A 40,955-nucleotide genomic window follows, 5' to 3' on the forward strand; every position below is an offset into this window, starting at 1 on the left:
GAAGCGTGGCCAAACCGACCAGCAAGCCGCCCTGCTCGAACAGCTCAAGGCCGGCTATGCCCGCGGCACCGTGCCGGCCACCCGGGTCGACAACGTCGCCCGTGTGCTGGCCGACCGCAGCCTTGGCCAGACCGACGAGAAAACCGCCAAGGACCTGCTCGAACACATCGCCCCGGCCAACCCAGCCTCCTGGGTCAGCCTGGCGCAGCTGCTCTACGACTTCCCCGAGCTGGGCGACACCGACCAGCTGATGGCCTACATCGACAAGGGCCGCGCAGCCGAACAACCGCGCGCCGAGCTGCTGCTCGGCCGCCTGTACTACGAAGGCAAGGCCATCCCCGCCGATGCCGAAAAGGCCGAGCAGCACCTGCAGGCCGCCGCCGACGCTGGCGAAATCAGCGCCGACTACTACCTCGGCCAGCTGTACCGCCGTGGCTACCTGGGCGACGTCGAGCCGCAGAAGGCCGTCGACCACTTGCTCAGCGCCGCCCGTGGCGGCCAGAACAGCGCCGACTACGCCCTCGCCCAGCTGTTCAGCGAAGGCCACGGCATCCGCCCCGAGCCGACCAACGCCTGGGTGTTCGCCCAGCTGTCGCAGGCCAACCCGACGCCGCAATCGGCCGAGCTGCTGCAGCAACTCGACCAGCAACTCACGCCCCAACAGCGCAGCCAGGCGCAGAACCTGCTGGCCCAGGAAAAGCAGGCCCGCGGCAGCATGGCCCAAGGTGGCCGCACCACCTTCGCCCTTGATGCCCTGCAAGACCAAGACCCCGAAGTAGACGGCGAGGACATGCTATGACGCTCAATCCCTTGGTGAAAGCCGGCATCGGCCTGAGCTTCGCATTGCTGTGGTCCTGCCCGACCCTGGCCGACATCACCCTGCAGAAAAACTTCGGCCTGGACGTGAAAATCACCGGCCAATCCGAAGACGACCGCGACCTGGGCACCCGCTCCGGCGGCGACGTCAACGGCCTGGGCCTGGACCTGCGCCCGTGGGTCTACGGTGAACGCGGCAACTGGAGCGCCTATGCCATGGGCCAGGCCGTCGCCGCCACCGACACCATCGAAACCGACACCCTGCGCCAGAACGACGACGGCACCACCACCGACACCGGCGACGACAGCCGCAAGCCCGACAAAAGCTACCTGGCCATGCGCGAATTCTGGGTCGGCTACAGCGGCCTCACCGCCTACCCCGGCGAGCAACTGCGCCTGGGCCGCCAACGCCTGCGCAGCGACGATGGCATGTGGCGCGACACCAACATCGAAGCCCTGAACTGGACCTTCGACACCACCCTGCTCAAGGCCGACCTGGGCGTGGCCCAGCGCTTTAGCGAATACCGCACCGACCTCACCGAGCTGGCCCCGGAAGACAAGGACCGCACGCATCTCTACGGCAACGTCGCCACGCAGTGGACACCCGGCCACTGGGTCGGCGTGCGCGCCCACCACACCCATGACAGCGGCAGCCTGAAAAACCCCGGCGAGACCATCGACGCGCTGGACAAGACCCGCACCGGCGACCTCACCTGGCTGGGCCTGGAAGCCAACAGCGACGCCTACAACTGGCGCAACGACCACACCGTCAACTACTGGGGCAGCGTCACCTGGCTGACTGGCGACCGCGACACCCTCAGCAGCCAGCTGGTCAACGGCGAGCAAGTGGCCACCGGCAAGCAGAGCGGCGACGTCAACGCCTGGGCCACCGACCTGGGCATCCGCCTGCGCCTGGACCCGCAATGGCAGGTCGGTGCGGCCTACGCCCGTGGCAGCGGCGGCGGTGGCGACGACGGCTCGAGCAACTTCGAGCAGACCGGCCTTGAGAGCAACCGCTCCAACTTCACCGGCACCCGCTCGCGCGTGCACCGCTTCGGCGAAGCCTTCCGTGGCGAGCTGGGCAACCTGCAGGCGGCCACCCTGTTCGCCTCCTGGCAGCTGCGCGACGACTACGACGCCAGCTTCATCTACCACAAGTTCTGGCGTGTCGATGGCTCGCAGAACATCGGCTCCAGCGGCATCAACGCGGTGGTCAACGACAACGGCATCAGCCGCCCGCTGGTCGATGGCGAAAAAGACCTCGGCCAGGAAATGGACGTGGTCGTCACCAAGTACTTCAAGCAAGGCCTGCTGCCGGCCTCGATGAGCCAGGCGATCGACGAGCCGTCCGCACTGGTGCGCCTGCGCGCCGGTGTGTTCAAGCCAGGCGATGCCTATGGCAAGGAAGCGGACTCGTACATGCACCGCGCCTTCGTCGACGTGATCTGGCGCTTCTGAGGCCGGGAGAGGACCTGCAATGAACCTTCACCCGCACTTACGTCACAGCCTCCTGGCCAGCGCCCTGCTGCTGGCCAGCCAGTTGGCCTTCGCCGCAGAACCCGCGGCCGTCGCCAAGGGGCTGCAGCAGGCCAAGACCTACACCGTGTCCGCCGCGCCCACCGAGCCGCTGCACATGGACCCGCCCAAGCTGCCTGACCTGAGCGGCTACACCGCCGCCGCCGTGCAGCAAAAGATCGACCGCCGCCACAAGGGCAAGGTCAGCGTGCGGCGCATGCTGCAGGAAGAGTCGCTCAAGGAATTCATCGGCGGCGACAACAAGGCGGCCGAGTGGGTGCAGCGCCAGCACGGCATCCCCCAGGCGATCTTCGTCGATGACGGCCATGTCGACCTGGTGCAGCTGAGCAAGCAGGTGCCCAAGCAGTACCTCAGCGAAGTCGAGCCGGGCGTGTACCTGGCGCGCCTGCCGATCGTGGTCGGGCGCAACGGCATCCTGGAAATCGACGGCAAGGTCAAGCAGCTGCGCCTGTCCCAGGAAGGCGGCTCGTTCCTGGTCAACGACGGCAAGCTGTTCATCAGCGACACCCAGGTGAGCGGCTGGCGCGAGAAGGACAACGGCCCTGCCACCTTCCGCTCGCCCAAGGAATTCCGCCCGTTCCTGCTGTCGTGGGGCGGCACCGAGACCTACATCGTCAATACCAGGATGGAAAGCTTCGGCTACGCCAAGTCCAAGTCGTATGGCGTGAGCATCTCGCAGTACACGCCGAACATGGCCAAGCGCATGGGCCGCCCGGAACCCACCGGCTGGATCATCGGCTCGCAGTTCAGCGACATGTGGTACGGCTTCTACTGCTACGAGACGCAGGACTTCGTGGTCAAGGACAACACCTACCGCGACAACATCGTCTACGGCATCGACCCGCACGACCGCTCGCACCGCCTGATCATCGCCGGCAACACGGTGTACGGCACCAAGAAGAAGCACGGCATCATCGTCTCGCGCGAGGTCAACGACAGCTGGATCATCAACAACAAGAGCTATGACAACAAGCTCTCCGGGGTGGTGATCGACCGCAACAGCGTCAACAACCTGATCGCCTACAACGAGATCTACCGCAACCACACCGACGGCATCACCCTGTACGAAAGCGGCGACAACCTGATCTGGGGCAACAAGCTGATCAACAACCGCCGCCACGGCATCCGCGTGCGCAACAGCGTGAACATCCGCCTGTACGAGAACATCGCCATGGCCAACGGCCTGGTCGGCGTGTACGGGCACATCAAGGACCTGTCCGACACCGACCGCGACATCGAGCTCGACCCGTTCGACACCAAGGTGTCGCTGATCGTGGTCGGCGGCGAACTGGCGGCCAATGGTTCCGGCCCCCTGTCGATCGACTCGCCGCTGTCGGTGGAGTTGTACAAGGTCTCCATGCTCGCCCCGCGCAAGGCCAGCGGCATCAGCCTCAACGGCATCCTCGGCGAGCGCCAGGACGAAATCCTCGACCTGCTGGTGCGCCAGCAGAAGGCCGTGCTGATCGACCCGGTCGAACGCCAGACCGAAATGATCGATTAAGGAAGCCCAGACCATGACTCCACACCTGATGAAACTGCTGGGCCTGTCCGCCGCCCTCCTGGCCATCAGCCAGGGCGTGCGTGCCGACGACGTGCAGGCCCCGGCCTTCACCGCCGAGCCTTGCTGCCAGCTGTGCCCCGAGGCGCATGACGCCAGCCGCTACACCACCCGCTACCAGCAGAACTTCACCACGCTGGTGCAGGCCCAGGGCGACTGGCTGTTCCGTACCCGCGAAGACCTGCGCACCGAGTTCAACACCACCCCGGCCGGCTACAAGCGCCTGCAGCAGGTGCATGACGCGTTCAAGAAACGCGGCGTGGAACTGGTCGTGGTCTACCAGCCGACCCGCGGCCTGGTGAACCGCAACATGCTCAAGCCGGCCGAGAAAGCCGCCTTCGACTACCAGAAGGCCCTGGGCAACTACCAGGCCATGCTCAAGCGCTTTGCCAGCATGGGCTACAACGTGCCCGACCTGTCGCCGCTGACCAACGAGCAACTGGCCGCCGCCGACCAGGGCAAGGACTTCTACTTCCGCGGCGACCAGCACTGGACGCCATACGGCGCCGAGCGCGCGGCCAAGATCGTGGCCGACACCGTGCACCAGATGCCGGCCTTCGAAGGCGTCCCGCGCAAGGAATTCGAAACCCAGAAGTCCGGGCGCATGGGCAAGACCGGCACCCTGCACAACGTCGCCGGCCAGCTCTGCGGCACCAGCTACGCGGTGCAGTACATGGACCAGTTCGCCACCGAACCGAAAGGCTCCAGCGGCGGTGGCGACGACCTCTTCGGTGACAGCGGCAACGCCCAGATCACCCTGGTCGGCACCAGCCACAGCGGCAAGAACTACAACTTCTCGGGCTTCCTCGAGCAGTACATCGGTGCCGACGTGCTCAACGTCGCCTTCCCCGGCGGCGGCCTGGAAGGCTCGATGATCCAGTACCTGGGCAGCGAGGAGTTCCAGAGCCACCCACCGAAGATCCTGATCTGGGAATTCTCGCCGCTGTATCGCCTGGACCAGGAAACCATCTGGCGGCAGATCCTCGGCCTGCTCGACGACGGCTGCGATGCGCGCCCGGCGCTGATGAGCGCCAGCACCACGCTCAAGCCCGGCAAGAACGAGCTGATGGTCAACGGCAAGGGCGGCGTGATCAAGGACTTGGTCAACCGCAACCTGCAGATGGACGTGAAGTTCGAGGACCCGTCGGTGAAGGTGCTGCAAGCGACCCTCTGGTACCTCAACGGCCGCCACGAGGACATCAAGCTGGAAAAACCGGAAACCTCCGACACCGACGGGCGCTTCGTCTTCCAGATGCGCGAGGACGAGGACTGGGCCAGCCAGAACCTGCTGGCCTTCGAGGTCCAGGGGCCGGAGAACGGCACCCAGAAGGTCGAGGCCAAACTCTGCAAACGCAACAACTTCGCCGTGCCTGCGCAAACCGCCCAGGCCGGCCAGTGAGGCGACCATGACTGCATTCAAGCGAACCTTCCGCCCTGCCCTGCTTGCCCTGGCGCTGTTCGGTAGCGCCGCGCACGCCGCGCTGGTGCCGCCCCAGGGCTACTACGAGGGCATCGAGAAGCTCAAGACCCGCGACGGCAACTTCCGCTGCGAGGCGGCGCCCAAGCCCTACACCGGCGCGCTGCAGTTTCGCAGCAAGTACGAAGGCTCGGACAAGGCCCGGGCGACCCTGAACGTCGAGTCGGAAGAGGCCTTCCGCGACTCCACCAAAGACATCACCACCCTCGAGCGTGGCGTGGCCAAGATGGTCAACCAGTACATGCGCGACGGCCGCCCGGCGCAGCTCGACTGCACCCTGACCTGGCTGGGTACCTGGGCCCGCGCCGATGCGCTGATGTCGACCAACTACAACCACACCGGCAAGTCCATGCGCAAATGGGCGCTGGGCAGCATGAGCGGTTCGTGGTTGCGCCTGAAGTTCTCCAACTCGCAGCCATTGGCCGCGCACCAGGCTGAGGCCGAGCTGATCGAGAAGTGGTTCGGCCGCCTCGCCGAGCAGACCGTGCGCGACTGGAGCAACCTGCCGCTGGAGAAGATCAACAACCACAGCTACTGGGCGGCGTGGTCGGTGATGGCCACCGCCGTGGCCACCGACCGCCGCGACCTGTTCGACTGGGCAGTGAAGGAATACAAGGTCGGCGCCAACCAGATCGACGACCAGGGCTTCTTGCCCAACGAGGTCAAGCGCAAGCAGCGCGCCCTGGCCTACCACAACTACGCCCTGCCGCCGCTGGCGATGATCGCCAGCTTCGCCAAGGCCAACGGCGTGGACCTGCGCAGCGAAAACAACTTCGCCCTGCAGCGCCTGGGCGAAGGCGTGCTGGCCGGCGCCCGCGACCCGCGCCACTTCGCCGAACGTGCCGGCGAGAAACAGGACATGAAAGACCTCAAGGTCGACAGCAAGTACGCCTGGCTCGAGCCGTGGTGCGCGCTGTACCAGTGCGTCGGCGACACCCTGCAGCGCAAGCACGGCATGCAGCCGTTCGACAGCTTCAGGCTCGGCGGCAACCTGACCCGGGTCTACGACCCGAGCGCGGATTCCAAGAAGTAACGCAAAACCCTGTGGGAGCCGGCTTGCCGGCGATGGGCCGCAAAGCGGCCCCTGAGCACCGCTGGGCAAGGCTGGCGCCTTGCATCGCCGGCAAGCCAGCTCCCACAGGAATCTAGGTAGCCCGCCACGCATGCGTGGGGGGTTTGGGGGGCGCTTTGCCCTGGATGCTGTGAACAACTTAGGAGAACCGGGATGGTCTTCTCGTCCAACGTGTTCCTGTTCCTGTTCTTGCCGATCTTCCTCGGCCTGTACTACCTGAGCGGGCAACGCTATCGCAACCTGCTGCTGCTGGTCGCCAGCTACATCTTCTACGCCTGGTGGCGGGTGGACTTCCTCGCCCTGTTCGCCGGGGTGACCCTGTGGAACTACTGGATCGGCCTGAAAGTCGGCGCCGCCGGCGTGCGCACCAAGCCGGCCCAGCGCTGGCTGCTGCTGGGCGTGGGCGTGGACCTGGCGATCCTCGGCTACTTCAAGTACGCCAACTTCGGCGTCGACAGCCTCAACGCGATCATCACCTCGTTTGGCCTGGAGCCGTTCATCCTCACCCACGTGCTGCTGCCGATCGGCATCTCGTTCTACATCTTCGAGTCGATCAGCTACATCATCGACGTGTACCGCGGCGACACCCCGGCCACCCGCAACCTGATCGACTTCGCCGCGTTCGTGGCGATCTTCCCGCACCTGATCGCCGGCCCCGTGCTGCGCTTCAAGGACCTGGTCGACCAGTTCAACAACCGCACCCACACCCTGGACAAGTTCTCCGAAGGCTGCACCCGCTTCATGCAGGGCTTCATCAAGAAAGTGTTCATCGCCGACACCCTGGCGGTGGTCGCCGACCACTGCTTCGCCCTGCAGAACCCCACCACCGGCGACGCCTGGCTCGGCGCCCTGGCCTACACCGCGCAGCTGTACTTCGACTTCTCCGGCTACAGCGACATGGCCATCGGCCTGGGCCTGATGATGGGCTTTCGCTTCATGGAGAACTTCAAGCAGCCGTACATCAGCCAGTCGATCACCGAGTTCTGGCGCCGCTGGCACATCAGCCTGTCGACCTGGCTGCGCGACTACCTCTACATCACCCTGGGCGGCAACCGCAAAGGCACCTTCAACACCTACCGCAACCTGTTCCTGACCATGCTGCTGGGCGGCCTGTGGCACGGTGCCAACTTCACCTACATCATCTGGGGCGCCTGGCACGGCATGTGGCTGGCGATCGAGCGGGCACTGGGCATCGACACCAACCCGCAGCGCTTCAACCCGATCAAGTGGGCGTTCACCTTCCTGCTGGTGGTGGTCGGCTGGGTGATCTTCCGCGCCGAGAACCTGCACGTGGCCGGGCGCATGTACGGCGCCATGTTCAGCTTCGGTGAATGGCAGCTGTCGGAGCTCAACCGCGCCCAGCTCACCGGGCTGCAGGTGGCGACCCTGGTGATCGCCTACCTGACCCTGGCCTTCTTCGGCCTGCGCGACTTCTACCGCAACGCCAGGCCGACGGCCAAGGCCACCCCGGTGCAGGTCAATGCCGACGGCTCGCTCGGCCTGGACTGGACCCGGGCCATGTCCCGCGCCCTGATCCTGATGCTGTTCGCCGCCTCGATCCTCAAGCTTTCGGCGCAGAGCTACTCGCCGTTCCTCTACTTCCAGTTCTGAGGTTGATGACCATGACCCGGACATTACGCATCACTTACTCCCTGTCGTTCATCGGCCTGCTGGTGGGCATGGGCGTGTGGTCCACCGGTGGCCTGCAAAGCTTCCAGCGCACCGAGCAGATGACCCTGCTCAACGGCAAGCTGGCCAAGGCCGCCGAGACCCACTACGACGACCAGTTCCCGATCAAGCGCCTGGGTACCAACCTCTGGGCCGCGCTGGACTTCAAGCTGTTCAACGAAGGCCGCCCAGGCGTGGTGCTGGGCCGTGACCAGTGGCTGTTCAGCGACGAAGAGTTCAAGCCCACCGCCGGTGCCCAGCAGCTGATGGAGGAAAACCTGGCGCTGATCCGTGGCGTGCGCGACACCCTGCAGCAGCACGGCAGCCAGCTGGTGCTGGCGATCGTGCCGGCCAAGGCGCGCATCTACTCGGAATACGTGGGCAAGGAGCAACCGGCCAGCCTGCACGACGACCTGTACAACCAGTTCCACGCTCAGGTGCGCCAGGCCAACGTGTTCGCCCCGGACCTGCAAGCCGCGATGGAGCAGGCCAAGGGCCGCGGCCAGGTGTTCCTGCGTACCGACACCCACTGGACGCCGATGGGCGCCGAAGTGGCCGCCCAGACCCTGGCCGAGGCGGTCAACCGCCAGAACCTGCTCAACGGCGACCCGCAGGCGTTCATCACCGAAGCCGGCAGCAGCGCGCCGTACAAGGGCGACCTGACCAACTTCCTGCCGCTCGACCCACTGTTCAGCAACCTGCTGCCCAGCCCGGACAACCTGCAGCAACGCACCACCCGCCCGGCCGAGGCGCAAGCCGATGCCGGCGACGCGCTGTTCGCCGACAGCCAGATCCCGGTGGCGCTGGTGGGCACCAGCTACAGCGCCAACCCCCACTGGAACTTCCTCGGCGCGCTGCAGCAGGCCCTGCACAGCGACGTTGCCAACTACGCCGAAGACGGCCACGGCCCGCTGCTGCCGATGCTCAAGTACCTGCAAAGCGATGCCTTCAAGAACGCCGCGCCACAAGTGGTGGTGTGGGAATTCCCCGAACGTTATCTGCCAATGAAGAACGACCTCAGCAGCTTCGACCCGCAGTGGATCGCGCAGCTGAAGAACTCCCGTAAATCCGAAGAAAACCTGGCCCTGTCGTCCACCCGGACGAACCACTGATAGATAGAGAGGAACACGCACATGACTACCAAGACTTCCATTGCCAAAGCCCTCACCCTCGCGGCCGGCCTGTCCCTTGCTTCCCTGCAGGCCTTCGCCGGCGCCGACGCCGCGCTGTACGGCCCGACCGCCCCGAAAGGCTCGACCTTCGTGCGCCTGTACAACGCCGCCAGCGCACCGGCCGCCGCCAGCGTCGGCAACACCCAGATCAAGCAGGTCGGCGCCCAGGCCAGCAGCGACTTCAGCTTCCTGCCAGGCGGTGACTACACCGCCCAAGTTGGCGGCAAGAGCGTCCCGGTCAAGCTGGCCGCCGACAAGTACTACACCCTGGTCAACAACAACGGCGGCAACCCGCAACTGATCGAAGAGCCGCCGTTCAAGAACAAGCAGAAAGCGCTGGTGCGCGTGCAGAACCTCAGCGACCAGGCCCTGACCCTGAAAACCGCCGACGGCAAGACCGACGTGGTGCAGTCGGTGGCCGCCAAGGGCCGTGGCGAGCGCGAGATCAACCCGGTCAAGGTCAACCTGGCCCTGTTCGAAGGCAACAAGAAAGTCAGCGACCTCAAACCGGTCGCCCTGGAGCGCGGCGAAGCCGCCGTGCTGTACGTCACTGGCTCCGGCAGCAACCTGTCGCCGGTCTGGGTCACTCGCCCAGTGTCCACCAACTGATCCCCTGCCTCGTTAACGACCTTATTGGAGAAACATGATGATCCCGGTAATTCTTTCTGGTGGTAGCGGTTCGCGTCTGTGGCCTCTGTCGCGCAAGCAGTTCCCCAAGCAGTTCCTGGCCCTGACCGGTGAGCACACGCTGTTCCAGCAGACCCTCGAGCGCCTGGTGTTCGAAGGCATGGACGCACCGATCGTGGTGTGCAACAAGGACCACAAGTTCATCGTCCAGGAGCAGCTGGCCAGCCTGAGGCTCGAAACCCAGGCCATCCTGATGGAGCCGTTCGGCCGCAACACTGCGCCGGCGGTGGCGATGACCGCGATGAAGCTCGTCAACGAGGGCCGTGACGACCTGATGCTGGTGCTCCCGGCCGACCACGTGATCGATGACCAGAAAGCCCTGCAGCGCGCCCTGGCCCTGGCCACCGTGGCCGCCGAGCGTGGCGAGATGGTGCTGTTCGGCGTGCCGGCGACCAAGCCCGAAACCGGCTACGGCTACATCCGTTCCAGCCAGGACGCCCTGCTGCCAGAGGGCGTGGCCCGCGTTGCGCAGTTCGTCGAGAAGCCCGACGAAAAACGCGCCGCCGAATTCGTCAAGGCCGGTGGCTACTTCTGGAACAGCGGCATGTTCCTGTTCCGCGCCAGCCGCTTCCTCGAAGAGCTGAAAAAGCACGACGCCGACATCTACGACACCTGCGTGCTGGCCCTGGAGCGCAGCGAAGAGGACGGCGATGTGCTGAGCATCGACGAAGCCACCTTCGCCTGCTGCCCGGACAACTCCATCGACTACGCGGTGATGGAAAAGACCCAGCGCGCCTGCGTGGTGCCGATGTCGGCCGGCTGGAGCGACGTGGGCTGCTGGTCGTCGCTGTGGGAAGTGCACGACAAGGACGCCGACGGCAACGTCACCAAGGGCGATGTGGTGGTGCAGGACAGCCGCAACTGCATGATCCACGGCAACGGCAAGCTGGTGTCGGTGATCGGCCTGGAGAACATCGTCGTGGTCGAGACCAAGGACGCGATGATGATTGCCCACAAGGACAAGGTCCAGGGCGTCAAGCAGATGGTCAAGACCCTCGACGAGCAGGGCCGCAGCGAGACCCAGAACCACCTGGAGGTGTACCGCCCGTGGGGCTCTTACGATTCGGTGGACATGGGCGGGCGCTTCCAGGTCAAGCACATCACCGTCAAGCCGGGCGCGAGCCTGTCGCTGCAGATGCACCACCACCGTGCCGAGCACTGGATCGTGGTATCGGGCACCGCCGAGGTCACCTGCGACGAGAACGTGTTCCTGCTCACCGAGAACCAGTCGACCTACATTCCGATTGCCTCGATCCACCGCCTGCGCAACCCGGGCAAGATCCCGCTGGAGATCATCGAAGTGCAGTCGGGCAGCTACCTGGGCGAGGATGACATCGAGCGCTTCGAGGACGTCTACGGGCGCACCTCGACGCCGGTGGAGCGTGGCGTTTCGGTGAAGACCATCGCGCAGTAGGCAACACCCCGGGGCCGCTTTGCGGCCCCTTCTTTGAGGCCACCGTGATTTGGCGCTACGATGGTCGGACCTGCGCAAACAAGGTCTGCCCGCATCATGATCATCGGTGCCTTCCTCATCCTCACCTGGCTGGTGCTGCTGTTGCGCTACCCGGCCAAGGCCCTGCCGATCTCGCTGGCGGCCGTACTCGGCCTCGGCCTGGTCGCCCTGTGGGTGGTCTGGCAAGACCAGCGCGAAGCCTCGCAACTGGCGCGGCTGGACCTGCGCCTGACCTATGCCCCTGAACACTGCCCTGCCGACCGCGCGTTGCAGGTGCACATGAAAAACGGCAACAAGGCCCCGCTCACCGAACTGCGCTGGCGCGTGGCGGCGTATGCCCCGGGCGATACCGTGAACCTGGCCGAGAACACCTACGCCGCACCGCGCTATCGCGGGCCGGGCGACCTGCAGCCGGGGACCGAGTGGCAAGACTGCCTGCCATTGCCGCCGCTGCGTGCGGGCTACCGGCCGCAGACCCTGGAATTTCGTGCCGAGCACCTGCAAGGCAGCTTTGCCAATTGATGCATTGCCTGCGCTGATCCCAACATCCCCCAGTAAACAGGCCTCCCCATGCCCACCGTCCTGATCACCGGTTGTTCCAGCGGCATCGGCCGCGCCCTGGCCGACGCTTTGCGCGATGCCGGCCACACCGTCTGGGCCACCGCCCGCAAACCCGAGGATGTCGCGCAACTGAGCGCCGCAGGCTTCACCGCCCGGCAACTGGACGTGAACGACAACGACGCCCTGGCGCGCCTGGCCGCAGAGCTCGAAACCCTCGACATCCTGATCAACAACGCCGGCTACGGCGCCATGGGGCCGCTGCTCGATGGCGGTGTCGACGCCATGCGCCAGCAGTTCGAAACCAACGTCTTCGCCGTGGTCGGCGTTACCCGCGCACTGTTCCCATTGCTGCGCCGCTCACGCGGCCTGGTGGTGAACATCGGCAGTGTGTCCGGGGTGCTGGTCACGCCGTTTGCCGGCGCCTACTGCGCCTCCAAGGCCGCCGTGCATGCCTTGAGCGATGCCCTGCGCCTGGAGCTTGCGCCGTTCGGGGTGCGGGTGATGGAAGTGCAGCCGGGGGCGATTGCCTCGCAGTTCGCCAGTAATGCCCAGCGCCAGGCCGAGCAGGTGCTGGCGGCGGATTCGCCGTGGTGGCCGTTGCGTGAGCAGGTGCAGGCACGGGCGCGAGCTTCGCAGGACAAACCGACGCCTGCGGCGGTGTTTGCCCAAGGGGTGCTGGCCGCGCTGGGCAAGTCGCCGGTGCCGGCGGTGGTGCGGCTGGGCAACGGCAGTACCGCGTTGCCGTTGATGGCCCGGCTGCTGCCGCGGCGGTTGCTGGATTGGGCGTTGCGCAAGCGCTTCGGGCTTTTGCGGCCGCTTTGAGTTTGCAGCTGCCTGTGCCGGCCTCTTCGCGGGGCAAGCCCGCTCCCACAGGTTCAACCACAGCACATGACCTGTGGGAGCCGGCTTGCCGGCGATGGGGCCGGCACAGGCAACCCACGAATCAGGCAATCGACCGCAGCACCCCACCATCCACCCGCAACGCCGCCCCGGTGGTCGCACTGGCCTGCATCGACGCCAGGTACACCACCATGCTGGCCACCTCCTCCACCGTCGCCAGGCGCTGGATCAGCGAGCTCGGCCGGTGCTCGGCAACGAAGTTGGCTTCCAGCTCATCCGTGGACACCCCCTGCTCCTGCGCCAGCTTGGCAAAGAAATCGCTCACCCCTTCCGAGCGAGTCGGCCCCGGCAACACCGAGTTCACCGTCACCCCGCTACCGGCCAAGGTCTCGGCCAACCCCCGCGACACCGCCAGCAGCGCCGTCTTGGTCATGCCGTAGTGGACCATCTCGGTGGGGATCTGCAGCGCCGACTCGCTGGACAGGAAGATCACCCGCCCCCATTTGCGCTCGGCCATGCCCTGGGCGTAATGGCGCGACAGGCGCACGGCGCTGAGCACGTTGACATCGAAGAAGCGCAGCCAGTCAGCATCGTCGATCTCGAAGAAGGGCTTGGGCTCGAAGATGCCCAGGTTGTTGACCAGGATGTCGGTGTGCGGCACCTGGTCGAACAGCGCCTGCGCGCCCACTGCGGTACTCAGGTCGGCAGCGATGCCGATGATGCGCGCCTGCGGCAAGCGCTCTCGCACCGCGTTCAGGGCTTCATCGACACGCGCCTGGGTGCGCCCATTGAGCACCACTTCGGCGCCTGCTTCGGCCAGCCCCGTGGCGATGGCCAGGCCGATGCCAGCGGTCGAGCCGCTGACGATGGCGCGCTTGCCGTTCAAGGAAATATGCATCTGTGCACCCTCTCTAGCTGTGAGAATTACCCGGCTGCTCGTCGAACGCCTGCCAGCCACCGCCCAGGGCCTTGTACAGCCCCACCAGCGCCTGCGACACCGCGGCCGAACTGTCGATCCACTGCTCTTCGCTGGCCAGCAACGCGCCTTGCACGGTCAGCACGTTGAGAAAGTCCACCGCACCCTCGACGTACTGACGCTGGGCCGTTTCCAGCGCGATGCGGTTCTGCCGCACCGCTTCGGCCAGGTGGTCGCGACGCAACTGGCTGGCGTTGTACAGGCGTAGCACATCGTCGATTTCGTGCCAGGCGCCAAGCACCACCTTGCGGTAGTTCAGCGCCGCTTCCTGCTGCTGCGCCTCGCGCAACTGCAGGGTGCCGGCCAGCCGCCCACCCTCGAAGATCGGCAGCGACAGCTGCGGGCCGAAGGCAAAGCGGCGCGAATCCCAGGCGCCGAAATCGGCAAGTTGCAGGGCCTGAAAACCGACACTGCCCGACAGACGGATGCTCGGGTAGAAGTCCGCCTTGGCCACGCCAATGCTCGCCGTGGCGGCATGCAGGCGGGCTTCGGCCTGGCGGATGTCGGGGCGGCGCTGGGCCAGCTCGGACGGCAGGCCAATGGCGAACGTCTGCTGCGGCGCGGGCAGTTGCGCGTCTTCGAGCAACTCGGCCTGCAGGCTGCGCGGCGGTTCGGCGGCCAGCAGGCTGAGGGCGTTGATCAGGTCATCTCGCCGGGCTTCAAGGCTCGGCAGGCGCGCCTCGATGGACGCCACCTGGGCGCTGGCCTGGGCCACATCGAGGCGCGTGGCGACGCCTTCGGCCTGACGGTTTTCGGACAGTTTCAGGCTGTGCCGGGCAACCTCCAGGTTGTTGCGATTCACCTCCAGGGTGTGCTGCACGGCACGCAGCTGGATGTAGTTGCCAGCCGTTTCCGAAAGCAGCGCCAGCAACACGCCGCGGCGGTCGTTCTCGGCCACTTCGACGCTGGCGTCGGCGGCTTCCACCTGGCGCCGCACGCGGCCCCACAGGTCCAGCTCCCAGCCCGCGACCAGGTCGCCCTGCCACAGGTTGAAGGCCGACTTGCCCGAGTGCCCGGAAGGGTCGCTCAAGCCTTCGGCGCTGTTGCGCGCGCGGCTGTAACCAGCGCTGGCATCGACCGACGGCGTTTCATTGGCCGCGACGGTGCTGCGCAGGGCGCGGCTCTGCAGCAGGCGGGCACTGGCCATCTGCAGGTCGAGGTTGCGCTCGGCGACGCGCTGGATCAGCGCACTCAGCTGCGCATCATGAAAGGTCTCCCACCAGCGCAACTGCAGCGGCTCGGCCTGCGGCTGGCTCGCGGCAGCCTCGCCTTGCAGCGGCGCCCATTGCTGCGGCGCCTGGCTGTCCGGGCGCTGGAAGTCGGGGCCCAGGGTGCAGCCGGCCAGCAGCACGGCCAGCAGCAGCGGGCTCAAGCGTGCGGCGGGTTTCATCGGGCGCTCACCTCTTTGCCGGCCAGGGTGTCGCCGCGGGTATCGATGGTCGCTTCCACCGACATGCCCACGCGCAGGCGGGCGAGCAGCGGCTGGCCGTCATCGAAGACGATCTTCACCGGAATGCGCTGCACCACCTTGGTGAAGTTGCCGGTGGCGTTGTCAGGCTTCACCGCCGCGAAGGTCACGCCGGTGGCCGGGGCGATGCTCTCGACATGGCCCTTGAGGGTTTCCCCGGAGAAGGTGTCGACGCTGATGTTCACCGGCTGGCCCGGCTGCACATGGGTGAGCTGGGTTTCCTGGAAGTTGCCGACCACGTAGGCCTGTTGCAGCGGCACCACCGACAGCAGGCGCGCGCCCGGGTTGACGAAGGCGCCCACGCGCAGGGCGCGCTCGCCGACCATGCCATCGACCGGCGCGGTGATGCGCGTGTAGGACAGGTCCAGCCGGGCTTTTTCCAGGCCGGCTTCGGCCCGCTTGAACTGGCCGTCGGCACTGGCCACCTGGGCGCTGAGGATGTCCACTTGCTTGCGCGTGGCCACCAGCGCCGCCTGGGTGTTGGCCAGCCGCGCACGGGCCTGGTCGACCCGGCTGCGCGCCTGCTGGGCGTTCTGCACGGTGCCGGCGCCCTGCTCGGCCAGGCGGCTGTAGCGGTTGACTTCATGGTCGGCGAAGGCCGCTTCGGCCTGGGCCGCCTTCACCGCCGCCTCGGCCTGGGCGATCAGCGAAGCCTGGCGCTCCAGGGTGGCGCGGGCATCGGCGCTCTGCGCCTTGGCCACCAGCAATTGGGCCTGGGCGGCGTCCAGTGCGGCCTGGTAATCACGCGCATCGATGGTTGCCAGCAGCTGGCCGGCCTGGACCTGCTGGTTGTCCTCGACCAGCACCTCCTTGATGAAGCCGGCGACCTTCGGCGCCACCACGGTGTAGTCGGCGATCACATAGGCATCGTTGGTGCTCTGCCGGTGGTCGCTGCCCACTATCCAGGGGCCGACGATGCCAGCCAGCACGGCCACGGCGAGCACCGAGGCGATCACGATTGTCTTGCGCTTGTGGGTCATTTTCAGCGGTCTCGAATTCATCCAGGGGTCAGGCCACCGCACGCGGCGGGTAGACCCGGGTAGGCACGAAAGGAATCAGGCAGATCAGCGCCACGGCGACGCAGGCCATGACCAGGTACAGGTCGGCCGAGGTCAGCACCAGCGCCTGGTCGTGGATACGCTTGGCCAGGCCCGCGGCGTTATCGTCGATCAGCGGGGCGTTGCCCAGGCTGTCCACCAGGTGGTTGGAATGAAAATGCCGGCGCAGGGTGCCCAGGGCATCCAGCAGGCCGCCGGCGATCACCGCGGCCAGGCCCTTGACGGTGTTGAACCAGCTGGAGGCGAACGGGCCTTCCTGCGGGGTCATGCCATTGGTGGAGAGCATCAGCAGCGGCAGCACGGCCATCGGCTGGCCGAACACCTGCAGCAGGTAGAACGGGTAGAAGTCGCCGCGAATCCATTGCGAGGTCAGCAGGCTGCTGCCCACGCACGACGCCGCCAGCATCGCCAGCCCCGCGGCCAGCACCCAGCGGCAGTCCACCGCGCGGATGTTGCACAACGCCGCCGTCAGCGGCAGGGCAATGAGCTGCGGCATGGCCACCAGCATCATCAGCGGGCTGGTCTGCGCCGGGCGATAGCCCTGGATCTGTGCCAGGTAGGCCGATGGAATGCTGCCCACACCAGACAGCACGATCAGCACGCCGGCCAGGGTCACCAGGGCGAAGCTCAGGTTGCGCCGCTGCAGCATGCGCAGCTGGAAGAACGGCAGCGGCTCGGACCATTCGTTGTACATGAACAGCACCAGCAACAGCGCACCGCCGCCCAGCAGCCAGCAGATCAGCGGCGAATCGAACCAGCCCCAGCGGTCGCCCAGCGACAGGCCCAGGACGATGCAGCTGATGGCCGGCAGGCCGAGCAGCACGCCGCGCCAGTCGAACTGCGCGAAGCGCTCCAGGCGCAGTGGGTCTTGTGGCAGGCCCCAGCCGACGCAGAACATGGCCAGCGCCGAGGGCAGGATGATCTGCCAGAACGCCCACTGCCAGCCGACATATTCGGTCCACAGCCCGGCCAGTGGCGTGCCCAGGTTGGGGCCGAAGGTGGCGGTCAGGGCGTAGCAGGCCAGGCCATAGACCTTGATGCCCGGCGGCAGGAAGCGCAGCGCCACGCTCATCAGCATGGGCGGCAAGGCGCCCGAGGCGAAGCCCTGGAGCACGCGCAGCAGCATCAGGCTGTGCAGGTTAGGCGCGAACGGCTGCAGCAGGCCAAGCACGGCGAACAGGCCGACCGCACTGAGGGTGAAGCGGCGCAGGGAGAAGGTGGTGGCCAGCCAGGGGGCGAAGGCCATGGCCGAGACCGAGGCGGCGCTGTACACCGCCAGCAGCCAGGCGCCTTCGTCGGCGCCGATGCCCATGGCGCCGCGGATGTCGGCCAGGGAGATCTTGGTCACCGACTCGTTGAGGCCGGCGCAGAGCACTGCCAGCAGCACACCGAACAGCCCGACCACCACCCGCAGGCCGAACGCCGCCTGCACAGGCGCGGCCGGCGCGGGGGCGGCGGCGAGCGTGGCAGAGGGGGTGGTCAGGGAACTCATGGGAAGACATCTCCAGCAACAAATTTGCGACTGGGGCAAGTCTATGAAGGTCGAATGCTGACGAAAACTGACTTCTCGGTAGTTTCAAGTTGCGTCAGACGCAATCCGGGTTTGTCAGTGAAGGCCCTATCGCCGGCAAGCCGGCTCCCACAAGGGGGGGAGCAGCGGCCTGCTTTTTTTGTGGGAGCTGGCTTGCTGGCGATAGGGCCCCAACAGGCGATCAGGGATCGACGCTGCAACAGGCCTTCAAGGTCTGGCGCAGCCAGCGATGCGCCGGGTCGTTGTGAAACCGCGGGTGCCACGCCTGCAGCACCGTCACCCGCTCCAGCGGCACAGGGATCTCGAACGAGCGCAGCGGTAGCCCCAGCTTGTGCACGCTGTTGAGGATGTTCGCCGGCATCGGCAGGATCAGGTCCGAATCCGGCAGCGAGAACAGGGCCGAGTGAAAACTCGGGGTAATCAGTGCCACCCGCCGCGGGGCCTTGAAGTTGGCCAGTTCCACATCGATCGGCCCATTGGCGCGCCCGCGCCGGGAGACGCTGATCTGTGGATAACTGGCAAAGCTGTGGGGCGTGATCGGTTGCTCGAAGATCGGGTGGTCGCGCCGCGCCAGGCCCACGTAGTACGTCTGGAACAGGCTCTGCACCTTGATTTCCGGGCCCAGGTCGACGGTCGAGCTGATGATCAGGTCGGTGCGCCCATCGCGCAGCACGCTGTCGTCATCACCGCCGGGGCTCTCGGGCACGAAGCGCAACACCGTGCGCGGCGCCTGCTCGTGCATGCGGCGCAGCAGCTGGGCGCCATACAAGGCAATGAACAGATCGTTGGTGCGGATGTTGAAGGCACGCTCGAGCCTGGGCAGGTCGACCTCATCGGCGCTGCGAAACACTTCGCCGGCCTGTTCCACCAGCGCCGCCACCTGCTCGCGCAGGGCCAGTGCCCGCGGTGTCGGCACCAGGCCGCGGCCGGCGCGCACCAGGATCGGGTCGCCCAGCGCATCGCGGATACGCCCCAGGGTCCGGCTCATGGCCGCCGGGCTCAGGTTCATGCGCTGCGCAGCGCCCACCACGCTGCCTTCGTCGAGCAGGGCATCGAGGGCGACGAGCAGGTTCATGTCCGGGAGTTGCATGGCCGTTTTCCGTGGCGGGTGTGGGAAGGTGATGTTAACAGCTTGGTGGATTGCACCAGACGCAATGCGCCCGTGCGTGGTGGGGCATTTATCTTGGCCAGTGAATCCGCCATAAGTCTTGCAGTGGCTGTACCGGCCCTATCGCCGGCAAGCCGGCTCCCACAGGTACACCACGATCACCTGTGGGAGCCGGCTTGCCGGCGATAGGGCCGGTACAGGCAACCATTCAACCTGCTTCAAGAAGGCCCCCACATGCCCACCCCCGTCCTGATCGCCATCGACGCCTCCCCCGCTTCCACTGCCCTGCTCGCCCTCGCCCGCCGCTACTGCCGCCCAAGCGACCACGAACTGCACGTGCTGCTGGCCATCGACTCCACCTTCGCCGTGCACGACAAACCCGCGCCCTACACCCCCGAGGAACTGGAGGAATACCCCGCTGCCTGCGAAGAACAGCACCTGGGCGAACGCGCCGTGGCCGAGGCGGTCGCCGCGCTGCAGCAGGCCGGGTTCGCCAGCCAGGGTTGCATGGTCGCCGGGCAGCCGGTCGAGGTGATCGTCAGCAAGGCACAGGAACTGGACTGCGAGCTGATCATCATGGGCCACCGGCATCTGTCACGGCTGGGGCGTTTGCTGGACCCATCGATCAGCGCGAAGGTGATCGATCGGGTTCAGGTGCCGGTGCTGGTGGGCGTGGCATAGGCCATTCATCCGCTCGGCCGGGCCTCTGCATTGACCAGGCAATGCAATCGCATTACCTTTGCAACCACCGCTGCAATGCAAAGGAACCAGGCCATGGCTGCTACCTTCGACGTTGAATCCACATTGACCGATCGCTACCAGACAACCGTTCCCGAGACGGTGCGACGCGCCCTGGGCTTGAAAAAACGCGACAAGATCCATTACTCGATCCAACCCGACGGGGGGGTGATACTCACCCGCGCTGAAGCAACCGAAGACGATCCGGTGCTGGGCCAGTTCCTGAACTTTCTGGCCCACGACATCGCTACCAATCCGCAACGTCTGCAGGTTGTCGATGCGCAACTCATCGCTCGCCTCGATAGCCTCGTGGGCGACGCTGAAATCGATCTGGATCAACCTCTGTCGGCGGACGATGAATGAGTGATGCCAGGAAGCCTTCAACGATTCATGGATGGACGGTATTTGCCCACCCGCTGTTTCTAGCCAACCTGGACGCGCTCCAGAGGCAAGTCGAGGCTCAGCGCCAGAAAGACCCTGCCGGGTACACGAAAAAGAACGCGTACAAACGACTGGCAGCCATCAGCCGGCTGGCCTTTGACGTCATTCCACAAGACCCGACCAAAGCAGAGTACCGCCAAGGTGCAACACTGGGCGCAGACCACAAGCACTGGTTCCGGGCAAAGTTCTTTCAACAGTACCGGTTGTTCTTTCGCTACCACACCCCCAGCAGGATCATCGTGCTGGCCTGGGTGAACGAAGACACCTGCAAGCGGGCCTATGAAAGCAGTGACGATGCTTACCAGGTCTTCCAGAAGATGTTGCTCAGCGGCCACCCTCCTGACGATTGGGATCAATTGCTGCAGGAGGCTGGCGCTGGATGTGACTGATCGTGCACCGCGGGCCTCTTCGCCAGCAGCGCGAAGAGGCCGCTGAAAAGGGTCACCCCTCGCTCGGCTTCACCACCACCGTGCAGGTCGTCCCCGCCGCCAGCAGATACCCCTGCGGCACTTCATCGATATGAATCCGCACCGGCACCCGCTGGGCCAGGCGCACCCAGTTGAAGGTCGGGTTGACGTCGGCGATCAGCTCGCGGCTCTGCGGGTTGTCGCGGTCGTAGATGCCGCGGGCGATGCTCTCCACATGGCCTTTGATGCGCTCGCCGCTCATCATCTGCAGCTCGGCCGTGTCGCCGACCTTCACGTGCGGCAGCTTGGTTTCCTCGAAGAAGCCGTACACCCAGAACGAGTTCTCGTCGACCACCGCCATCACCGCCTCGCCGGTGCGCGCGTAGTCGCCCTTGTGGATGTTCAGGTTGGTCACGTAGCCATCGACGGTGGCGACGATGTGCGTGCGCTTGAGGTTGAGCTCGGCCGCCGCCAGCTCGGCCTGGGCCTGCTGGTAATCGGCCAGGGCGGAGTTGGCGATGTTGCTGGCGTCGTCACGGTTTTCCTTGGAGATCACCAGGTTGTCCATGTCGGCACGGCGCTTGGCGTTGACCTTGCGCATCTCCCAGGTGGCCTTGCGCGAGGCGACCATGGCCTTGGCCTGGTCGACCGCCAGCTGGTAATGCTCGGGGTCGATCTGGATCAGCAGGTCACCCTTCTTCACCCGCTGGTTGTCCTTGACCGGCACGTCCACCACATAGCCCGGCACGTCGGCGGCGACGTTGATGATGTCGGCACGCACACGGCCATCGCGGGTCCAGGGCGTGGTCATGTAGTGCAGCCACAACTGGCGGCCGATCACCACGGCAGCGGTCAGCACCAGCAAGGTGGCGATCAGGCTGAAAAACTTTTTCATCGAAGGATTCTCACCAGTAGAGCGACAGCGCCAGGGCGCCGAACAGGCAGACGAACAGGGACAGGCGCAACAGCGCCGGGTGCCAGAAGAAGCGGTAGCCATCGTGGCTGGCGATGAACCGGTCCAGGCCCCAGGCCAGGCCCAGGGCGAACAGGAACATCAAGGTCATGGTGGGCATGTACACGCCATGGAAGGCGATTTCACGGGGCATTTCACGGAGCATCGTGCAGTCCTTTCGCCGGTGCCAGCGGCGACTGTGGGTCGAGCAGGGAAGAACGGATGAAGTGCAGGTAGCTCTGCGCACGGCGCAGCACCGAGGTGTCGAAGTGCCGGGCGAATGGCTCGTCGGTGGCCTGCACGCGGCTGATGGCGTGGTCCACCGCCACCAGGGCGCGTTCGTGGTTGCTGGCGCTGGGCTGCAGGAACAGCCGCGCCAGGGCGCGGCCCATGACCCGGATCGCCTGGCGCCACGGCTGCGACTCGGCATAGGCCGGGTGCACCGGGGCACGGGCCTGTTCCTTGCGCAGCTCGATGATGGCGTGGCCGACCTCCAGCACCGTGAACATCCAGCCCATCAGCTCGCTCTGCACCTTGGGCTTGCCGGCCGCCAGGCCATAGGCCTGGTGCAGCAGGTCGCGGGTGCGGCTCTCGAAGGCCGAGCCCAGGCCGCGCAGGCGCCCGCTGATGGCGAACAGCACCTGCTCGCGCAGCTCCTGCTCCAGGCGGCACCACAGCCAGCGGCTGTTGGGCGGCAGGATGATCGCCCCGGCCGCAGCGCAGACGAACATGCCGATGACCATGCCGATGTAGTCGTTGATGAAGGTGTAGGGGTCGTACACGGTCAGGTTGTTGGGCACCGAGCCGATCGCGAAGAACACCAGCAAGCCGATGCCGTAACCCGCGTAGGCCGGCCGTGAGGACAGGAACGCGCCAAGCACGAACACCGGCGCCAGGACCATGCACAGCAGTGGGAAGCCGTCGATCCAGGGGAATACGAAGAAGGTTTCGAAGAACCCGATGAAGGCGCCGATGGCCGTGCCGCAGGCCATCTGGAACGACATGCGCTTGGGGTTCGGCGAGGCCGCCGAAAGGCCCACGGTGACGGTGGCGATCAGGGTCATCATGGCCCCGCTGGGCCAGTCGCTGAGCAGCCAGTAGCTGCCCAGCAGCAACAGCACCGCCGAAGCCCGCACCCCGGCAGCCAGCGACACCAGCCAGCTGGTCTGCGCGACATAGGGTTCGTCCCACTGCTCGCGCTCGTGCTTGTGCGCAGCCAGCGAGGCGTGGGTTTCGGCGTAGCTGAACATCTCGTCGACGAAGCGGTAGAGCAGCTCGAAGGCGGTGTGGAAGTCGAGCAGGTCCGACTCGCTGGGGTTGGTCTGCAGGTACTCGTTGCGCAGGCCGCGCACCTGGGCCTGCAGGCCCTCCTTGTAGGCGGCCAGCTCCAGCGTCAGGCGCAGCGCGTCGGCGTCGGTCAGGGCCCTGCCCACGTAGGGCTGCAGCAGCTCGACCAAGGTATTGAGGCCCGGCTCGATGGCGCTGACGATCTGCAGCGGGCCGCGGGCGCGCAGGCGCTCGAGCAGCCGGTGCAGGGCGTTGAAGCGCGTGGTGATGGCCATGAACTCGCTGTTCATGCGCACCAGCCGGCCCGAACGCCTGCGCATGTGCGGGTCTTCGAAGGCGGTGACATTGCGCAGGCTCTCAAGGCCCACCGCCTCGGCGACGAAACGCACGTTGCTGGTTTCGAAGCGGTCGCGCTGGCTGTCGCCGCGCAGGGCTTCGACCACCACCCCGGCAAACACGCCAAAGCGTTGGTACAGGGCGTTGCGCATGGCCGCACTGGCCGATTGCGGCAGGATCGCGGCGCTGACGAAGGTCGACACCAGAATCCCCAGGGCAATCTCCAGCACCCGCCACACGGCCGCCATGAAGGCCTGGTCGGGGTGCTGCAGCACCGGCAGGCCGATCATCGCCGCGGTGTAGCCGGCCAGCACGAAGCCGTAGGCACGGAAGGTGCGGTAGCGCATGGCGCCGGCCGAGCACAGGCCCACCCACACGGCCAGGCTGGGCAAGAACAGCTCGGTGTTCTGCGGGAAGATGGCGATCAGCGCCACCATCATCGCCGAGCCGGCCAAGGTGCCCAGCACCCGGTAGAAACTCTTGGCGAAGACATGCCCGCTCTGCGGCTGCATGACGATGAACACGGTGATCATCGCCGTGCGCGGCTGCGGCAGTTCCAGGCGCATGGCCAGCCACAGGGTGATGAACGCGGCGGCCAGCACCTTGAAGATGTAGACCCAGGTCACCCCGTCGGTGCGCGCCCAGGCAAAGAAGCCCCGGCGCCACTCCAGGCTGTGCAGCCAACGCAGGGGCAGGCTTGATGTGCTCATTCGGCGTGGCCTGCCTTGCGCTCGAAGATGGCCAGGGTGGCCGGGGTTTTCGGCGCGTCCTGGCGGTCCTGGTCCGGCACGTCCTCGCCCGCCTGCAGGCCGCCGCCCAGGGCGGTGACCAGTTCGGCGTGGGCCACCAGCCGCGCAGCCTGCACCTGTTGCTGCACCTGCTGCTGGCGGAACAGCAGGGTTTGCGCGTTGAGCACGTTGAGGTAGTCGGTCAGGCCGCGCTGGAAGGCGACCAGGGCGATGTCGTAGGTTTTTTGCGCAGCGGCCACCGACTCGGCGGCGAAGTGCGACTGCTCTTTCATCGACTCGCGGCGGATCAGCTGGTCGGAAATGTTCTTCAGCGCACCGACCACGGTCTGGTTGTAGCGCGCCACGGCCATGTCGTAGCCCGCCGAGGCCACGCCCAGCTGCGAGCGCAGGCGGCCGCCATCGAAGATCGGCAGGCTGATGGCCGGGCCGACGTTGTAGTTGAACTTGCGCCCGGTGAGGAACTCCAGCGGGCCGCCGCCGGTGGCCATGAAGCCCAGGCTGCCGACCAGGTCGACGTTGGGGAAGAACCCGGCGTGGGCGACATCGATGCCACGCGCTTGCGCGGCCACCTGCCAGCGGCTGGCGACCACGTCGGGGCGCTGGCCGACCAGCTCGGCCGGCAGCGCCGAAGGCAGCTTCAGCGCGGCGCCGAGGGTCAGGGTCGGGCGCTGGATCTGCGCGCCGTCGCCCGGGCCCTTGCCCGCCAGCGCGGCGAGCTGGTTGCGGGTCAGGGCGATTTCTTCGTCGAGGCTGTCGAGCTGGCGGTGGGTTTCGGGCAGCGGCGCTTCGGCCTGGCTGACCTCGAAATGGGTACCGATGCCGCCCTCGAGGCGGCGCTTGGCCAGGGCCAGGATCTGCTCCTGCTGCTCGAGTTCGGCCTTGACGATGTCGCGCTGGGCAAAGTGCAGGCTCAGCTGGATGTAGGCACGCACCACGTTGTTCTGCAGTTCGAGCTGCGCCTGGCGGGCCTCGGCCACGCTCATGTGCGCCTGGTCCACGGCCTGCTCGCTGGCGTTGCGCTCGCGGCCCCAGAGGTCGAGGGCGTAGCTGAAGCCGATGGCGGCGTTGTTGTCCCAGGTGTTGGCACCGGACAGCGCGCCTGGGCCGTAGAACTGGTCTTCTGGCCAGTTGTGGCGCTTGAGGCTCGCCTGGCCGTTGACCTGGAGTTTTTCCGCCGATTCGACCACACCGGCCATGGCCTTGGCCTCCCGCACCCGCGCCGCGGCCATGGCCAGGCTCGGGCTGCCGGCAACGGCCAGGGCGAGCCAGCGATCGAGCTGGGGGTCGCCATAGGCGTGCCACCATTGCTGGTCGGGCCAATGGGCGTCGGTCGCGGCTTCACGGATGGCCGCGTCGGTGGTCAAGGTATTGGCTGGCAGCGCTTTGTCGTGCGGGGCGATGCCCCAGGTTCCGATACAGCCGCTCAAGGTAAGGCTAAGGGCACAGGCACTGAACGCTTGGAGCGTTCTGATGATGCGACGCGGCACAGCTGCGATTTCCCGAGGAAGAGGTGGAGGGCCCGGCAATTCTAGGGGGCCGTTGCACTGGCGATAAGCGCAGATTCCTGCGAATCTTTGTTACCGAAACAGCGATAATCCGGCTTTGGTCGAAGGCAACTTTTCGTTCTTTTGAAGTAACTTCGTGACACAATTTTGTCCTCTATCTTGAGAGTGACCCATGGACACCCTGCAAAACATGCGTGCTTTCAGTTGCGTAGCCCAGCTCGGCAGCTTCACCGCCGCCGCGGCGCAACTCGATACCACCACCGCGAACGTGTCGCGGGCGGTCTCCAACCTGGAAGCCCATCTGCAAACCCGGCTGCTCAACCGCACCACCCGGCGCATCGCGCTGACCGAGGCAGGCAAGCGCTACCTGATGCGCTGCGAACAGATTCTTACCTATGTGGAAGAAGCCGAAGCCGAGGCCAGCGACGCCCATGCCCGGCCTGCCGGGCAGCTGAAGGTGCACTCGATGACCGGGGTCGGCCAGCATTTCGTGGTCGATGCCATCGCCCGCTACCGCGAGTCGCACCCGGACGTCACCTTCGACCTGACCATGGCCAACCGCGTGCCCGACCTGCTCGACGAGGGCTACGACGTGTCCATCGTGCTGGCCACCGAGCTGCCGGACTCAGGCTTCGTCTCGCAGCGCCTGGGCATCACCTACAGCATCGTCTGCGCATCGCCTGAGTACGTGGCCCGGCATGGCTTTGCCAACAAGCCGCTGGACCTGCTCCAGCATGCCTGCCTGCGCATGGTCAGCCCGGTGATTCCGCTGGAGAAGTGGCTGTTCGATGGCCCCGAGGGGCAGGAGCTGGTCAACATCACCAGCTCGCCGTTCCAGGTCAACTCCGCCGATGCGATGAAAACCGCGATCCGCAGCGGCATGGGCATGGGTGTGCTGCCGATCTATTCGGCCATCGACGGGCTGCGCGATGGCAGCCTGGTGCGGGTGATGCCCGACTACCGCCTGCAGGAGCTGAACCTGTATGCCATCTACCCCTCGCGCCAGTACCTGGATGCCAAGATCAAGACCTGGGTCGAATACCTGCGCAACTCGCTGCCGGAAATCCTCGCGGCCCATGAGGCCGACCTGAAAACCCACGAGCTGCTGATCGCCAACTGAAAAAGCTGCTGCATTGCGGTGGTGGACAATGGTAGGTTGCTAACCATCGTTGCCCCCACCCCGCCTTGCAGAGAAGTTGCCCGATGAAAAAGACCGTCCTGGCCTTCAGCCGTATCACCCCGGCCATGGCCGAGCGCCTGCAGCAAGACTTCAACGTGATCCTGCCGAACCCGAAACTCGGCGACATCAATGCCCAGTTCAACGAAGCTCTGCCCGAGGCCCACGGCCTGATCGGCGTGGGCCGCAAGCTCGGCCGCGCGCAGCTCGAAGGCGCGGCCAGGCTGGAGGTGGTGTCCAGCGTCTCGGTGGGTTACGACAACTACGACCTGGACTACTTCAACGAGCGCGGCATCGCCCTCACCAACACCCCCGACGTGCTCACCGAAAGCACCGCGGACCTTGGCTTCGCACTGATCATGGGCTGCGCCCGGCGCACCGCCGAGCTCGATGCCTGGACCAAGGCCGGCCAGTGGCAGGCCACCGTCGGCCCGGCGCACTTTGGCACCGATGTGCATGGCAAGACCCTGGGCATCGTCGGCCTGGGCAACATCGGCGCGGCCATCGCCCGCCGTGGCCGTTTTGGTTTCAACATGCAGGTGCTGTATGCCGGCAACAGCCGCAAGGCCGCGCTGGAGCAGGAACTCGGCGCGCAGTACCGCAGCCTCGAGCAGTTGCTGGCCGAAGCCGATTTCGTCTGCATCGTGGTGCCGCTGTCGGAGGCCACGCGCAAGCTGATCGGCGCGCGGGAGCTCAAACTGATGAAGCCCAGCGCCTTTTTGATCAACATTGCCCGCGGCCCGGTGGTCGACGAGGCGGCGCTGGTCGAGGCACTGCGCAACGGCACCCTTCGCGGCGCGGGCCTGGACGTGTACGAGAAGGAGCCGCTGAGCCAATCGCCGCTGTTCCAGCTACCCAATGCGCTGACCTTGCCGCACATCGGCTCGGCGACGGCCGAAACCCGCGAGGCCATGGCCAACCGGGCGATGGACAACCTGCGTGCGGCGCTGCTGGGTGAGCGGCCGCGGGACCTGGTGAACCCGCAGGTGTGGAAGGGCTGACCGTTCTTTGATGGCTGTACCGGCCCTATCGCCGGCAAGCCGGCTCCCACAGGTGATTGCGCTGTACCTGTGGGAGCCGGCTTGCCGGCGATAGGGCCGGTAAAGGCAAACACTCCCTACTTGGCCAGCACCACGCCCACCTTCACCGCCTCCCTGGGCTTGCGAAACACCAGCACATTCCCCGCCATCACCGCCACCAGCCCCAGCAGCGCCGGTGCCGTCCACTGGTACCCCTCGGCAAACGCCGACACATTCAACGCCACCAGCGGGAACAGCACCGTGCAATAGGCCGCCCGTTCCGGCCCCATGCGCCCGACCAGGGTCAGGTAGGCGGTGAAGCCGATCACCGAACCGGGGATCACCAGGTACATCAGCGAACCGATGTAGCGCGCATTCCACTCCATGGCGAACGGCACGCCACTGACCACGCAATAGCCGGCCAGCATCGCCGCGCCATAGACCATGCCCCAGGCATTGGTGGTCATCGGCTTGAGCCCGGCCTTCTGCTGCATGCTCGACAGCATGTTGCCGGCCGAGAAGCACAGGGTGCCGAGCAGCGCCAGGCCCAACCCGTACAGCGTTTCGCGGCTCGCCGTGTGGTGTGCCAGCTCCGGCCAGAACAGCAGGCCCAGGCCCAGCAGGCCCAGCGCACCGCCACCCAGGACGTTGCTGGCGATCTTCTGGCCGAAGAACACCCGGGCATTGAGCGCATTCCACAACGTGGCGGTGGAGAACACCACGGCGATCAGGCCGCTGGCGATCCACTGGCTGGCCGTGAGAAAGCACATGAAGTTGACGCAGAACAGGCACACGCCCTGGGCCAGGCAGATCAGGTGGCCACGCCGGTTCATCGGCTGCAGGCGCCGGGTGAGCAGGAGCATGGCAAACAGGATCAGCCCGGCCAGGGCGAAGCGGTAGACGATCGACACCGGGATCGCGACCACGCCCAGTTGCAGTTTCAAGGCGATCCACGTCGTGCCCCAGATCAGCACGGTCAGCAGGTACAGGGAGAGATTCATCGGTGGGGCTCCTAGGATGTTCGACCACGGGGCCGCTTTGCGGCCCATCGCCGGCAAGCCGGCTCCCACAAGCCTGTAGGAGCCGGCTTGCCGGCGATCGAGGGCGCAGCCCTCGCCAGAGCCCCCAGTCTTCCCCGGGCCTGCACTTCGCGCTTGCACATTCTTGCTGTTTTCTCGCAACGCCTGCTGCCACCCGGGCCCAGTAGCAGTACGATGGCCGTCAGAGGAATCGCCGATGACCCCACTCAGCCAGCTGCAAGTGTTCAACGCCATGCACGCCTCGCCCCACGCGCGGCTGGAGCACAGCGCGCACCTGGGCGACGGCCTGGCAGCCGCGCTGTGGAGCAACCGCGACGACGCCCGCGACTACCAGGCGCCGAGCCACCACACGCTGTCCTGCTACATCGCCGACGGCACCGGCACCCACCGCCGCCAGCGCCCTGCCGACAAGGGCGCGCCCAACAAGCTGTGCATCATGCCGGCCGGCCAGGAATCGAACTGGGTGGTCAACGGCTCGATCCGCCTGGCCCACCTGTACATCAGCGAGGCGCAGTTCGCCCTGGGCTGCGTGCGCCTGCTCGACCGTGAGCCACGGGAGGTGCAGCTGCAAGAGGCGACCTTCCTGGACGACCCGCAGCAATCCGTGCGCTTCCGCCAGCTCATCACCCTGGACTGGGACGAGCCTGCCGAACGGCTGCTGGCCAGCAGCCTGGCGCAGGAGATCGTCGATCATGCGCTGCTCGGCCAAGTGGGCCTGCGCCAGGGCCTGCGCCTGAAGGGCGGGCTGGCGCCGAACCTGCGCCGGCAACTGGTCGATTACATCGAGGCGCACCTGGACCAGCCGATCACCCTGGGTGAGCTGGCCTTGCGCTGCAACCTGTCCGAATACCACTTTGCGCGCATGTTCCGCGCAAGCTTCGGCGTGCCGCCGCACCAGTACCTGCTCGCTCGGCGGCTGCAGCTGGCGTGTCGGCTGTTGCGCCTGGGCCAATTGCCGCTAGGCCAGGTGGCGCTGCTGTGCGGGTTCGCCAGCGCAAGCCATTTCAGCAATCGCTTCCGCCAGGCCCTGGGGGCGACACCGGGGGATTATCGATCGGCACTTTCCAACGCGCACAGGCAGAAATAACGCACCTCACCTGGCCATTAATACCCAGTGGGTACCTGATAATTCTGTCAGTAGCACGCCCAAACGCTCCTAACTTACGCTGCCCGGACACCAATGACCGTTGCTGATGGCAACGCAGGGAGTCCGTATGAATAACAAAGCGTTCAACCCCAAGGACTTTGAAAAGAAGCCAGCCCGGCCGCTTAAATTGAATGCGTCCGACAGTTTCACCGTTGATCTGGCACACCCAGCTCTGCCTAAAAAGACCTACAACGAAGGTACACCCTGGGCCACCCCAAACTCCTCAGGAGATCACATTCAATTCGCTGCGGACCTGAACACCCAGGAATGGATTTCGCTGAATATCCCAACGGTAAAAATTCCAACCTCTGATGGGAGCTCGAGCCTCAGAATCATCCCGCTCAGCGAATACGACGGCGATAAAGAACGCGCCACGATGGCTGGATCGCTCCACAATGGCAGCCGCCTGCGCTTCTGGAGTGATTTCAATGGCAACGTGACGCTCACCCGAGTGGGCAAGAAACTGACCCTCCGCTATCAGGCGAGCAACAACGAAGGTTTCGAGTTTTCCAACGGCCAGTTCATTTTCAATGATGACTGAGTGACAACCGTTGGCCGCTTGCGGCGCCTTACCCGTCATAGGCGTCGCAAGAACCCTCTCCCTCTGCCGCTAGAACTCGAACGTACTGCTCAGGCTCACCTGCCGCGCATCGCCAATGGCCACGAAGTACTGGTTCACCGCCGAGCTGTAGTAGACCTTGTCGAACAGGTTCTTCACGTTCAACTGCAGGCGCACATTGTGCTCGTCCAGCTTGGTTTCGTAGCTGGCGAACGCATCGGCCACGGTATAGCTGGGCAGGTCGAAGGTGTTGGTCGAGTTGCCCGGCCGCTCGCCCACATAGCGCGCCCCGGCGCCAAAGCGCAGGCGATCGCCGCCGAACAGGCTGCCGAAGTCATACACCGCCGACAGCGAGCCGCTGTGCCTTGCCACGTTCTGCAGGCGGTTGCCCTCCAGGTCCGGGTCCTTGGTCACCTTGGCATCGGTGTAGGCATAGCTGCCGATCAGGCTCCAGCGCTCGCTGAGCTGCCCGGTCAAGTCGAGCTCGACGCCGCGTGAGCTGACCTCGCCGGCATTGCTGTACAGCGTCTCGCCGGTGCCGGTGTCGAAGTTGGCGACCAGCACGTTCTGCTTGGTGATGTCGAACAGCGCCAGCGTACCGGTCAGGCTGCCCGGCATGTCCAGCTTGGCCCCCAGTTCCCACGACTTGCCCTCCTCCGGCGCAATCGAGGAATCGAGCACCAGCCCGCCGGTCAATGGCGCGATGCTGGAGTTGGGCTTGAACGACTCGCTGTAGCTGCCATAGAACGACAGCTGATCGTCCACCTTGTAGACGATGCCTGCGTGCGGCACCCAGGCCTGGCCGCTGCTGTCGGTGTTGGCCTTGAACGGGCGGCCGCGGCCGGCGTACTGGTCGTATTGCTGGTAGCGCGCGCCGGCCACGACGATCCAGTGCTCGTCCAGGTGCAGGGCGTCCTGCACGAACAGCGCGTCGGTGCGCAGCTTGTCGGTCTGGTCGCTGTCGCTGGCGCGTACCGTGCTGCCTTCCACTTCCTGGCCGTAGATCGGTTGCTGGTAGCTGAAGGTCGAGCGCGCCGTCTGGCGGATCAGGTCGCCGCGAAAGATCTTGCGGTCTTCGTGGTCGACGCCGAACAGCAGGTCGTGCTGCATGCCGGCCAGTTGCACGTTGCCATTGAGGCTCAAAGTGGCGAACTGGTCGCGGCTCATGGCGTTGTGGGTGCCGTCGATGCTGCGCGTGAGCGTGCCCTTGGCCTCGTTCACGCCGGTGACGCGGACCTGGCTGGCATCGTAGGTTTCGCGGTTGAAGCTGTAGCCAAAATGCAGCTTCCAGTCATCGGCGAGCTGGTGGTCGAGCTCCAGGCGGTAGAGGTCGGAGCGCCCTTCCATGTCGTTGAAAGGCTCGTCCAGGCGCCGGGTCGCCGGGATGTCCAGCGGGTGGCCGTTGCTGCCGAAGGCGGTGCCGCGGTCGAACGGGTAGAGGAACTCGCGGTGCTCGTAGGCCAGCACCACCTGGGTGTCCTCGCCGAGCCAGGCCAGCGAGGGTGCCACCAGCGACTCGCGGTGCACGCCGAAATTGCGCCAGTAGTCTTCGTCTTCGTGGTCGACGATCAAGCGGTAGGCCAGCGGGCTGTCGCCCAGCGCGCCGGTGCTGTCGAAGCCGCCGCCACTGCCGTTCTTGCCGCTGCCGTAGGTGGAGCCGCGCAGGGTGAGGGCGTTGTACTGCTGCAGTTGCGGGCGCTTGCTGACCACGTTGATCACCCCGCCCGGGTCCTGGATGCCATACAGCAGCGAGGCCGGGCCCTTGAGCACTTCGACCCGCTCGGTGCTGGCGTTGAGGCTGCGGCCCTGCACGATCGGCATGCCGTCGCGCATGATCGAGCCGTCGCGGTTGTCGCCGAAGCCGCGCTTCATGACGGTGTCCGACGTGCCGCCGAAGTTGTTGCCCTGGGTGATGCCGCTGACGTTGTACAACGCGTCGTCCAGGTTGCGCGGCGCCTGGTCGCGGATGACCTGGGCCGGCACCACGTTGATGGCCTGGGGGATGTCCTGGTTCGGGCCCTGGCCACGCATGATCGACGCGCTGGCCGGGGGCTGGTAGCTGTAGCTGTCCATCTGCGAGGTCACCGTGGTGGCTTGCAGGTTGAGGGCGCCGGAGGTGTCTACAGGTTCCAGGGTCAGGGTGCGCGCATCGACCCGGCGCCAGGTCAGGCCGGCGTTGCCCAGCAGTTGCTGCAGGGCCTGCTCGGCGCTGAACGAGCCCTGCAGGGCGGGCGCCTGCACGGCTGGCAGTTCCAGGGTGTAGACCACGCTCTGGCCACTGCTGCGACTGAAGGCGTTGAGTGCCTGGGCCAGGGGTTGGCTGGGCTGGGCGAAGGCATACACCTGCACCTGTTCGGCGGCCAGCGCCTGGGGGGCGATGAGCATGGCCGGGCAGACGGAAAGACCGAGCCAGAAAGGGACGCAACGCGAGGAGAACTTCATGGACGCTGACCTGTGAGAGGGTTATTACTGCGAATGAATCGCACTTCCACTCATTACACGGATGTCACGTCCTGTTACCTCACCCGCCTTCTGAAATTTTTTTGGCGGTGCCGGCCTCATCGCCGGCAAGCCGGCTCCCACAAGGCTTGCACAGAACCTGTAAGAGCCCCACAAGGCTTGCATAGAACCTGTGGGAGCCGGCTTGCCGGCGATGAGGCCGGTACAGCCACTACTTGATGACGGTCAACCGCCCCAATACGGTCTGGCGCGAAAAGCCCACCACCTTGCCCAGCGAATCCAGCGCCAACAGGGGCTCCTGCACCGGGAAGCTGCCGCTGACCTTGCGCTGCCCCAGCTCGCCATCGAGCAGCACGATCCGCCCTGGGTAGTAGCGCCCCAGGTCCTCGACCACCTGCGCCAGCGGCACCTGGTAGTAATTCAGCCAGCCCTGGCGCCAGGCCAGCCGACTGTCGCTGTCCACCGCCTGCACCGCACCTGCGCGGCCATCGGCGTAGCCCAGTTGCTGATTGGCCGTCAGCTCACTGGGCACTTGGCCCTGCGCCGCAGCCACGGCCACGCGCCCGCTGCGCACCGTCACTTGCGCCCCCGCGCCGTGGTCGCGCACTTCGAACTGGGTACCCAGCACGCGCACTTCACCGCCCGCAGCTTCCACCACGAACGGCTCGCCGGTGTGCGAGACCTGGAAGAACGCAGCGCCATGCAGCAGCCGCACGCGGCGCTCGCCCTGCTGGAAATCGACCGCGATGGCGCTGCCAGCGTCCAGGGTCACTTGCGACTGGTCTGCCAGCGTCACCTGGCGCACCGCCTCGCCGCTGCGATAATCGGCTCGCAAATCCTGCAGCCAATGCCCAGGGTGCCAGCCGCCCGCCACGCCTACCGCCAGTGCCAGGCAGGCGGCCGTGGCCAGAGCCCGCAGCCAGGGCTTGCGCGCCGGCGGCCTGGCCATGGCAGCCAGATACTGCTGCAAACCCGCCTGTTCTTCTTCCGCCAGGCGCGCCGCCGGCGCGGCGCTGAGCTGCCACGCAGCCTGGGCCTGGTCATAGGCCTGGCGATGCTGCGGGTCGGCCAGCAGCCAGCGCTTGAAGGCCGCGCTGTGGGCAACCTCGGGCTGGTCGATGATCCGGCTCAGCCAGTGCTCAGCGGTGATCGGGTGTGGGTGGCTCATCGACGGGCGCTCCCTGGCCGGCGCGTGGAAACAGCGGGCTCGGCAACACTCGCCTTGCACGCTTCGAGGGCGCGCATCATATGCTTTTCCACAGCGCTCTGGGACAGCTGCATGACCTTGGCGATCTCGCCGTACTTGCAGCCATGCACGCGGTTGAGCAGAAAGATCTGCCGGGTGCGTTCAGGCAAGGCGCGCAGCGCGGCCTCGATGCGCTGCAGGTCATGGTCGATTTCCAGCGCCTGCTCCGGCGCCGGCCCTGCGGCGTCCTGGTCGAGCAAAATCGCGGCCTCGGCCACCCGCTCGCGGCTGCCTTCGCTGCGCAGGTGGTCGATGGCCAGGTTGCCGGCGCAGCGCAGCAGGTAGGTGTCGAGGGCCTCGACCTTGACCTGCGGGCGCCGCCAGAAGCGCAGGAACAACTCCTGCACCAGGTCCGAGGCCGTGGCGCGGCAGCCGACCCGGCGGCTGACCAGCGCCTCCATGCGCGCACGCTGGGCCATGAACACCTGGACGAAGCGCGCGCGGGAGCCGTCGCTGTCGTGTTCGATCAAGGCATCACCCTGGCAACACCGCCAGCAACGGCCCCAGCACCAGGCTGGCAGCGGCCAGGCCCAGCAGCAGGCGCGGCTGATAGGGCAAGCCGAACACCCACAGGGTGACGCCGGCCATCAGCACCGCCAGCCACTCCACCAGGCCATAGGCCCAGCCACGCAGGTGCACGGCCAGCATCAGCGACAGCGCCAGCAGCAGCCACCCTAGGCCACGCAACAGGCGCAACTGGCCGGGGCCAGGCTTGCGCCCGAGCAGCTCGTTGAAGTGCTTGCCCATGGCCAGGCACAGGGCGGCGAAGCCGGCAAAGCCGATCAAGGCAACGCTCAGCATCCGTTCACCTCGGCCGAATCAATCGCCGCCTTGGCTGCGCGCGGGGCGCGTTTGCCCGCAGGCTTTGCCGGGCGCAGCATCTTGCCTGCCGCCCAGGCCAGGAACAGCCCGCTGCCCAGCGCAGTCAGGTCGAACCCGGCCATGGCCCAGTCGCCCTCGGCCAGTGAATGGTTCAAGCCCTGCCCGGTGACCAGGCCGTTGAGCAGCGGCAGCAAGGTGAAGGCCACGGCCCCCAGGGCCAGTTGCTCGCCCCAGGCTTTGCGCCCCGGGCGCAGCACGGCATGCACCAGCGCCAGCAGCCAGGCCAGGAAGAAGCTATTGACCTCCCAGTCGGCGCGCCCGGGCAGGGCCACGGGCAGCAGCCGGTTGGCCCAGAAGAAGGCGGCCACGGCCAGCAGCAGGCCGCTCATGCTGGCGATGTTCAGTACTTCGACCAAACGTAGCTCGCCGGGCATGCGCTCACTCTTGGCATGCTTGAGCTGACGCTTGCCCAGCCACATCACCAGGCCGGTGCCAATCACCGCCGTGCCGGCGATGCCGAAGACGAAATACAGCCAGCGCAACCAGGGCCCGGCGTAGTTGCCCATGTGCAGGCCGACGAAGGTGAACGAGGTCATCATCGCCGCGCTTTCCGGGGCGCCCTGGCTCAGCAGCTCGCCGCTGGCGCCGTCGAACATCCAGTTGGCGCTGCGCTGGTAGGCGATGCTGTCGGCCGAAGCCTGGGTGAAGCTGACCCGCGCATTGCGGTCGCCCGGGTTGTAGACCTGGATGTAGCCCATGCCCGCGCCGGGCACCTGCGCCTGCACCTTGGCGTAAAGCGCCGCCAGCGGCACCAGGGGCGCGGCGGCATTGGCCAGCTTCGGCACCTCTTCGCGGCCGAACAGGTCGTTGAAATAGCCATTGGTGTTGCCGCCATAGCTGGCCATGATGCTGGCCGGCATGACCATGTACATGAAGATCACCAGGCTGCTGTAGCTGATCATCAGGTGGAACGGCAGCACCAGCACGCCAATCGCGTTGTGCCCATCCAGCCACGAACGCTGGCTCTTGCCGGGGCGGAAGGTGAAGAACTCCTTGAAGATCTTCTTGTGGGTGATGATGCCGGTGACCAGGCCAAGCAGCATGATGAACGCACAGAAGGTCGCCAGCCAGCGGCCCCAGGGGTGCGGCATCTGCAGCTGGAAATGGAAGCGGTAGAAGAACTCGCCACCGCGGCTGTCACGCGCCTCGACCGGCTGCCCGGTGTGGGCATCGAGCTGCTTGCTGACGCCGCCACGGCGCCCAGCGCCGGGCTCGCGCCAGCTCACGCTCAGCGCCGCCTCGCGGGCACTGGGCAGGCGGATCATCCAGCTTTCGGCATGCCCGGCATTGGCTTGCAGGTAGCGCTGGGCCAAGCCCAGGCTGGCCACTGGGTCGAGGGCATGGGGGCGGATTTCAGGCTGCGTCCAGTGGCTGATTTCATCCTTGAAGTACGACAGCGTCCCGGTGAGGAAGATGGCGAACAGCAGCCAGCCGAAGATCAGGCCAGCCCAGGTGTGCAGCCAGGCCATCGCCTGGCGGAAGCCTTCCTTCATGGGGTTTTCATCCAGTACGCGAGCCCATTGAGCGCCCCCAGCAGCAGGCTTGGCAGCAGCACGCCAAGCCAGGCCCGCGCTGCGCTGCGGCAGGCGAAGCAGTAGATGAAGGCCAACAGGTAGAAAACGAACGACAGCATCATCCCGGTCATGGCCGCGTCGACCCGTGCCATCGGCGACAGCAGGCTGATGCAGACACTGGCCATGGATGCCAGCAGGTAACCGCCCAGCAGCGCGGCCAGGCAGCGAGAGGTCACGGCCAGGCGGTAGCTGAGGGGAAGCCCGGCGGCAGTGCGCTTCATGGCGAAAGGTCCGGAAAAATGCGGGGCTGCAATAATAATGATTTGGATTCTCATAAGCAAAGCCTGCCCGTCGGTCTTTCGCGGGCAAGGATTGCCGAGCACAACGCGCCTCACTACAATGCGAACAATTCTTACTACCAGTTGCGCTACCCAAGCGCCGGAGTCTGCACGGTGCCCAGCGCCCTCTCTTCCACGGTCGAAGGCCTCTACCACGCCCATCACAACTGGCTGACCGGCTGGCTGCGCCGTCGCCTGGGCTGCCCGCACAGCGCCGCGGACCTGGCCCAGGATACCTATGTGCGCCTGCTGCAAGCGCGTGAAGCGCCACAACTGATCGAGCCCCGCGCCTTCCTCGCCACCGTGGCCAAGCGCGTGCTGTGCAACCACTTGCGCCGCCAGGAACTGGAGCGCGCCTACCTCGCGGCGCTGGCCCAGGTACCGGAGCACGTAGCCCCGAGTGAAGAGCAGAAGGCGATCATCTTCGAGACCTTGCTCGAGCTCGACCGTTTGCTCGATGGCTTGGCGCCGCTGGTCAAGCGTGCGTTCCTGCTGGCCCAGGTCGATGGCATGGGCCAGAGCGAAATCGCCCGCGAGCTGGGCATTTCCCTGGCCACGGTCAAGCGCTACCTGAACAAGGCAGCCTTGCGCTGCTATTTCGCCCTGTGAACATGGCGTTTTCCGCACAGGTGGCCGAACAGGCCGTGCACTGGCTGATCGAGTCCCAGGGCGATGACTTCGACCCGGCCCAGCAGCAGGCATTGCAGCGCTGGTTGCAGGCCGACCATGAACACCAGCGGGCCTGGGCGCATATCCAGCAGGTCAACCAGCGCCTGCGCGGGGTTGCCTCGCCAGTGGTGCATGCCACCCTGCAGGCCCCGCCGTCCCCTGCCCGGCGCCGTGCACTCAAGGCCTTGCTGCTGCTCGGCGTGGCCAGCGCCACGGGCCTTGGCCTGCAGTCGCACAACCCGCTGCCTGGCCTGATGGCCGACTACCGCAGCCCGCTCGGGCAGCGCCGGCGAATGCAGCTGGACGATGGCAGCGTGCTGCAACTCAACACCCGCAGCGCCGCCGATGTGCGCTTCGATGGCCAGCAGCGCCAAGTGCGGCTGCGCGAGGGCGAACTGGCCCTGGATGTGCTCGATGACCCACGGCCGCTGGTGCTGCGCACCGGCCAGGGCGCCCTGCAGCTGGACAGCGGGCGCTACAACGTGCGCGAGTTCGAGGGTTTCAGCCTGGTTTCGGTGTTCAGTGGCAAGGCCAGTGTCGCCGGCCAGGCGCTGCTGGCCGGGCAACGTGCCCGCTTCACCCCCCTCGGCTGGCAGGCGATCGCGCCGGTGGATCGCAACAGTGGTGCCTGGGTCGACGGCATGCTGGTGGCTTCGCAGATGCGCCTGGGGGACTTCCTCGCCGAGCTTGGCCGCTATCGCCAGGGGCAGCTGGGGTGCAGCGAGTCGATCGCGGACCTGCGGGTGTCCGGCTCCTACCCGCTGGATGACAGCGAGCGGATCTTGCAGATGCTGGAAGTGGCGTTGCCGGTGCGGGTGCGGCGCTTCACCCGCTACTGGGTGACCCTCGAAGCCCGGGTGTGAAATTTTTCGCAATCGGCTGAGCCAATTTCCCGACCTCGCGTGACAGAGAAGGCAGAACCCTTCTTACAGGACCCTGCTCGATGCCCCTGCGCCCTACCCCGCTCGTCCACGCCCTGCTGCTGGCCACCAGCCTCGGCCTTGCCACCCCAGCCCTGCAGGCTGCCGAAGCACGCACCTACCACATCGGCGCAGGCTCGCTGGAGGATGCCCTGAACCAGTTCGGCCGCGAGAGCGGTGCGTTGATTTCGTTCGGCTCGCAGCTGACCCAGGGCCTGGCCAGCCAAGGCCTGGAAGGCCAGTACGAGGTCGCGCAGGGCCTGGAGGCGCTGTTGCGTGGCAGTGGCCTGCAGGCGCGCCAGGAAGCCGACAACGCCTTCAGCCTGCAGCCGGCAGGTGCGTCGGCACCCGCCGCCGCCGTGGAGCTCGGCGCCTCGACCGTGGTCGGCGACTGGCTGGGCGAGGCCCAGCAGGACAACGTCTTCGAGCACCCCGGCGCCCGCGACGTGGTGCGCCGCGAGGCGTTCGAACGCAGCGGCGCCACCACCGCGCGCGAAGTGCTCAACCGCATCCCCGGCGTCAATGCCCCGGACAACAACGGCACCGGCAGCCACGACCTGGCGCTCAACTTCGGCATTCGCGGCCTCAACCCGCGCCTGGCCTCGCGCTCGACCGTGCTGATGGACGGCATACCGGTGCCTTTCGCGCCCTACGGCCAACCGCAGCTGTCGCTGGCGCCGATCAGCATGGGCAACATGGACGCGGTGGACGTGGTGCGCGGCGGCGGTGCCGTGCGCTATGGCCCGCAGAACGTCGGCGGCATCGTCAACTTCGTCACCCGCGCCATCCCGCAACAGGCGACCTTCAAGGCCGCCATGCAGAACCAGGTCAGCCCGTCGTCCAGCCAGGACGGGTTGAAGAACAGCGCCAACCTGCTGGTCGGTGGCACCAACGACAACGGCCTGGGCGGCGCGCTGCTGTACTCGGGCGTGCGCGGCGGCGACTGGCGCGAGCACAGCGACACGCAGATCGACGACCTGATCCTCAAGGGCAAGCTGCAGGTCGACCAGGCCAACAGCCTGCATGCCATGGCCCAGTACTACGAAGGTGAAGCGCAGATGCCCGGCGGCCTGAGCAGCGCCGCCTTCGACGCCGACCCGTATCAGTCGACGCGCCTGAAGGACAAGTTCTGGGGCCGCCGCACGCTGTTCAACTTCGGCTACGAGCACAAGCAGGACGAGCGCCAGTTCAGCGTCAACAGCTTCTTCACCAAGACCCTGCGCAGCGGCTACCTGGACCAGGGCAACTTCGTCTCGCTGTCGCCGCGCGAGTACTGGGTACGCGGCATCAAGACCCGCTTCTCGCAAGGCCTGGCGCTGGGCGAGAGCTGGCACGAACTGGGCATCGGCTACCGCTACGTCAACGAAGCCGGCCACGAACTGCGCTATCGCGAGCCGGTCAACGGCAACCTGCCGACCACTGCCAGCCGCAACGACCGCGACACCCGCGGCAGCACCGAAGCCCATGCCATCTACCTGGATGACCGCATCGACATCGGCCGCTGGACCATCACCCCGGGCGTGCGCTACGAGATGATCGACTCCGAGCAGAGCAACAAGCTCAATGGCCAGCGCTACCAGGGCAGCTACAACACTGCCCTGCCGGCGCTGAACGTGATGTACCACCTGACCGACAGCTGGAACCTGTACGCCAACACCGAAGGCTCGTTCGGCAGCGTGCAGTACAGCCAGATGCCCAACCGTGTCAGCAGCGGCGAGGTGAAACCGGAGAAGGCGCGCACCTGGGAAGTCGGTACTCGCTACGACAACGGCGACCTGCAGGCCGAGATCGGCGCGTTCCTGATCAACTTCGACAACCAGTACGAAAGCAACCAGACCAACGACTCGGTGATCGCCCGCGGCGAAACCCGCCACCAGGGCATCGAGACCAGCGTGCGCTATGCCCTCGATGGCCTCAGCCCGGCGCTGGCAGGCTTCGACGTGCACGCCAGCTACGCCTTCGTCGACGCCAGCATCCGCGAAGACGGGCCGAACAAAGGCAACCAGGTGCCGTTCTCGTCGCGCCACAAGGGCAACCTGGGCGTGGGCTATACCCAGGGGCCGTGGCAGCTGAACCTCGAGGGCAGCTTCCAGAGCAGCCAGTACGCCGACAACGCCAACACCAGCGCCGAGAGCGCCGATGGCAGCACCGGGCGCATCCCAGGCTACATGCTGGTGAGCACCCGCGCCGGGTATGACTTCGGGCCGCAGCTGTCGAACCTGAAAGTGGCGGTGGGGGTGAAGAACCTGTTCAACCGCGAGTACTACACGCGCTCGTTCGATGACAACAACAAGGGCAAGTACGTGGGTGAGCCGCGGACCTTGTACGTGCAGACTTCGGTGGCGTTCTGAGGCTGGGGTACGGTTGAGGTTTTGTGGTGTTGCGTAGATCGAGCGCCGCCCGCGCGGCGCATCGCGGATAAATCCGCTCCTACATTTGTTGCAACGTACCTATGCCTGATAGGCCATGGTTGTAAGCCTTTTTTGTACGACGCGATTTCTCGGCGGGCACCAAAGGCGGACAACCATGGCCTGACAGACCGTGGCACGTTGCAACAAATGTAGGAGCGGATTTATCCGCGATGCGCC

General features: G+C 66.1%; 37 protein-coding genes (1 of these 37 only partly in view). 21 read left to right on the top strand and 16 right to left on the bottom strand.

Annotated elements, in window-relative coordinates; translation table 11 throughout:
• The 11 genes from algK to ACIPG5_RS13520 form a co-directional block, all read left to right on the top strand.
• A protein-coding gene (gene algK / locus ACIPG5_RS13470; protein WP_401375576.1) for an alginate biosynthesis TPR repeat lipoprotein AlgK crosses the window boundary here: on the top strand, positions 1–799 show its 3' portion. It extends 575 nt beyond the left edge of the window; 799 of the gene's 1,374 nt are visible here — the last part of the coding sequence; the start codon falls outside the window, past its left edge; its stop codon occupies positions 797–799.
• Positions 796–2,274, top strand: a complete 1,479-nt coding sequence (locus tag ACIPG5_RS13475) for an alginate export family protein (RefSeq protein ID WP_176512301.1) — start codon at positions 796–798, stop codon at positions 2,272–2,274. The genes algK and ACIPG5_RS13475 overlap by 4 nt, the downstream gene beginning before the upstream one ends.
• 19 nt (positions 2,275–2,293) lie before the next feature.
• Entirely contained in the window at positions 2,294–3,853 is a 1,560-nt protein-coding gene (algG, locus tag ACIPG5_RS13480; RefSeq protein WP_176512300.1) for a mannuronan 5-epimerase AlgG, read from the top strand.
• 13 nt (positions 3,854–3,866) lie between these two features.
• Positions 3,867–5,309 (top strand): alginate O-acetyltransferase, encoded by a 1,443-nt coding sequence (locus ACIPG5_RS13485; protein WP_176512299.1) that lies wholly within the window; start codon positions 3,867–3,869, stop codon positions 5,307–5,309.
• A gap of 7 nt (positions 5,310–5,316) precedes the next feature.
• Positions 5,317–6,420 (top strand): mannuronate-specific alginate lyase, encoded by a 1,104-nt coding sequence (locus ACIPG5_RS13490; RefSeq protein WP_176512298.1) that lies wholly within the window; start codon positions 5,317–5,319, stop codon positions 6,418–6,420.
• A 192-nt stretch (positions 6,421–6,612) separates the two neighbouring features.
• Complete coding sequence (locus ACIPG5_RS13495; RefSeq protein ID WP_401375525.1) at positions 6,613–8,070, top strand: MBOAT family O-acyltransferase; 1,458 nt, start codon at positions 6,613–6,615, stop codon at positions 8,068–8,070.
• Positions 8,071–8,081: 11 nt separating this feature from the next.
• On the top strand, positions 8,082–9,239 hold the full coding sequence (locus tag ACIPG5_RS13500) for an alginate O-acetyltransferase (RefSeq protein ID WP_176512296.1): 1,158 nt from the start codon (positions 8,082–8,084) through the stop codon (positions 9,237–9,239).
• A gap of 21 nt (positions 9,240–9,260) precedes the next feature.
• Positions 9,261–9,908, top strand: coding sequence for an alginate O-acetyltransferase AlgF (locus ACIPG5_RS13505; RefSeq protein ID WP_176512295.1), 648 nt, complete (start codon positions 9,261–9,263; stop codon positions 9,906–9,908).
• A 37-nt stretch (positions 9,909–9,945) separates the two neighbouring features.
• Positions 9,946–11,400, top strand: a complete 1,455-nt coding sequence (locus ACIPG5_RS13510) for a mannose-1-phosphate guanylyltransferase/mannose-6-phosphate isomerase (RefSeq protein ID WP_314618693.1) — start codon at positions 9,946–9,948, stop codon at positions 11,398–11,400.
• 96 nt (positions 11,401–11,496) lie between these two features.
• Positions 11,497–11,961 carry a multidrug transporter gene (locus ACIPG5_RS13515; RefSeq protein ID WP_176512294.1) on the top strand — a complete coding sequence of 155 codons (465 nt, stop codon included), beginning with the start codon at positions 11,497–11,499 and terminating at the stop codon, positions 11,959–11,961.
• A 48-nt stretch (positions 11,962–12,009) separates the two neighbouring features.
• Positions 12,010–12,822, top strand: a complete 813-nt coding sequence (locus ACIPG5_RS13520; RefSeq protein WP_176512293.1) for an SDR family oxidoreductase — start codon at positions 12,010–12,012, stop codon at positions 12,820–12,822.
• Between the two features lie 121 nt (positions 12,823–12,943).
• On the opposite strand, the gene ACIPG5_RS13525 is transcribed toward ACIPG5_RS13520, so the two are convergent.
• From ACIPG5_RS13525 to ACIPG5_RS13545, 5 genes are all read right to left on the bottom strand, one after another.
• A complete protein-coding gene (locus ACIPG5_RS13525; protein WP_401375528.1) occupies positions 12,944–13,738 on the bottom strand; it encodes an SDR family NAD(P)-dependent oxidoreductase in 795 nt (264 codons plus the stop codon).
• A 13-nt stretch (positions 13,739–13,751) separates the two neighbouring features.
• Positions 13,752–15,206, bottom strand: a complete 1,455-nt coding sequence (locus ACIPG5_RS13530; protein WP_401375530.1) for an efflux transporter outer membrane subunit — start codon at positions 15,204–15,206, stop codon at positions 13,752–13,754.
• Positions 15,203–16,264, bottom strand: coding sequence for an HlyD family secretion protein (locus ACIPG5_RS13535; protein WP_401375533.1), 1,062 nt, complete (start codon positions 16,262–16,264; stop codon positions 15,203–15,205). The genes ACIPG5_RS13530 and ACIPG5_RS13535 overlap by 4 nt, the downstream gene beginning before the upstream one ends.
• 28 nt (positions 16,265–16,292) lie before the next feature.
• Positions 16,293–17,834, bottom strand: a complete 1,542-nt coding sequence (locus tag ACIPG5_RS13540; protein WP_401375535.1) for an MFS transporter — start codon at positions 17,832–17,834, stop codon at positions 16,293–16,295.
• A gap of 220 nt (positions 17,835–18,054) precedes the next feature.
• Positions 18,055–18,963, bottom strand: coding sequence for a LysR family transcriptional regulator (locus ACIPG5_RS13545; protein WP_176512289.1), 909 nt, complete (start codon positions 18,961–18,963; stop codon positions 18,055–18,057).
• 252 nt (positions 18,964–19,215) lie between these two features.
• Here ACIPG5_RS13545 and ACIPG5_RS13550 point away from each other — a divergent pair, with 252 nt between their 5' ends.
• The 3 genes from ACIPG5_RS13550 to ACIPG5_RS13560 all read left to right on the top strand — a co-directional run bounded on the left by ACIPG5_RS13550 (position 19,216) and on the right by ACIPG5_RS13560 (position 20,549).
• Complete coding sequence (locus ACIPG5_RS13550) at positions 19,216–19,662, top strand: universal stress protein (RefSeq protein ID WP_401375538.1); 447 nt, start codon at positions 19,216–19,218, stop codon at positions 19,660–19,662.
• A gap of 93 nt (positions 19,663–19,755) precedes the next feature.
• Positions 19,756–20,082 (top strand): type II toxin-antitoxin system PrlF family antitoxin, encoded by a 327-nt coding sequence (locus ACIPG5_RS13555; protein WP_236193930.1) that lies wholly within the window; start codon positions 19,756–19,758, stop codon positions 20,080–20,082.
• Positions 20,079–20,549 (top strand): type II toxin-antitoxin system YhaV family toxin, encoded by a 471-nt coding sequence (locus tag ACIPG5_RS13560; RefSeq protein ID WP_401375541.1) that lies wholly within the window; start codon positions 20,079–20,081, stop codon positions 20,547–20,549. Before ACIPG5_RS13555 ends, ACIPG5_RS13560 begins: the two co-directional genes overlap by 4 nt.
• Positions 20,550–20,601: 52 nt before the next feature.
• Here ACIPG5_RS13560 and ACIPG5_RS13565 read toward each other — a convergent pair whose 3' ends face one another.
• Genes ACIPG5_RS13565 through ACIPG5_RS13580 form a run of 4 tightly spaced genes read right to left on the bottom strand, consistent with a single transcriptional unit; the run spans position 20,602 to position 25,378 of the window.
• Entirely contained in the window at positions 20,602–21,462 is an 861-nt protein-coding gene (locus ACIPG5_RS13565) for an HlyD family secretion protein (RefSeq protein ID WP_176517723.1), read from the bottom strand.
• A gap of 10 nt (positions 21,463–21,472) precedes the next feature.
• Positions 21,473–21,673, bottom strand: a complete 201-nt coding sequence (locus ACIPG5_RS13570; RefSeq protein ID WP_008097766.1) for a DUF1656 domain-containing protein — start codon at positions 21,671–21,673, stop codon at positions 21,473–21,475.
• A gap of 1 nt (position 21,674) precedes the next feature.
• The gene (locus tag ACIPG5_RS13575) at positions 21,675–23,852 is read right to left on the bottom strand and encodes an FUSC family protein (RefSeq protein ID WP_236235286.1); all 2,178 of its coding nucleotides are present in this window, start codon (positions 23,850–23,852) and stop codon (positions 21,675–21,677) included.
• On the bottom strand, positions 23,849–25,378 hold the full coding sequence (locus tag ACIPG5_RS13580) for an efflux transporter outer membrane subunit (RefSeq protein WP_176517721.1): 1,530 nt from the start codon (positions 25,376–25,378) through the stop codon (positions 23,849–23,851). Before ACIPG5_RS13580 ends, ACIPG5_RS13575 begins: the two co-directional genes overlap by 4 nt.
• Positions 25,379–25,568: 190 nt before the next feature.
• Between ACIPG5_RS13580 and ACIPG5_RS13585 the strand changes: the two genes are divergently transcribed.
• The gene (locus tag ACIPG5_RS13585) at positions 25,569–26,516 is read left to right on the top strand and encodes a LysR family transcriptional regulator (protein WP_176517720.1); all 948 of its coding nucleotides are present in this window, start codon (positions 25,569–25,571) and stop codon (positions 26,514–26,516) included.
• An 83-nt stretch (positions 26,517–26,599) separates the two neighbouring features.
• Positions 26,600–27,574 carry a D-glycerate dehydrogenase gene (locus ACIPG5_RS13590; protein ID WP_176517719.1) on the top strand — a complete coding sequence of 325 codons (975 nt, stop codon included), beginning with the start codon at positions 26,600–26,602 and terminating at the stop codon, positions 27,572–27,574.
• 116 nt (positions 27,575–27,690) lie between these two features.
• Here the strand turns inward: ACIPG5_RS13590 and ACIPG5_RS13595 are convergent, their stop codons facing one another.
• The gene (locus ACIPG5_RS13595; RefSeq protein ID WP_401375546.1) at positions 27,691–28,593 is read right to left on the bottom strand and encodes a DMT family transporter; all 903 of its coding nucleotides are present in this window, start codon (positions 28,591–28,593) and stop codon (positions 27,691–27,693) included.
• A 235-nt stretch (positions 28,594–28,828) separates the two neighbouring features.
• On the opposite strand from ACIPG5_RS13595, the gene ACIPG5_RS13600 reads away from it, so the two are divergent.
• Together ACIPG5_RS13600 and ACIPG5_RS13605 are read left to right on the top strand one after the other, a co-directional pair.
• Positions 28,829–29,719 carry a helix-turn-helix domain-containing protein gene (locus ACIPG5_RS13600; RefSeq protein ID WP_401375549.1) on the top strand — a complete coding sequence of 297 codons (891 nt, stop codon included), beginning with the start codon at positions 28,829–28,831 and terminating at the stop codon, positions 29,717–29,719.
• A 127-nt stretch (positions 29,720–29,846) separates the two neighbouring features.
• Positions 29,847–30,320, top strand: a complete 474-nt coding sequence (locus ACIPG5_RS13605) for a hypothetical protein (protein ID WP_401375552.1) — start codon at positions 29,847–29,849, stop codon at positions 30,318–30,320.
• 69 nt (positions 30,321–30,389) lie between these two features.
• Here the strand turns inward: ACIPG5_RS13605 and ACIPG5_RS13610 are convergent, their stop codons facing one another.
• The 6 genes from ACIPG5_RS13610 to ACIPG5_RS13635 form a co-directional block, all read right to left on the bottom strand.
• The gene (locus ACIPG5_RS13610; protein ID WP_314615670.1) at positions 30,390–32,780 is read right to left on the bottom strand and encodes a TonB-dependent receptor; all 2,391 of its coding nucleotides are present in this window, start codon (positions 32,778–32,780) and stop codon (positions 30,390–30,392) included.
• Between the two features lie 229 nt (positions 32,781–33,009).
• Positions 33,010–33,966 (bottom strand): FecR family protein, encoded by a 957-nt coding sequence (locus ACIPG5_RS13615; protein ID WP_401375555.1) that lies wholly within the window; start codon positions 33,964–33,966, stop codon positions 33,010–33,012.
• Positions 33,963–34,463: an RNA polymerase sigma factor gene (locus ACIPG5_RS13620; protein ID WP_401375580.1), complete on the bottom strand. Its 501-nt coding sequence runs from the start codon at positions 34,461–34,463 to the stop codon at positions 33,963–33,965. The genes ACIPG5_RS13615 and ACIPG5_RS13620 overlap by 4 nt, the downstream gene beginning before the upstream one ends.
• Before the next feature lie 55 nt (positions 34,464–34,518).
• Positions 34,519–34,845, bottom strand: coding sequence for a DUF3325 domain-containing protein (locus ACIPG5_RS13625; protein ID WP_401375557.1), 327 nt, complete (start codon positions 34,843–34,845; stop codon positions 34,519–34,521).
• Complete coding sequence (locus ACIPG5_RS13630; RefSeq protein ID WP_401375560.1) at positions 34,839–36,419, bottom strand: PepSY-associated TM helix domain-containing protein; 1,581 nt, start codon at positions 36,417–36,419, stop codon at positions 34,839–34,841. The genes ACIPG5_RS13625 and ACIPG5_RS13630 overlap by 7 nt, the downstream gene beginning before the upstream one ends.
• A complete protein-coding gene (locus ACIPG5_RS13635; protein ID WP_176517710.1) occupies positions 36,416–36,721 on the bottom strand; it encodes a DUF3649 domain-containing protein in 306 nt (101 codons plus the stop codon). Before ACIPG5_RS13635 ends, ACIPG5_RS13630 begins: the two co-directional genes overlap by 4 nt.
• Before the next feature lie 171 nt (positions 36,722–36,892).
• Between ACIPG5_RS13635 and ACIPG5_RS13640 the strand changes: the two genes are divergently transcribed.
• The 3 genes from ACIPG5_RS13640 (at position 36,893) to fecA (ending at position 40,718) form a co-directional block, all read left to right on the top strand.
• Positions 36,893–37,387 (top strand): sigma-70 family RNA polymerase sigma factor, encoded by a 495-nt coding sequence (locus ACIPG5_RS13640; RefSeq protein WP_401375563.1) that lies wholly within the window; start codon positions 36,893–36,895, stop codon positions 37,385–37,387.
• Positions 37,384–38,310 carry a FecR domain-containing protein gene (locus tag ACIPG5_RS13645; RefSeq protein ID WP_401375566.1) on the top strand — a complete coding sequence of 309 codons (927 nt, stop codon included), beginning with the start codon at positions 37,384–37,386 and terminating at the stop codon, positions 38,308–38,310. Before ACIPG5_RS13640 ends, ACIPG5_RS13645 begins: the two co-directional genes overlap by 4 nt.
• Before the next feature lie 80 nt (positions 38,311–38,390).
• Positions 38,391–40,718 carry a TonB-dependent Fe(3+) dicitrate receptor FecA gene (fecA, locus tag ACIPG5_RS13650; protein ID WP_401375568.1) on the top strand — a complete coding sequence of 776 codons (2,328 nt, stop codon included), beginning with the start codon at positions 38,391–38,393 and terminating at the stop codon, positions 40,716–40,718.
• The last annotated feature ends 237 nt before the right edge of the window (positions 40,719–40,955 follow it).

Origin of the sequence: Pseudomonas sp. NPDC087029, from assembly GCF_044745345.1 — a bacterium.
In the GTDB taxonomy this organism is placed as follows: domain Bacteria; phylum Pseudomonadota; class Gammaproteobacteria; order Pseudomonadales; family Pseudomonadaceae; genus Aquipseudomonas; species Aquipseudomonas faucium.

Coding starts and splice junctions, on each gene's coding strand:
- ACIPG5_RS13475 (WP_176512301.1), top strand. CDS start 796: ATGACGCTCAATCCCTTGGTGAAAGCCGGCATCGGCCTGAGCTTCGCA.
- algG (WP_176512300.1), top strand. CDS start 2,294: ATGAACCTTCACCCGCACTTACGTCACAGCCTCCTGGCCAGCGCCCTG.
- ACIPG5_RS13485 (WP_176512299.1), top strand. CDS start 3,867: ATGACTCCACACCTGATGAAACTGCTGGGCCTGTCCGCCGCCCTCCTG.
- ACIPG5_RS13490 (WP_176512298.1), top strand. CDS start 5,317: ATGACTGCATTCAAGCGAACCTTCCGCCCTGCCCTGCTTGCCCTGGCG.
- ACIPG5_RS13495 (WP_401375525.1), top strand. CDS start 6,613: ATGGTCTTCTCGTCCAACGTGTTCCTGTTCCTGTTCTTGCCGATCTTC.
- ACIPG5_RS13500 (WP_176512296.1), top strand. CDS start 8,082: ATGACCCGGACATTACGCATCACTTACTCCCTGTCGTTCATCGGCCTG.
- ACIPG5_RS13505 (WP_176512295.1), top strand. CDS start 9,261: ATGACTACCAAGACTTCCATTGCCAAAGCCCTCACCCTCGCGGCCGGC.
- ACIPG5_RS13510 (WP_314618693.1), top strand. CDS start 9,946: ATGATCCCGGTAATTCTTTCTGGTGGTAGCGGTTCGCGTCTGTGGCCT.
- ACIPG5_RS13515 (WP_176512294.1), top strand. CDS start 11,497: ATGATCATCGGTGCCTTCCTCATCCTCACCTGGCTGGTGCTGCTGTTG.
- ACIPG5_RS13520 (WP_176512293.1), top strand. CDS start 12,010: ATGCCCACCGTCCTGATCACCGGTTGTTCCAGCGGCATCGGCCGCGCC.
- ACIPG5_RS13525 (WP_401375528.1), bottom strand. CDS start 13,738: ATGCATATTTCCTTGAACGGCAAGCGCGCCATCGTCAGCGGCTCGACC.
- ACIPG5_RS13530 (WP_401375530.1), bottom strand. CDS start 15,206: ATGAAACCCGCCGCACGCTTGAGCCCGCTGCTGCTGGCCGTGCTGCTG.
- ACIPG5_RS13535 (WP_401375533.1), bottom strand. CDS start 16,264: ATGACCCACAAGCGCAAGACAATCGTGATCGCCTCGGTGCTCGCCGTG.
- ACIPG5_RS13540 (WP_401375535.1), bottom strand. CDS start 17,834: ATGAGTTCCCTGACCACCCCCTCTGCCACGCTCGCCGCCGCCCCCGCG.
- ACIPG5_RS13545 (WP_176512289.1), bottom strand. CDS start 18,963: ATGCAACTCCCGGACATGAACCTGCTCGTCGCCCTCGATGCCCTGCTC.
- ACIPG5_RS13550 (WP_401375538.1), top strand. CDS start 19,216: ATGCCCACCCCCGTCCTGATCGCCATCGACGCCTCCCCCGCTTCCACT.
- ACIPG5_RS13555 (WP_236193930.1), top strand. CDS start 19,756: ATGGCTGCTACCTTCGACGTTGAATCCACATTGACCGATCGCTACCAG.
- ACIPG5_RS13560 (WP_401375541.1), top strand. CDS start 20,079: ATGAGTGATGCCAGGAAGCCTTCAACGATTCATGGATGGACGGTATTT.
- ACIPG5_RS13565 (WP_176517723.1), bottom strand. CDS start 21,462: ATGAAAAAGTTTTTCAGCCTGATCGCCACCTTGCTGGTGCTGACCGCT.
- ACIPG5_RS13570 (WP_008097766.1), bottom strand. CDS start 21,673: ATGCCCCGTGAAATCGCCTTCCATGGCGTGTACATGCCCACCATGACC.
- ACIPG5_RS13575 (WP_236235286.1), bottom strand. CDS start 23,852: ATGAGCACATCAAGCCTGCCCCTGCGTTGGCTGCACAGCCTGGAGTGG.
- ACIPG5_RS13585 (WP_176517720.1), top strand. CDS start 25,569: ATGGACACCCTGCAAAACATGCGTGCTTTCAGTTGCGTAGCCCAGCTC.
- ACIPG5_RS13590 (WP_176517719.1), top strand. CDS start 26,600: ATGAAAAAGACCGTCCTGGCCTTCAGCCGTATCACCCCGGCCATGGCC.
- ACIPG5_RS13595 (WP_401375546.1), bottom strand. CDS start 28,593: ATGAATCTCTCCCTGTACCTGCTGACCGTGCTGATCTGGGGCACGACG.
- ACIPG5_RS13600 (WP_401375549.1), top strand. CDS start 28,829: ATGACCCCACTCAGCCAGCTGCAAGTGTTCAACGCCATGCACGCCTCG.
- ACIPG5_RS13605 (WP_401375552.1), top strand. CDS start 29,847: ATGAATAACAAAGCGTTCAACCCCAAGGACTTTGAAAAGAAGCCAGCC.
- ACIPG5_RS13610 (WP_314615670.1), bottom strand. CDS start 32,780: ATGAAGTTCTCCTCGCGTTGCGTCCCTTTCTGGCTCGGTCTTTCCGTC.
- ACIPG5_RS13615 (WP_401375555.1), bottom strand. CDS start 33,966: ATGAGCCACCCACACCCGATCACCGCTGAGCACTGGCTGAGCCGGATC.
- ACIPG5_RS13620 (WP_401375580.1), bottom strand. CDS start 34,463: ATGGCCCAGCGTGCGCGCATGGAGGCGCTGGTCAGCCGCCGGGTCGGC.
- ACIPG5_RS13625 (WP_401375557.1), bottom strand. CDS start 34,845: ATGCTGAGCGTTGCCTTGATCGGCTTTGCCGGCTTCGCCGCCCTGTGC.
- ACIPG5_RS13630 (WP_401375560.1), bottom strand. CDS start 36,419: ATGAAGGAAGGCTTCCGCCAGGCGATGGCCTGGCTGCACACCTGGGCT.
- ACIPG5_RS13635 (WP_176517710.1), bottom strand. CDS start 36,721: ATGAAGCGCACTGCCGCCGGGCTTCCCCTCAGCTACCGCCTGGCCGTG.
- fecA (WP_401375568.1), top strand. CDS start 38,391: ATGCCCCTGCGCCCTACCCCGCTCGTCCACGCCCTGCTGCTGGCCACC.